Source organism: Streptomyces sp. NPDC050145 (genome assembly GCF_044460245.1).
GTDB lineage: Bacteria > Actinomycetota > Actinomycetes > Streptomycetales > Streptomycetaceae > Streptomyces.
On record NZ_JBITJS010000002.1, the window covers coordinates 496,540 to 552,440 of the forward strand.

Genomic DNA, 55,901 nt, shown 5'->3' on the forward strand with positions numbered 1-55,901 from the left:
GCCTTCGTGAACCTTGGGGTACCCCGGAATAGACGAAGCCCCTGGCGCAATAGCGCAAGGGGCTCTTGCACAAAGATGCTACCCGAGGAAGCGAGGCGGAGCCGAGGTGGCGGCTTTGGACCATCCGTCGGACCGCGTGGGCGAGGCGCTGTCGCGGCAGCTCCTGGTGATCGTGGACCCGTCGGCGCGGCGTGCGGACGGGGAGTCCGTACGGATCGCGAAGGACGTTCTGTGCGCGGCCGCGACCGCGAAGGTGTGCCTGCCGGAGGGGCCCGCGGAGTTCGCGCGGGCCCTGGCGCGGCGGGGTGGACGGCGGCCCGTGGTCGTGGGCGACGACCGGGCGCTGCTGCGGGCCGTGTCGCTGCTGCACCGGGACCGGGAGCTGGGTGACGCCGTGCTGGCGATGGTGCCCGTGGGCGCCTCGGTGGGGCTCGCGCACTCCCTGGGCGTGCCCGTGGGGCCGGTCGCGGCGGCGCGGGCGGCGCTCGACGGGGTGGAACGGCGGCTCGACCTGCTGGTGGACGACAGTGACGGGGTGGTGCTCGGCGAGCTCCGGATCCCGCCGGTCGGCCCCTCCGGGGAGAGCTCCGCGGGTCACGGGCTGCCGTTCCTGCGGACGTGCCGGTCGCTGGTACGGGGGTTCGGGGCGCGGTCGGCGGGGGGCGCGGCCTCGGCCCAGGGGGTGGCGGCCCGGCTCCGGGTGGAGGCGGACGGGGTGATGCTGGTGGACCTGGACCAGCCGGTCGACGGGGTGCGCGTGGCGGCGGGGGCGGGGTTCGCCCAGGTCGAGGTGCGGGGCGGCGCCGCCGGTGGGGCGGTCCGGGTGGCCGCCCGGAGCGTGACCGTCTCGGGAGCCGATTTCCGCTACCGGGCCGATTCGGTGATCGGCGGGCCGGTACGAAGGCGGACCTGGGCGGTCCGGGCGGGGGCGTGGGCGCTGGCGTTGCCGTAGGGGGTGTTGCGGGGGCTCGGTGCCGGGGGTGGGCGTCGCCGTCGCCAGGGGGCCGGGCACCGCTGCGTCTGCGGCGCTGTTTACGTGTGCGGCTCGACCCCACAGCGGCCGGGCCGCACACGCAAACAGCCCCCGCGTGGGGCCGGTCGCTGTCGCCGGCCGGGTCGCTGTCGCGGCGGGGCGTGCAGGTCCCCGCGCTTCTACGGGGCCCGTCCGCCCCGGCCCTTCTCGCGCTCACCCGCCCCGTCCGGGGCGCGTCGGCCCGGCGCCGGCCTCGGGGGCGGCATCTCAGCCCCGGGTACGGGGCGCAGCTGCGTCTGCGGCGGCTCGGCCCCACAGCGGCCGAGCCGCGCATGCAAACAGCCCCGTGCCCCCTGCGGGGCTCGTCTGCCCGCAGGACGTGGGCAGTGCCGCCGCGGGGTGCCGGGTCGCTGTCGCGGCGGGGCGTGCAGGTCCCCGCGCTTCTACGGGGCCCGTCCGCCCCGGCCCTCACCCGCCCCGTCCGGGGCGGGTCGGCCCGGCGCCGGCCTCGGGGGGCGGCATATCGGCCCCGGGTGCGCGGTCCCGTCGCCGGTCTCGACGGCAGTACCGCCGTAGGGGCCGGGCGCCGCACGTGCGAGGTCAGGGCCGGGGCCAGGGGCGGCCGTCGAGGCGTTCTATCGCTCGGTTGAGGCGGTGGAGGGAGGCGGTGAAGGTCGCGGCCTCGGCGGGGGACCAGTCGTCCATCAGGTCCTCCAGGATGCCGAGGTTGCGGGCGCGGTCGCCGTCCAGCGCCCGCTCCCCCTCCTCCGTGATCCGGAACTTGCGGGCGATCCCGCCGTCGGGGTCGGGGATGCGCTCGACGAGGCCCTGCCGGGTCATCGCGGCGGTCTGCCGGTTCAGCGTCGACGCGTCGAGCCCGGTCGCCTCGCTGAGCTGGCCGATCGACATCGGGCCGACCAGCTGGATCCGGGTGAGCAGGATGTAGGCACTGCGGTCGAGGTTCCAGATCGACGCTCTGGCGCGGTTCGCGAAGAGATACGCGTGCCGGTTGAACAGCATCGTCTCGAACTCGAGCTGCCGCATCGTGGCGTCCTTGTCGCCACCGGAGCCCTCGCTCGCGTCAGCCACCTCAGCCACCTCGACCCGTCCTTCCTCCGCTTACCGGCAGGTATATCACGGCGATATGCACCGTACATGTGTTGTGCATGATGCACATGAATTGTACGGTGCACATCCCAAGGAAGAAGGAGCCCAACCGCCATGGAAGCCAGCAAGCCCGGGGCCGCGCCCACCGGCCACCCCGGGCGCATCGTCGCCGTACTCGCGTTCGGCGGCATCGTGGCCTCGGTCATGCAGACCCTGGTCGTACCCCTGCTCGGCGAGCTGCCGCGCATCCTGGGCACCTCACCGTCGAACGCGACCTGGGTCGTCACCGTCACCCTGCTCGCGGGCGCCGTCGCCACGCCGATCATGGGCCGGCTCGGTGACCTGTATGGCAAGCGGCGGATGCTGCTCGTCTCGACCGTGCCGCTGATCGCCGGTTCGGTCGTCGCCGCGCTGGCCTCCGACCTGACCACGATGGTCGTCGGCCGGGGCCTCCAGGGTCTCGGCGTCGGTCTCGTGCCGCTCGGCATCAGCCTGCTCCGCGACCTCGTGCCGCCGGAGAAGCTCGGCACGTCCATCGCCCTGATGAGCGCCTCGCTCGGCATCGGCGGCGCGCTCGGGCTGCCGTTCGCCTCGGCGATCGCGGACTACGGCAGCTGGCGCGTGCTCTTCTGGGTGTCGGCGGGCCTGAGTGTGACCATCGCCGCGCTGCTGAAGTTCGCCGTGCCGGACACGGAGCGGCGGGCGCCGGCCACGGGCGGGTTCGACTACGTCGGGGCCGTGGCGCTCGGCGTCGGCCTCGTCGCGCTGCTGCTCGCCGTGTCGAAGGGCGCGGACTGGGGCTGGGGGAGCGGGACGACGCTCGGCCTGTTCGCCGTTGCCGTCGTCGTGCTGCTCGGCTGGGGGCTGTGGGAGCTGCGGGTACGCGAGCCCATGGTGGACCTGCGCACCACGGCCCGCCCCCAGGTCCTGATGACGAACGCGGCGTCGGTCGTGGTCGGCTTCGCGATGTACGCCTCGTCGCTGATCGTGCCGCAGCTGCTGCAGCTGCCGAAGGAGACCGGGTACGGGCTCGGGCAGTCGATGATGGCGATGGGGCTGTGGATGATGCCGGGCGGGCTGATGATGATGGCGGTCGCGCCGCTGGGCGGGAAGCTGTCCGGCAAGCACGGGCCGAAGGTCACGCTGCTGCTCGGCAGCGTCGTGATCGCCCTCGGGTACGGGATCTCCGGGTTCCTGATGAGCAGTGCGTGGCAGCTGACGCTGGTGATGTGTGTGATCACGGCGGGGGTGGGGCTCGCCTACGGTGCGATGCCGGCCCTGATCATGAGTGGGGTGCCGCAGTCCGAGACGGCGGCCGCGAACAGTTTCAACACGCTGATGCGGTCCATCGGTACGTCGGCCTCCGCCGCCGTGATCGGGGTCGTGCTGTCGCAGATGACCGTGTCGGCGGGCGGGGTCACGCTTCCGTCGGAGGACGCGTTCCGTACGGGCATGCTGATCGGGTGCGGGGTGGCGGTGATCGGGGCGCTGATCACTCTGGCCATCCCGTACCGCCCCGCCGAGCCGGTCCCTGCCGGGGGCGAGGCCGGTGGTGTGCCGGCGGAGGCGGCTCGGCCGGGGGTGGCGCGTCCCTGAACGGGGCGCGCCGCAGGGGTCGCTCGTCGTCGCGGGGTGCGGCTTTCGTCGTGGCTGGTCGCGCCCCGCGACGGAGTCGCTGATCGGAAGCAGCCCCGCGCCCCTGGGAGGCACAATTCGTGCGCCCAGGGGCAGGTTGGTCGCGCCCCGCGACGGCGTCGCTGTTCGGAAACAGTCCCGCGCCCTGAAGACACGCTCCGCATGCCCCGGGGGCTTGCCGGTCGCGCCCCGCGATGGCGTCGCTGATCGGGTACGGCCCCGCGCCCCTGAAGGCGCACTCCGTGCGCCCCCGGGCCGGGCCGTCGTGCCCTGTGTCGGAGTCGGGGCGCGCCCGGTGCCGGGCCGACGCCCCCGGAGGGGGCGGGTGGTGGGAGCAGGGCTTGGCCAGGGGAGATGCCCGGGGCGCATCCGCCCCGGCACTGGTTCTGCGCCGGGGCGGTGCTTCGGGGTCAGCTGAAGATGATCATTGAGCTCTGGGCCAGGCTGCGGGTCGCGGCCTGGTGCAGGCCCAGCCAGACGTGGCGCTCGCGGGCGAAGGGGCTGTCGTCCAGGGGGACGGACGCGGCCGGCTCCTCCAGGGACGTCGGCGCCGCCGGAGGCACGGGCGGCAGCGGAGGGTTCGCCGGGTCGATCCCGATGGCCGGCGCCACGAACTCCAGCTCCCGCAGCAGCGCGTGCGAGGAGCCCAGCGGGCCGCCCCCGGCGAGCAGTTCGTCGTCGGACAGCGGCGCGGGGAAGTCCAGGGGCACGTACGCGCCCGCGTGGTCGTAGTGCCAGACCAGGTGCGAGCCCTGGGCCGTCGACTCGAACATCTCCAGCAACTGCTCGTAGTCCCCGCCGAGTTCGTCGACCGGCGTCACCTCGAGCCCGCACAGCTGGAGCAGATACGCGCGGCGCAGGAAGTGCAGCGCGTCGTAGTCGAACCCCGCGACCGGGGCCACGTCACCGGAGAGCCCCGGCATGTACGCGTGGACCGGCACCGGCGGGAGCCCCGCGTCGTGCAGTGCCCTGTCGTAGAGCGCGAGCTCCTCGGCGAAGGGATTGTCGGGGCTGTGGCACAGCACGTCGACCAGGGGGACCAGCCACAGGTCACAGGCCAAGGGGGCTCCTTCGAGGCTCCGTTCGGCCGGGGGTTCCCGGCGTACGCCAGCGTAATGGGCGACACGGCGGCGTCACCCTGCCTTGCAGGTACCCATCGCGGGCAAGGAATCAGCCCCGGGAATCAGCCCGGATCAGTCCGGGAGCGGTCAGCTCTTGGCGAGGGACTCGATCAGGACCAGCGCGTCCTCGTTGTACGCGGCGACGATCGCGTGCGCCGCGTGCGCGTCCCGCGCGACGAGCGCGTCGACGAGAGCGCAGTGCCCCGACCAGAGCCGGCCGCGCAGATCACCGGCCCGGCGCAGGTGCGGCACCGCGCACATCCAGGACTGGACCCGCAGCCGGTGGAAGAAGTCGGAGAGGTACGGGTTCCCGAAGAGTGCGGAGAGCTCCCGCCAGAAGCGCAGGTCGTAGCCGATCAGCACGTTCAGGTCACCGGCCCCGGCGGCGCGGGCGGCCTCCTCGCCGCGGCGCCGGACCCCGGCCAGCGCGGCGGGGTGGCGCGGATCGTCCGGCGGGTTCTCGGACAGGCCCCGGAAGATGCCGTCGGCGACGAGGCTGCGGGCCTCGATCATCGAGCGGTAGTCGCCCAGCGAGTACTCGTGGACCCGGAAGCCGCGGTGCTGGTCCGAGTCGAGCAGCCCCTGCGCGCTCAGGTCGACCAGCGCCTCACGGACCGGCGTCGCCGACACCCCGTACCCCTCGGCGATCTCCTTGACCGTGAACTCCTGCCCCGGAGCGAGCCGCCCGCCGAGGATCTCGTCGCGCAGCGCGTCCGCGATCTGCTGGCGCAGGGTGCTGCGGGTGACGGCGAGGCCGTCGGAGACTGGCACGGATGGGATCCCTCGGGTCGGCCGGCGGCGGCTTCGTCGCCGCTGCCGATGCTGATGATGTTCGCGATGTCGTTACTGATGCGGAAACGACTGTACGAATCGCCAGCCTAGCCCCACCGCTCAGCGCGGCTCCGGCGGTCGCTGGCGGGGCATGTTCGGGCGGGTGCCCGGGGGGAGCGGGAAGCGGCCCGGCGGCGGGACCTCGGCGGGCCGCTGGGGGCCGGGCACGGAGGACTGCATGCCGAGCGGGGCCGGGCCCGAGCGGAACTCGACCATCCAGTCCGCGGTCTCGGCGCGGACCAGCTCGGTGACGTCCTCCGAGAAGCGCCGCAGGACGGACAGACAGCGCTCGGCGGCCTCACCGGCCGTGCCGTCGGCGGGGCCGAGCACCTCGCGCACGCTCTCCGAGGCCCAGTCGAACTGCAGCACCTGGAGCCGTCGCTGCACGGCCTGCGCCGTGGCGACGTCCCTTATCCACCCCGAGGTCAGCCCGAAGTACCGGTCACCGACCACGCACGCGACCGCGAGCAGCAGCGCCAGATAGCCCCAGGGGGCGCCGCCGCCGATCACCCGCGTCAGGTCGAGCAGCGGCAGCACCGCTCCGCAGACCGCGCCGAGCGCCGCGCCCGCGCGCAGGGTCCGGGCGGCGCGCCGCTTGCGGACCCGGTCGGCGAGGTACCAGGAGGCGGTGCGCAGGGCGCCCTCCTCGACCCAGCGGTACAGCTCGTCGAGGCGCTCGGCCGGCTCGCCCCAGTCGCCGAGCGGGAACGCCCGCCCCGAGAGGTCACCGGTGCGCGCGCCGCCCCCGCCGGGGTCCGCCTGCGACGGACCCTCGGGCTGCATCTCCGGCTGACTCACCCGGCACTCCCTGGGCTGGTTACGGATGGGGCTGAATGTGCAGCATCTTCCTACCGCCCAATGGGTGGCCCTGTTCCCGTTTTCGAGGGGTATCCGCTCAGAAGTGGCCGTTGATCAGGTATAGGGACCCCGGTCGACTCACTCGAAAGAGTGCAGCGCGACATGCCGGGGCGTGCGCCCCCCGGACCACGTAGGCTCGTTCGGACAGACAGTCCGTACAGACCGTGCATACAGACCAAGGAGCTCATCGTGATCCCCGGTGGTGGCCAGCCCAACATGCAGCAGCTGCTCCAGCAGGCCCAGAAGATGCAGCAGGACCTCGCGAAGGCGCAGGAGGAGCTGGCGCGCACCGAGGTCGAGGGGCAGGCGGGCGGCGGTCTGGTCAAGGCGACGGTGACGGGCTCGGGCGAGCTGCGGGGCCTGGTCATCGACCCGAAGGCGGTCGACCCGGAGGACACCGAGACCCTCGCGGACCTGGTGGTCGCGGCGGTCCAGGCGGCGAACGAGAACGCGCAGTCGCTCCAGCAGCAGAAGCTCGGCCCGCTGGCCCAGGGACTCGGCGGCGGCAGCGGCATCCCGGGCCTCCCCTTCTAGCCCGGGATCCGACTACCGTACGTATCAAGACAGCGGTACGTATCAAGACACCGCAGACGACCTGCGGACGACCTGAAGGCGAAGGCAATCCGTGTACGAAGGCGTGGTCCAGGACCTCATCGACGAGCTGGGCAGGCTGCCCGGCGTCGGTCCCAAGAGCGCGCAGCGGATCGCCTTCCACATCCTGCAGGCGGAGCCGACCGACGTGCGGCGCCTCGCGCAGGCGCTGATGGAGGTCAAGGCCAAGGTCCGCTTCTGCGCGACGTGCGGGAACGTGGCGCAGGAGGAGCTGTGCAACATCTGCCGCGACCCGCGCCGCGACCTGAGCGTCATCTGCGTGGTCGAGGAGCCCAAGGACGTCGTGGCGATCGAGCGCACCCGTGAGTTCCGGGGCAAGTACCACGTGCTCGGCGGCGCCATCAGCCCGATCGAGGGTGTGGGACCCGACGACCTGCGTATACGGGAACTTCTCGCGCGGTTGGCCGACGGGACGGTCACGGAGCTGATCCTGGCCACCGACCCGAACCTGGAGGGCGAGGCCACGGCCACGTACCTCGCGAGGATGATCAAGCCCATGGGCCTGAAGGTCACCCGCCTGGCCAGCGGCCTCCCCGTCGGGGGCGACCTGGAGTACGCGGACGAGGTGACCCTCGGCCGTGCCTTCGAGGGGAGACGACTGCTAGATGTCTGACGCCACGCTGCACGCCACCAACCGGGATCCGGGCGACTTCGCCGTCCAGATCTCCGACCAGATCGAGTCGTTCATCGTCGCGGTGACCGAGGTCGCCAAGGGCGACGAGCCGGACTCGGCGGTGCCGTTCCTGCTGCTCGAGGTCTCGCAGCTGCTGCTCGCGGGCGGCCGGCTCGGCGCGCACGAGGACATCGTCCCCGACGAGCGCTACGAGCCCGACCTCGGCCCGGAGGGCGACGTGGACGAGCTGCGCGAGCGGCTCGCGCGGATGCTGGAGCCGATCGACGTGTACTCGGAGGTCTTCGACCCGTACGAGCCGCGCAAGGCGCCGGTCGCCGCCCGGATCTCGGACGACCTCGCGGACGTCATCACGGATCTGCGGCACGGCATGGCGCACTACCGGGCGGGCCGGGTCACCGAGGCGCTGTGGTGGTGGCAGTTCTCGTACTTCTCGAACTGGGGCTCCACGGCGTCGGCGACGCTGCGCGCGCTCCAGTCGCTGGTCGCGCACGTGCGGCTGAACCAGCCGCTGGACGACCTGGACGGCCTGGACACGGACGAGGCCCTGAGCCGGGCCGAGGGCACCCTGGAGGAAGAGGCCGGCCAGGTCATGGCGCAGGAGATCGCGGGCCCGCTCGGGCTTCGTCCGGTCAAGTGACCTGGCCCACTTTCCCGGTTGCCGCGGATGCGGCTGGGCATGCGCTCGTGCGGAGCGGCCGGTCGGCACCAGGAAACCCAGCGACCACTTCGTGAGCGGGACATCTCACGATGCGGTAAAGCTGGGGCGGATTTCGGCCGCTCGTTAGACTGAGCCGACCGCGGTACGCGTACGTACTCGCGGTGACAGACGGACTGAGCGAGGAGCGCACGTGGGCCTTGTCGTGCAGAAGTACGGAGGCTCCTCCGTTGCAGATGCCGAAGGCATCAAGCGGGTCGCCAAGCGCATCGTCGACGCCAAGAAGAACGGCAACCAGGTGGTTGTCGTGGTGTCGGCGATGGGTGACACGACGGATGAGTTGATCGATCTCGCCGAGCAGGTATCGCCGATCCCTGCCGGGCGCGAATTCGACATGCTGCTGACCGCCGGGGAGCGGATCTCCATGGCCCTGCTGGCCATGGCGATCAAAAACCTGGGCCACGAGGCCCAGTCGTTCACGGGCAGCCAGGCAGGCGTCATCACCGACTCCGTCCACAACAAAGCCCGGATCATCGACGTCACGCCGGGACGCATCCGGACCTCCATCGAAGAGGGCAACATCGCCATCGTCGCGGGGTTCCAGGGCGTCAGCCAGGAGGGCAAGAACATCACGACCCTCGGGCGTGGTGGTTCGGACACGACGGCCGTCGCCCTCGCCGCCGCGCTCGACGCGGAGGTCTGTGAGATCTACACGGACGTCGACGGTGTGTTCACCGCCGACCCGCGTGTGGTGAAGAAGGCACGGAAGATCGACTGGATCTCCTTCGAGGACATGCTGGAGCTCGCCAGCTCCGGGTCCAAGGTGCTGCTCCACCGCTGTGTGGAGTACGCGCGCCGGTACAACATCCCGATCCACGTGCGGTCCTCCTTCAGCGGACTGCAGGGCACCTGGGTCAGCAACGAGCCGATCAAGAAGCAGCAAGGGGAAGAGCCCGTGGAGCAGGCGATCATCTCCGGTGTCGCGCACGACACCTCCGAGGCGAAGGTCACCGTCGTCGGCGTCCCCGACAAGCCGGGCGAGGCCGCGAAGATCTTCCGCGCCATCGCGGACTCCGAGATCAACATCGACATGGTCGTGCAGAACGTGTCGGCCGCGTCCACGGGTCTCACCGACATCTCCTTCACGCTCCCCAAGACCGAGGGCCGCAAGGCCATCGACGCCCTGGAGAAGCAGAAGGCCGCCGTCGGCTTCGCCTCGCTGCGCTACGACGACCAGATCGCCAAGATCTCCCTCGTGGGCGCCGGTATGAAGACGAACCCGGGTGTCACGGCCGGGTTCTTCGAGGCGCTCAGCGACGCGGGCGTCAACATCGAGCTCATCTCGACCTCCGAGATCCGCATCTCGGTCGTCACCCGCGCCGAGGACGTCATCGAGGCGGTCCAGGCCGTGCACACCGCCTTCGGCCTGGACTCCGAGTCCGACGAGGCCGTGGTCTACGGAGGCACCGGCCGCTGATGGCCGTGAGATCAGAGCGGCGTCCGACGCTCGCGGTCGTGGGAGCGACCGGGAGCGTCGGCGGCGTGCTGCTCCAGATCCTGTCCCAGCACGCGGACATCTGGGGTGAGATCCGGTTGGTGGCCTCGGCGCGCTCGGCGGGCCGCAAGCTCACCGTGCGCGGCGAGGAGACCGAGGTCGTCGCGCTGACCGAGTCGGTCTTCGACGGGGTCGACGTCGCCATGTTCGACGTGCCCGACGAGGTGGCGGCGCAGTGGGCGCCGATCGCGGCGTCCAAGGGCGCCGTCGTCGTCGACAACTCCGCCGCCTTCCGTCTCGACGACGACGTGCCGCTGGTCGTCCCCGAGATCAATCCGCACGCCGCGCGCGTGCGTCCGCGCGGGATCGTCGCGAACCCGAACTGCACGACGCTGTCGATGATCGTGGCGATCGGCGCGCTGCACGCCGAGTTCGGCCTGCGCGAGCTGGTCGTCTCCTCGTACCAGGCGGTCAGCGGCGCCGGACGGGCCGGCGTCGAGACGCTGCGGGCTCAGCTCAACCTCGTCGCCGGTACGGAGCTGGGGACCAGCCCCGGCGATCTGCGCCGGGCCGTGGGCGACGCGACGGGTCCCTTCCTCGAACCGGTGGCGCTCAACGTGGTGCCGTGGGCCGGATCGCTGCGCGAGGACGGCTGGTCCTCGGAGGAGATGAAGGTGCGGGACGAGTCCCGCAAGATCCTCGGTCTGCCCGAGCTGCCGGTGGCCGTCACCTGTGTCCGGGTCCCGGTCGTCACCGCGCACTCCCTGACCGTCCACGCCCGTTTCCAGAGCGAGGTCACCGTGGGCCGGGCCCGCGAGATCCTCGCGACGGCGCCCGGCGTCGTGCTCTTCGACGATCCGGCCGCGGGCGAGTTCCCCACCCCCGCCGACGTCGTCGGTACGGATCCGACGTGGGTGGGGCGGGTGCGGCGCTCGCTGGACGATCCGAGCGGCCTGGAGCTGTTCGTGTGCGGGGACAACCTGCGCAAGGGCGCGGCGCTGAACACGGCGCAGATCGCGGAGCTGATCGCCGCGGAGTTCACCGCCTCCTGAACCGCCTCCTGAATCGGCTCGCGAACCGGCCCCGGTGTCCGTTCACATGGTGCAGTTGTTCGTATTACGGGCACCCCCCTTCCCTTCCGAAGATCCAAACGTAGGATCTGTGTAAGTTCTGTGAGAGGGGTGCCGGTGCGGATCCTGCGCCGGCGTCGTCGTGCGTCCGAGATTTCCCTCCCCGTCCTGCAACCGCGCGCAGGGCGGGGAGCGTCTTTGCGGTCGCCTTTCGGTGGCCTCGGGCGGACGAGGCATATCGGGGCATAGGGGAAGAGCAGGTACGCATGTCGGCATGGGGCACGGCGTCATTCGTGGCGATGGCGAGTTCTGTCGCACATCGGATGCCGGACGCGTACAACCCTGACGGGGGGAAGCGTGTCCAACAGGCGTGGCAGAGGTACTCGACTTCACAGCGGTTCAGGCACGGGGCGCGGCCCTGCGGCCTCCCCTCGGTGTGCGCCGGCCCCGGGTGGGCACGGCCGGCGGAATGCCGGTGATCGCCCCCATGCCCGCGACACGGCCGGCTCACATCCCGGCACAGGCGCAGGGCGCTGACGACTCGATGGCGGCCGGCACGACTGTCGATCACCTCACCGAGACGTACCGCGCCCACTACCGCTCCCTCCTGGGACTCGCGGCGCTCCTCCTGGACGACACGGCCTCCTGCGAGGACGTGGTCCAGGAGGCGTTCATCCGCGTGCACTCCGCCCGCAAGCGGGTGCGCGACCCGGAGAAGACGCTCGCCTACCTGCGCCAGACGGTGGTGAACCTGTCGCGCTCCACGCTGCGCCGCCGCATCCTCGGCCTGAAGCTGCTCACCAAGCCGATGCCGGACATGGCGAGCGCCGAGGAGGGCGCGTACGACCTGCTGGAGCGGGACGCGCTGAAGAAGGCGCTGCGCGGTCTCCAGCGGCGTCAGCGCGAGGTGCTGGTGCTGCGCTACTTCGCGGACATGACGGAGGCGCAGGTCGCCGAGTCGCTGGGGATCTCCCTGGGCTCGGTGAAGGCGTACGGGTCGCGCGGCATAGCGGCGCTGCGCGTCGCCATGCAGGAGGCGCCGGTATGAGCCACGCAGGCCGTGAGGGCCCGGAGGAACGGTTCGGCGCCCAGGAGCGGGACGATGCCCCGGACGTACGGACAGAACACGTAGGACACGTAGGACGCGCAGGACATGCAGGACACGCAGACCACGCAGGGGACGCGACAGTGAGCGACGGATCCGGCCGCCCGGCCGGTGCGGCGGACCCCGAGGAAGACCCCGGGGCCGCTCCCGGCCCCGGCGAGGACGAACTGGCGCTGCGGCGCCTGATGCGGCAGGCCGTCTCCGACATCGCCCCCTCCGACGCGTCGCTCGAGCAGCTGCGCAGGGCGGTGCCCGCGCGCCGGGCCCGCAAGCGGCAGGCCGCGGTCGGCGCGATCGCCGCCGGTGTCTTCGTCGCGATGGCGGTGCCCGCGGTGCTCCACGTGGCGAACACGAACGCGTCGAACGACCGCCCCTCGATCGCCGGCAACAGCGAGGCCACGCACGGCGGCGTCGACGCCGGGAAGGCCTCGGGCGGCGGCTCGGGCAAGGAGAAGGGCGCCGGGCCGGGCCGGTCCAAGGACAAGGCCGGGCACGGCAAGAAGGACCGCGGGGGCGGCAAGGGCCGCGACACCGGCGGGACGTCCACCGACCGGCCGGGCGGCGGCAGCACCGCCGCCGCGGCCAGCGCGCCGGTCTGCGACGCGAGCGAGCTCGGCGCCCCGGTGCCGAACGTGGGCGTGGCGGACGCGAACGGCACGGTCTACGGCTCCTTCCGCGTCACGAACGTCTCGACGGGCAACTGCACGATCGACGGCTCGGGTGCCACCGGGGCGACCGCGCAGGGCGCGGCGGACCCGGCCAGGGTCACGGTCGTCGACCACACCTCGGGTGACGCGGCGACCGGCCTGCCCGACCCGTCCACGGAGCCCGGCCAGCTCATCCTGGAGCCCGGGATGTCGTACGAGGTGCGCTTCGCCTGGGTGCCGTCCGGGCAGTGCCCGGCGACCGGCGGGCCCTCCAGCGGCGGCAGCGACGGCGGTTCCGGCGGCGACGGCGGCGGCACCGCGTCCCCGTCCCCGACGCCCACCGAGCAGACCACCGGCGCCGGGGACAGCACCGACTCGGGGCTCTCCACGCAGCTCGGCTCGGACGACCCGGCGCAGGGCAGTGTCCTGGTGGAGCACACCGCGGAGCCGGGGGCGCCCAGTGCGGACGCCACCATCCAGGGGGCCTGCCAGGGCACGGTGTACAAGACGGGCGTGCTGCCCGCCTCCTGAGGGAGAAAGCAGCAGGTCAGCCGGTCGGCTGAGGAGTCTGGGAGGGCTCCTCGGCCTCGACCAGGCCCAGCTCGGCGTCGCGCACGGCCTCGGCCTCGCGGCGCACGAGCCGGAACCACATGAAGACGACGAAGCCCGCGAAGACGAACCACTCGCCGGTGTAGCCCAGGTTCTGGAACGCCTTGAGGTCCAGGCCGCTGCCCTGCGGGGTGGTGGCGGGCACGGGCGTCATGCCGCCGTCCGCCTTGTCGAGCGTGACCCAGGCGTCCTGGACGTCGTACGGCACCAGGTTCACCAGCGACGCCGCGCTGATCACCCCGACCTGACCGGCCGGGAGACCGCCCGTGTTCGACACCCCGTTGGACCCCGCCGACTCCGCGGCCTGGAGCGCGCCGACCACGGTGACCTCGCCCTTCGGCGCGGCGGGCGCCTTCGCGGCCGAGGCCGTGCCGGGCAGCCAGCCGCGGACCACCGGGAGCGCCCCGCCCGAGCCGTCGGCCCCCTCGGGGCGCAGCAGCGTCACCACGTAGAAGCCGGTGCGGCCGTCGACGTCGCGGTCGGGGACCAGGAACTGACGGTCGTAACGGCCGGTCGCGGTGGCCCGCTTGCCCGAGGTCACCTTGTCCACCGGCAGCAGCGAGGCCAGCGGCGCCGGCTTCGACTTCTCGTTCGCCGACGCCCGCTCCGTGACGGACCGGTGGTCCTGCACCCGGTCCTCGAAACGGCTGAGCTGCCAGGAACCCATGAAGATGCAGAACGGGATCGCCAGCAGGACGAAGACGTTGATCCCCCACCAGCGGGGCGTCAGCAGGAACCGGTACACGCCTTCCACGGTACGGGTCCGATATAAGGACCCGTACCGCGACCCCGCCCTACGTCTACGCCCCCGCCTACGGGAGGTGGCGCCGTACGAAGTCCAGCTCCAGGGCGACCTGCTTGATGCGCTCCTCGACAACGAGCGAGCCGTGCCCCGCGTCGTAGCGGTACACCTCGTGCACGGCGTCCCGGGCCGCGAGCCGGTCCACGTAGTTGTCGATCTGGCGGATCGGGCAGCGCGGGTCGTTGAGCCCCGCCGAGATGTGCACCGGCGCCTTCACGTCGTCGACGTACGTGAGCGGGGACGAGGCCGTGTACCGGTCGGGGACCTCCTCGGGGGAGCCGCCGAACAGGGTGCGGTCCAGCGCCTTCAGGGCCTCCATCTCGTCCTCGTACGCCGCCGGGTAGTCGGCCACCGGCACCGCGGCCAGGCCCACCGCCCATGCGCCCGGCTGGGTGCCGAGGCCGAGCAGGGTCAGGAAGCCGCCCCAGGAGCCGCCCGCGAGGACCAGCCGCTCGGGGTCGGAGAGCCCGGAGGTGACGGCCCACTCGCGGACCGCCGCGACGTCCTCCAGCTCGATCAGACCGACCCGGTGCTTGAGCGCGTCGGTCCACTCGCGGCCGTAGCCCGTCGAGCCGCGGTAGTTGACCCGGACCACCGCGTACCCGTGGTCCAGCCAGGCCGCCGGGCCCGCGGCGAACGCGTCCGAGTCGTGCCAGGTCGGGCCGCCGTGGATCTCGAAGACGGTCGGCAGCGGGCCGCTCGTGCCGGCCGGACGCTGCACGAGGGCGTGGACGCGGCCGCCCGGGCCCTCCACCCACACGTCCTCGACCGGCACCGACAGCGGGGCCGTGAAGCCCGGCGGGTCCAGCACGACCTCGCCCGACGTGGAGCGCACGACCGGCGGCTCGGCGGCCGAGGACCACAGGTACTCGACGCTGCCGTCGGGCCGCGCCGAGGCGCCCGAGACGGTGCCGCGCGGGGTGTCGACCCGGGTCAGGGCGCCCGTCGCGAACTCGTAGCGCCACAGGTCGCCGCGGGCCTCGAAGCTGTGCGCGATCAGCAGCGCCGAACCGTCCGGGTACCACTCCGCCGACACGTCGCCGGGCAGGTCGAGGGTCAGGTCGGTCTCCGTGCCGGACGCCACGTCCCACACCATCGGCTCCCAGCGGCCGCGCCGCTGGTGCCCGATCAGCAGCCGGGTGTCGCCGGTGACCGGGGCGAAGCCCAGCACCTCCAGGCCCAGCTCCTCCGTGCCGCCCTTCGTGTCGTCGAGCTCCGCGACCGGCGAACCGTCGAGCCGGACCACGCGCAGCGCCGCGTGCATCGCGTCGCCGTGCTCGGTGTGCTCGATCGCGATCAGCGTGCCGTCATGGCTCAGGTCGCCTACGCCGGCGGACTCCCGGTGCCGGTAGATCTCGGCCGGGGCGTCCACGCCCGGGGCCACCACGTGGATCGTCGTGCCGTCCTCGTCCGTGGAGCGGCCGACCACCGCCGTGTGGCCGTCGCGGCCGAGCGCCAGGCCCGCCGGGTAGGACGCGGCCAGTCCGGGCACCGCCTCGGTGTCCGCGCCGCCCGCGAAGGGCTGACGCCGCCAGATCCCGAACTCGTCCCCGTCCGTGTCGTCGAACCACCAGATCCACGCGCCGTCCGGGGAGAGCACGCCGTCCGTCGTCCCGTTCGCCCGGTCCGTCGCGCGGCGCTGCTCTCCCGTGGCCCGGTCCCAGGCGTACAGCTCGTAGGTCCCCGTCGCGTTCGACACGAACAGGGAGCGGTGCGGGGCGTCTTCCGCCCAGTCGGGCAGCGATACGCGGGGGGCGCGGAACCGGGCCTCCCAGTCGGGCATGGCCCGGTTGCTCTCAGTCATGCGTCTATGGTGCCCCTTGGGGGACCGGGAGGGGCGCCGTTGGGGTTGAGCCCGCTGTTCGCCCGCGGCCCGGTGGGGGCTGGTCGCGCAGTTCCCCGCGCCCCTGAGATGCGCACTTCGTGCGCGATCTCATCGGGCGCTCGCCCATCGGGGAAATGCGACCCGAAGGGTCTGCATTTCAGGGGCGCGGGGAACTGCGCGAGAAGCCCCACCGGGCCGCACCCGGCGACGAAAGGTCAGACCCCGCGGCGCAACCCGTGTTTGCGCGCCACCATCGACTCCACCGCTCCCCGCGACAGCACCCGCCGCAACGCGAACACCACCGGCGCATTGCTGCCGACCGCATAGAACGACCGAGGGCGCGGCGCCTCGACGGCAACCAGAACCTTCGCGGCGACCCGCTCCGCGGAAATCCCGGCCGCCTCGTTCCGGTTCAAAGCGGAGAGCATCGTGTCGTAGGCCGCCCGGAACGGCGACCCCTCCGCCACGTACTGGGTCCGCCGCTCACTGATCCCGGTCGCGATGGACCCGGGCTCGACCGTCATGATGCCGACCCCGTACGCCGCGTACTCCCGCCGCGCCGCGTTCGCGAACCCCTTGATCGCCGCCTTCGACGCCACGTACGAGGACCGGTAGGCGAGCGGGAAGCTGGCGAGCATCGAGCCGACCATCACGACCCGCCCGCGCCGCCGCTCCCGCATCCCGGGCAGCACGAGCTGGCTGAGCCGCACGGCGCCGAGGACGTTGATCTGGAAGAGGCGCCGCACCGCGTCCATCGGGAGTTCTTCGAAGGGGCCGCTCTGCGATTCGCCCGCGTTGTTGACCAGCACGTCGACCGGTCCGGCGGCGGCCGCGCACGCCTCGATGCTCGCGTCGTCGGTCAGGTCGAGGGCGAGGTAGGTGACGCCCTCGACGGGGGAGTCCACCTTCTCGGGGTCGCGGCTCGTGCCGTAGACCCGGTACCCGCGCCGCACCAGCGCGGCGGCGACCGCCGCGCCGATGCCGGAGGACGCGCCGGTGACGAGCGCCGTGCCCCGCGCGCTCACGCGAGGCTCCGGGCCAGCGCGCGGCCCGCCGCACGGCCGGAGAACACGCAGCCGCCGAGGAACGTGCCCTCCAGCGCGTTGTACCCGTGCACGCCGCCCCCGCCGAACCCGGCGACCTCCCCGGCCGCGTAGAGCCCGTCGAAGACCGAGCCGTCGGGCCGCACGACCTGCGAGTCCAGGTTCGTCTCCAGTCCGCCGAGCGTCTTGCGGGTCAGCAGGTGGAGGCGTACGGCGATCAGCGGGCCCTGCGCCGGGTCGAGCAGCCGGTGCGGCTTCGCGACGCGCGTGATGCGGTCGGGCAGGTAGGAGCGGGCGTTGCGGACCGCCATGAGCTGGAGGTCCTTGGAGTAGCCGTTGCCGACCTCGCGGTCGCGGGCCACGATCTCCCGCTCGACCTGCTCGTAGGAGACGGGCGTGTCGGGCGTCAGCTCGTTCATGCCCGCGACGAGGGCCTTCAGGTTGTCGCGGACGACGAAGTCCTCGCCGTGGTCGAGGAAGGCCTGCACCGGGCCCGGCGCGCCCTTCTTCACGCGCTGGAGCACCAACTTGAGGTCCTTGCCGGTGATGTCGGGGTTCTGCTCCGAGCCGGAGAGCGCGAACTCCTTCTCCACGATGGCCCGGGTCAGGATGAACCAGGTGTGCTCGTGCCCGGTCCCGGTGATGTGCTTGAGGGTGGCGAGCGTGTCGTGGCCGGGGAACAGGGGTGCGGGCAGCCGCTTGCCCTCCGCGTCCAGCCACAGGGAGGACGGGCCGGGGATGATCCGGATGCCGTGGCCGGGCCAGATCGGGTCCCAGTTCTTGAGGCCCTCCGTGTAGTGCCACATGCGGTCCCGGTTGACCAGGGACGCGCCCGCGGTCTCGCTGATCTCCAGCATGCGCCCGTCGACGTACGCGGGGACGCCGGTGACCATCGACTCCGGGGCCGGGCCCATCCGCTCGACGGGCCAGTTCTTCTTCACCAGTTCGTGGTTGGCGCCGATGCCGCCGGAGGTGACGACGACGGCCTGCGCGCGCAGTTCGAAGTCGCCGACGGTCGCGCGGGAGGAGGCGACGCCGCGCGGCTCGTCCGAGGGCGCGAGGAGCGAGCCGCGCACGCCGACGGCGGCCCCGTCCTCCACGATCAACTCGTCCACGCGGTGGCGGTACTTGAAGGTGACGAGCCCGCGCGTGGCGGCCTCCATGACCGGTTCCCGGAAGACGCGGACGACCTCGGGGCCCGTGCCCCACGTGATGTGGAAGCGCGGCACCGAGTTCCCGTGCCCGGTCGCCGTCCCGGCCCCGCGCTCGGCCCAGCCCACGTTCGGGGTGACCTTGAGCCCGAGCCCGTACAGGTAGTCGCGCTTCTCGCCGGCCGCGAACCTCACGTACGCCTCGGCCCACTTGCGCGGCCAGTGGTCCTCGCGCTCCCGGTCGAACCCGGCCGAGCCCAGCCAGTCCGCGAGCGCCAGCTCGTACGAGTCCTTGATGCCCATGCGGCGCTGCTCGGGGCTGTCCACGAGGAAGAGCCCGCCGAGCGACCAGAAGGCCTGACCGCCGAGATTGGCGGCGTTCTCCTGGTCGACGAGCAGGACGCGCTTGCCCGCGCGGGTCAGTTCATAGGTGGCGACGAGCCCGGCGAGCCCGGCTCCGACGACGATGACGTCTGCACTGGTGTCACTCACGGGGTCTCCCTAGGGGTGCTGTAAGCGTTCAGTACGTGCATGAAGAGGGCCTGGCGGCGGGCCCGTACGGCCTCGTCGTCGGGCTGCATGAGGACCTGTACGGCCGTGCCGTCGTGGACGGCGACCAGGGCGTCGCCGAGCGCCTCCTCGTCAGGCACCCGGCGGCCGAGCCGCTCCAGGGCGGTCACGAACACGGGCAGGATCGCCTCGCGGATGGCGTGCTCGCGGGCGGTCATCACGCGGCGCAGGCCGGGGGTGCGCAGGGCGTGCGCGGTGAACTCGGCGGTGATCCGGTACCAGGCCTCGTCCAGCGGGGTCGCGTCGATCGCGGCCCGCACAGTGGCCTCGGGTCCGGCCGGGTCGAGCCGGGCGAGCGCGGCCCGCAGGTCGGTGAGCATGCGGGCCGAGCGCTCCTCCCACAGGGCGAGGAACAGCTCGTCGAGGGAGGAGAAGTTCGAGTAGAAGGCGCCGCGCGTGAATCCGGCGCGCTCGCAGACCTGCTCGACGGTGGAGCGGCCGAAGCCCTCCTCGGCGAACACGTCGAGCGCGGCGTCGAGCAGCCGCTGCCGCGTGCGGGCCCGCCGTTTGGTGATGGTGCCGACCACGGTGCCGGCCAGGGTGCCGGTGTCGCCAGGTGTGCCCGTCATGGCCGTCGCCTCCCGATCGGATACATGAACGTATTCGATACGTTCATGTATCCACAAGGGTCGTGCGCACGGCGCCGAGCCGGGCGGCTCAGCCGGTGAAGACCTCGACCAGGGACCAGATCGCGAGGCCGAGCATGCAGACGCCGCCGACCCGCTGCACGGTCTTCAGCGGCACGCGCTTGGCGATGAACCGGCCGGCGACCAGGGCGAGCGCGGACACCGACATGAGGGCGGCGGCGGAGCCGATGGCGGTGGACCAGGTGCCGTTCGTGGCGGCGAGGTTCGCGGTGGTGATCTGGGTGAGGTCGCCCCACTCGCTGATGAAGACGGCCATGAAGGCGGTGCCGTAGACCGGCCAGAAGCCGGTGACCGTCTTGCCGCCGGCCTCGTCGCCGTCCTCGTCGTCGTCCCCGCCGCGCAGCAGCATGAACGCGCCGAAGCCGAACATGAGGGCCGACACCAGCTTCACGCTCCAGCCGGGCAGCAGGGAGAGCAGCGAACCGGCGCCGACCGCGATGGCCACGTGCACGATGAACGCGCTGGAGGTGCCGAACCAGACGTAGAGCGGCTTCATCCGCGTGCCCATGGCCAGCGAGGCGAACATGGTCTTGTCGGGGAGCTCGGCGAGGAAGATCAGCCCGAAGGCGGTGAGGATCGCCAGGGGGTCGAGATGCATCGGGGGCGCTTTCTCTGGGGCGGCCGGGAGTCGCGAACCCACCCTCTGCGCGGGGAGGACCACTCGACCCGGCAGCGTTCGGACACACGGCGCACGGGATCGCGCGTCGTGGCGTACTGCTACTGCCTGGTCGAAGGTCTCGCCCGCCCTCGCCTGATCGGCGCGGGCCCGGCCACCGGGAACCCGGGGGTTCCAGTGTGTCGACGACCGGTTCGCGGGGCTACTCCCCTTCGCTTGCTCCGTCAAGGGTACATGCCGGCCCTCTAGGCGCTCCCGTCTCGCGCCCAGGGGCGCCGGACCAGCAGGAACGCCGCGATCGCCGCGAGGACGAGGGCCGCGCCGCCGAGCGTGAGCCAGGTCTTCGGGCCGGCCGGCGCGGACGCCGCGTCCACGGTGAGGTCGGCGGTGTTGTTCCCCCGGCGCGGGTCGTGGGCCCCGTACATCGTGGTCACGGTGTCCGTCCCGTCGACCGACGCCCTGTCGATGCGGAACGTGAACGTGAAGGAGAGGGACTCGCCCTTCGGCATCAGGACGCCGCCGGTGCCGCCGCAGGTGTAGCGGCGGCCGCCGGGCTTGCCGAGGCCGAGGGCGGAATCGGTGGAGCGGGTCGGGCGCGGGGTCCTGTGCCCGAAGCAGCGCGAGGGCGCCTTCACCACGGTCAGCCCGTCCGGCACGCGCAGGGTGACCGGCGCCCGCTCGCCGGAGCTCTCCTTCAGGTCGGGCGCGCGGGTGCCGGGGCCGTTGTTGCGCACGGAGAGCTCGGCGGTGACCTCGTCGCCGACCGCGCCCTTCAGGGTGGCTCCGGTGACGGCGAAGTCCGTGGTGTTGGTGGTGGCGACGGTGCTGCTGACCCGGTCGCCGGAGCGCCCGAGGTCCTTCAGGACGGCGGCGTCCGCGTGGGTGCGGGCGGTCGCGGTCAGTACGGGGCCCTTGCCGGCCCGGTCGCTCGGAGGGCTGCTGAACGGGGTGAGGTCCTGCCCGATCGTCTCCGACAGGGCGGTGTCCGCCACGGTCAGCTCGCCGAAGTCGAGGTCGTAGGACTTGAGCGGGGCGAAGGGGCCCTTCAGATAGCAGGTGAGTGTGGTGCCCGCGCCGCCCGCGTCCTCGATCGAGGTGCAGTTGCGGTACGGGGCCGAGGCGGGGGTGAGGCCGGGGGACAGGGTCATCGTCCAGCGCACGGTGCGGACCGGCTTGAGCGAGTAGTTGGTGAACCCGGCCGGTGTCTCGACGGTCGAGCCCGGCGCGACGCGCTTGACCGCGCGGGGCGCCCGGTCGACCCGGATCTGCCCCTCGGGGAACGCCACGTCGACGCGGTGCTCGGCGCGGTGGCCCTCCGCGTCCTTCGCCGTGATCCGGACCTTCGCGGACGCGCCGACCGCGCTCGCCCGGCCGGTGCCGATGTGCAGGGTGCCGATGCGGCGGGGGACGCCGCGCACGACGCCGTGGACGTTCTCGCAGACGCCGAGCAGGTCGCCGTCCGGGTCGCAGGGCACCTTCACGCCGTCGGCCATGGACTTGAGCGACCTGGCGTCGATGGTGACGGTGGCGTCCGTCTTGGTGCCCGCGTACGGCCCGGTGTTGCTCAGCCAGATGCCGGTGTCGGGGGTGGGCGTCTGGAAGCCGCTGCCGCCCCGGGACGGGATCACCATGGAGGGGTGATCGACGATCAGGGCGAGGGAGGGCGCCGGGTCGGGGGCCGCCGGACTCGCGGCGGCGGGGGCGGTGGCGGCGCCGGCGGCGCACAGGGCCAGCAGGACCGGGCCGAGCGCTCGGGACAGGGTCCGGGAGAGGGATCTGGTGAGAGATCTGGTGAGGGTCACTGGTTCTGCTCCGTCTCCCGGGTCGTGGTGCGGCGCCGGATCAGGACGGCGGCGCCGAAGAGGACACCGACGGCGGCCGCGCCCACGGCGCCGATGCCCCAGACGGGCGGGCCCGCGACCATGTCCCCCTCGAACGAGCCGCTCTCGGCCCGCCCTTCGATGTCCACGCTGACCGGGGCCCGGTTGTCCTCGGGGTGCGCGTCGTTCTTGGTGAGGTCGAACTCCGTGGCGACCCGGACCCACCCGTCCGTCCGCACTCCGTGGCTCGGCTCGTCGAGGCGGAAGGCGAAGGGGAAGTTCTCGAACTGGCCGGGCGTCATGAGGTCGTTCTTGTGGAGCCGGTGCTGCGAGCAGCGGTAGCGCACGGGGTCTTTCTTCGTCTTCGGCTCCTGCTCGTGGCAGGTCTCGGGCGCTCGGACGACGGACACGCCCTGGGGGACGGTCAGTTCGACGACGTTGGCGGTCTCGTTGTCCTCCTCCCCGTCGAAGACTGCGCCGGCCGTGCCCGGCCCGTTGTTGGTGAAGAAGAACTCGGCCTTCACGACGTCGCCGACCGCGCCCTTGAGCGTGACCGGGTTGACGGAGAAGTCGGGCTTGTTGGTCGATTCGATGCGGGTGCGGAGGTAGAGCAGCTCGTCCCGCAGGTACGTGGTGTCCTGCGCGGGCCGCTCGGTGAAGGTGAGGGTGCGTCCGGTGCCGGCGCGGCTGCGGGGCACCCGGGGGACGTTCGACTTCCCCGGCTCGTGGATCTCGCTCGCGTAGTACACCGTGTCCCAGGCCGCGTTGGGGCCGAGCCGTACGGCGCCGAGGTCCAGGTTGTAGGAGGTGCGGGGCTTCACGGTGCCGGTGACCGTGCAGAGCATCCCGGGCGAGTGCCCCGGGGTGGTGCTCGACCCGGAGACGGGGGCCGGCTCGTACACGCAGTTGCGGAACCGTTCGACCGGCACCAGACCGTCGGAGAAGCTCACGCCGAGGACGAGCGAACGGTACGTGCGGCCGCTGAAGTTGGTGAAGCCGCTCGGCAGCGCGACGCTCGATCCGGGCCGCGCGTCCGTGATGCCGGGGAGCGCCCGGTCGAAGCGGGGGCCCGGCTCGGTGACGCGCAGGGTGATCCGCGCCGTGTCGACGGCCTTTCCGTCCTTCTTCGCGGTGACCTCGATCGTGCCGGAGCGCCCGGCCGCCGCAGCGCGCGCCGGGGTCTTGAGGTCCAGGCCCACGGACAACGTGCCCCCGGAGAAGGAGGCGCGTACGTCGTCGCCCGCGCACTCGCCCACGAAGTCGCCGTCCTCGTTGCAGGGCAGGAAGGCGCTGTCGGTCATCAGCTTCTCGACCCCGGAGGCGTCGATGACGAAGGAGTACCGTCCGGCGGAGCCCGTCTCGACGCCCGTCAGCTTCACTTCCGCCTGTTCGTCGGAGGTGCCGAGCCCCTGCGTCGCCTTGAAGGGGTCGACCTTGACTACGGGGGTGACCTCGAGCCGCGGCTTCGCGTCAGCGGCGACGGCAGGGCCCGCGGGGCCCGCGCCCAGCAGGCCGAGTGCGGCGCAGGTCACGGCGAGGCGGCGGGCGCGGGCGGAGGCCGGCATGGATCCGGGCGGGGGCAAGAGCACTCCTTCGGCTGGTACAGACCCGGCCCGGCCGAAGGAATCTCGGCCGGGCCGGGCGCGCGTACGACACGCAGACCGGCCGCGTTGGCCGAGGGTTGTACGGAGCGCAATATTCCGCTCAGTCGCCCGCCCGTACGGGGGCCGCCGCGCGCCGCCACGCCCGGTCGGTCAGCAGACGCAGGCCGTTGAGGCCGACGAGGACGGTGGAGCCCTCGTGGCCGGCGACGCCCAGGGGGAGGGGGAGCGTGCCGAACAGGTCCCAGGCGGCGAGGGCCGTGATGAACGTCCCCGCGAGCAGCAGGTTCTGGACGACGAGGCGGCGGGCGCGGCGGGAGAGGGCGACGGCGGTGGGGATCGCGGCGAGCTCGTCGCGGACCACGACCGCGTCGGCGGCGTCGAGCGCCAGATCGGAACCGGCGCGGCCCATGGCGACGCCGGTGTGCGCGGCGGCCAGCGCCGGGGCGTCGTTGACCCCGTCGCCCACGACGAGCACCCGCCGGCCGGCCCGCTCCAGCTCCCGCACGGCCGCCACCTTGTCCTCGGGCAGCAGCCCGGCCCGTACGTCCGTGATGCCGAGCCCCGTCGCCAACTGCCCGGCGGCGCGCGGGTTGTCGCCGGTCAGGAGCACGGGCGCGCTCCCGGTCAGGAGGCCGAGCCCACGCACCGCCCCGGCGGCGTCCGTCCGCACCTGATCGGCGATCCCGAGCACCCCGACGACCCGCCCGTCGACCCCGACGAGAACGGCGGTCCGCCCCCGCTCCTCGATCCGGCCGACTTCGTCGAGAACGGCGGGCCCGCTGTCCGCGGTGGAGTCGCCACCGGAGCGGTCCGGCGTCTCGGGCCGGCGGTGCGGTGCGCCCACCGACACCCGTACGCCGTCGACCGTGGCCGCCACGCCCGCGCCGGGGTGGGCCGTGAAGTCCGTCGCGCGCGGGAGCGGTGTGAGGCCGCGGGCCGCGGCGGCCTCCACGATCGCGCGGGCCAGCGGGTGTTCGCTCGGGTGCTCGGCGGCGGCCGCCCGGCGCAGCACCGCCTCCTCGTCGAGCCCGGACCCGGGGACCGTACGGACCTCGACGCGCGGCGTGCCCTCGGTCAGCGTCCCCGTCTTGTCCAGCGCGACCGCGTCGACCTGCCCCAACCGCTCCATGACGACAGCGGACTTGACCAGTACGCCGTGCCGCCCCGCGTTCGCCATCGCGGACAGCAGCGGCGGCATCGTCGCCAGGACGACCGCGCAGGGCGAGGCCACGATCATGAACGTCATCGCCCGCAGCAGCGCGTCCTGCACCGCGGCGCCGAACAGCAGCGGCACCGCGAAGACCAGCACGGTGGCGGCGACCATGCCCAGGCTGTAGCGCTGCTCGATCTTCTCGATGAACAGCTGCGTCGGCGCCTTGGTCCGAGCGGCCTCCTCGACCATCCGCACGATCCGGGCCAGCACCGAGTCGGCGGGCTCGCGGGTGACCCGCACCCGGAGCACGCCCGTGCCGTTGAGCGTCCCGGCGAAGACCTCGTCCCCGGCATGCTTCGCGACGGGCAGCGGCTCGCCCGTGATCGTGGCCTGGTCGACCTCGCTCGCGCCGTCCACGACCTGCCCGTCGCCGCCGATCCGCTCGCCGGGCCGGACGAGGACGAGGTCCCCGACGGCGAGGCGCGCCGCCGGGACGACCTCCTCGGTGCCGTCGGCCGCGACCCGGGTCGCGGTGCTCGGCGCCAGATCGAGCAGCCCCCGCACCGAGTCCGCCGTACGGGCCGTGGCGAAGGCCTCCAGCGCCCCCGAGGTGGCGAAGATGACGATGAGCAGGGCCCCGTCGAGCACCTGCCCGATGGCGGCGGCACCGAGCGCCGCGACGACCATCAGCAGATCGACGTCGAGGGTCTTCTCGCGCAGGGCCTTCAGCCCTTCCCAGCCCGGCTCCCAGCCGCCGGTCACGTACACGGCCGCGTACAGCGGGCCCCACAGCCACCCCGGCGCCACGGCCAGATCCAGCGCGAGCGCGCCGAGGAACAGGACGAGCGCGGCCAGCGCCCAGCGCACCTCGGGCAGGGCGAGCAGGCGGGTGCGCCCTCGTGGCGGGGCGTCCGGCGCACCGGTGACGGACCGGTCCGCGACCGGTTCCTGCTCGAGCACGTACGGCGGCATGACGAAGACCCCTCAAGGTCGGCTGACAGCTGACGGCCGATGGATGGATGGATGCTGAGGTCATCACCATACAGGTTCATGTGAACAGGTCTTCAGGTGTCGTAGGTAGGATGCCCGTATGGGTCACGGAGCCGGCACGACCACGAGCGCCACCACGCGCGAGCGCCTCGACACCGTCGGCGTCGCCGACGTGGCCGCCACCCTCCAGGCCCTCGCGACCCCGTCCCGCCTGCGCATCCTGGCCCGCCTCCAGGAGAGCCCCTGCGCGGTCGGCGATCTGGCCGCGGCCGTCGACATGGAGCCCTCGGCCTGCTCCCACCAGCTCCGCCTGCTGCGCAACCTGGGCCTGGTCACGGGCGAGCGCCGCGGCCGCTCCATCGTCTACGCCCTCTACGACAACCACGTCTCCGAGCTCCTCGACCAGGCGCTGTACCACGTGGAGCACCTGCGTCTGGGCAAGCACGACGAGCCGGCGGACGTCCCCGAGGCCTGAACTCCCCCTTTTTCGGCCTGATTTCCGAACCCGGTACCGATTCCTCGGTACCGGGTCTTGGCGTTGGGGCCCGGGATCCCTACCTTGAGAGCGGAATGTGAGCCCGGCTCATCTTTAAGGATCTCCCCCATGGTCAACGTTCAGCCTTCGCGGCGCAGACTCAGATCCCTCAGCGTGATGTCGCTGCTTCTCGCCCTGCTGGCGCTGGTGCTCGCTCCGGCGCCCAGCTTCGCGGCGGAGCCCGACTGGTGGGAGCCGACCGCGCGGCCGGCCCCCGACTCGCAGATCAACGTGACGGGCGAGCCCTTCAAGGGCACCGACGCCCAGGGCCGGGTCAGGGGCTTCGTCGACGCCCACGACCACATCATGTCCAACGAGGGCTTCGGCGGCCGCCTGATCTGCGGCAAGCCCTTCTCCGAGCAGGGCGTCGCCGACGCGCTCAAGGACTGCCCCGAGCACTACCCCGACGGCAGCCTCGCCATCTTCGACATGATCACGAAGGGGGGTGACGGCAAGCACGACCCCGTGGGCTGGCCGACGTTCAAGGACTGGCCCGCGTACGACTCGCTGACCCACCAGCAGAACTACTACGCCTGGATCGAGCGGGCGTGGCGCGGCGGCCAGCGCGTCCTGGTCAACGACCTGGTCACCAACGGCGTGATCTGCTCGGTCTACTTCTTCAAGGACCGCGGCTGCGACGAGATGGACGCCATCCGTCTCGAGGCGAAGAAGACCTACGAGATGCAGGACTTCATCGACAAGCAGTACGGCGGCCCGGGCAAGGGCTGGTTCCGGATCGTCACGAACAGCGCGCAGGCCCGTCAGGTCGTCGAGCAGGGCAAGCTGGCCGTCGTCCTGGGCGTCGAGACCTCGGAGCCGTTCGGCTGCAAGCAGATCCTCGACATCGCGCAGTGCGGCAAGGACGACATCGACCGCGGCCTGGACGAGCTGAAGAAGCTCGGCGTCAGCAGCATGTTCCTGTGCCACAAGTTCGACAACGCCCTGTGCGGCGTGCGCTACGACTCCGGCGCGCTCGGCACGGCCATCAACGTGGGCCAGTTCCTGTCGACCGGCACCTACTGGAAGACGGAGGACTGCAAGGGCCCGCAGCACGACAACCCGATCGGCAACGCGCCGGCGCCGGAGGCGGAGAAGCGGCTGCCCGAGGGCGAGGAGGTCCCGACCTACGCGTCGGGCGCGCAGTGCAACACCCGGGGTCTGACCGACCTGGGCGCGTACGCGGTGCGCGGCATGATGAAGCGCAACATGATGCTCGAGCTCGACCACATGAGCGTCAAGGCCGTGGGCCAGTCCCTCGACATCCTCGAGTCCGAGAAGTACCCGGGCGTCATCTCCTCGCACAGCTGGATGGACCTCGGCTGGACCGAACGCCTCTACAAGCTGGGCGGGTTCGCGGCTCAGTACATGGGCCAGTCCAAGGGCTTCGTCGGCGAGGCGGCCCGCACCAAGGACCTGCGCGACAAGTACAACGTCGGATACGGCTACGGCACCGACATGAACGGCGTCGGCGGCTGGCCGGCCCCGCGCGGCAAGGACGCCCCGAACCCGGTGACGTACCCGTTCCGCAGCGTGGACGGCGGCTCGGTGATCGACAAGCAGACCACCGGCGAGCGCACCTGGGACTTCAACACCGACGGCGGCGCGCACTACGGCATGGTCCCGGACTGGATCCAGGACATCCGCAACGTCGGTGGCGAGGACGTCGTCAAGGACCTCTTCACGGGCGCCGAGTCCTATCTGCGCACCTGGGCGAACACCGAGAAGTACGCGCCCGGGAAGAACCTCGCGACGGCCGGCGTCGGCGCCTGGGCGTCCTCGTCGGAGTGGTGGAACCCGTTCGAGAGCTTCCAGCCCGGCCGGGCGGTGGACGGCAACAACTCCACCCGCTGGGCCAGCGAGTGGAACGACGACCAGTGGCTGCGGATCGACCTCGGGTCCCCGCAGCAGATCGACCGCGTCACCCTCGACTGGGAGTCGGCGTACGGGAAGTCGTACCGGATCGAGCTGTCCACGGACCGCGAGAACTGGACGACGGCGTGGTCCACGACCTCCGGTGACGGTGGCCTGGACACGGCACGGTTCGACCGGACCGAGGCCCGCTACGTACGGATCAAGGGCCTCGAACGCGGCACGCAGTGGGGCTACTCGCTGAAGGAGGTCGGCGTCTACGCCGGCTGAGGCACGATGCGGTCGCCGAGATAGCAGTTGAGGACACGCTTGCACTCGGCGATCAGCCGGGGGTCGCCCTGCGGGTCGGTGCGGAAGGCCAGTTGCAGCACGCCGTCCGCGCACTCCAGGGCGACCCGCACGGCGATGTCCAGCTCGTCGTCGTCCGGGACGCCGGTCAGCGCGCCGGTCAGGGCGCGCAGCCGTCCGGCGACCGCGGTGTTGTTGTCCCGCGTCGGCTCCAGGACGTGGTCCTCGCCCACCGCGCCGAAGTCGACGACGCCGAACCCGGTGATCGTCCGGCGCATCGCGACGAACTCGTCGACGGTCACGTCCACGATTCCGGCGATGCCGTCGGGCGCCTCGCGCTCCAGCCGGTCGGTGACCCGGGCCAGGAACAGCTCCAGGTTCCGGGCGGCGAGCGCGCCGATCAGCCCCTCCCGGTCGGAGAAGAACTGGTAGAGCGTGCCGATCGGCACCTCGGCCCGGCGGGCCACCTCCTTGGTGGTCAGCGCGGCGTAGCCGACCTCGTCGAGGATCTCGGCACAGGCGTCCAGCAGCCGTTCGAAGCGCTCGACGCTGCGCTTCTGGACCGGCAGCCGGCGCAACGTCCCTGCAGTGCGGTCTTGATTCACCCTTCCATCATCCCACCCAGCCGCTTAACGCGAGCCATGCTCATGTTTTTAGGCTTGGGGGTCGGCTATGCATCTGGATCCGGACCGTCTGCCGAGCCGGGCGGAGGTCACCCGCACCGTTCGGCGGTGACGAGATAACCGACGAAGCGGACCCCCCGGCCGCGCCTTCGCCCATCCGTCCGCCTCGCCGTCCACCGAGCTCAAGCACCGGTTCGAGATCGCCGCACCGCCCGAGGCGGTCTTTGCGCACCTGGCCGAACCGTCGAACTGCATGGGCCTGTCCCCGCTCCTGGTGGCCGTCCGGGACGTGCGCCGCGCAGAGCAAACCGGGACCGGAACCGGGACCGTGCACTGCACCGCCGTGGAACGCTCCCGTTTCCTGGGCGTCCTCGCGCACGACAACATCATCGACGTCACCCTCGTCCCCGCCCCGGACCGGCTCCCGGACTCCGCCGAGATCTCCGGCGAGGTCCGCAGCCCCGCCCGGGTCCGGATGAGCTACCGCTTCACGATCGACCGCCACGCCTCCGGCAGCGTCGTCACCGACACCCTGCACCTGAGGACACCCCCGGGCCTGCTGCGCTTCGCGGCGTCCCAGGCGGGCGCGGTCCAGCAGAACCGGGCCCGCGTCCTGACGGCCCGCCTGACCGGAACCGCCTGACGGGCCTACTCGGCGGAGCCCGCCGCGACGATCGTTCCCTGCGCCACGGCGACGAGCCGCTCCTCGCCGTCCTTCTCCACGTAGATCAGGCACTGGCACACCGCCTGCCGCCGCGTGGTCACCAGCGACGAGGCCCGGGCCACGATGACGTCGCCGACGGCCGGCTTGCAGTAGTTGATCTTGTACTCGGCGGTGAGGGCGTCGCCCCCGAGAGCGAGTCCGCCCGCGAACGTGAGTGCGTTGTCGGCGAGATAGCTGAGCACTCCGCCGTGTACGAACCCGTGCTGCTGCTGGAGCTCGGGCCGGTTCACGATACGGATCTCTGCCGAGTCCCGCCCGACCGCGGCCAGTTCGGCCCCGAGGAAGCAGCTGAAGGGCTGCGCCTCGAAGACACTTCGAGCAAAGGTGCTCAGGTCGCTCAGATCCTGCGTCATGCCGGTGCCCCGTCCGTCCGATGAGCTGAATCAACGTTCAGGTCATGGTACGCCGCCCCGTGGGAGCCGCGTGCCCGAAATGGCAGAGGGGCTGGACGCGGTTGTGGGCACAGGTAAACGGCACTGTGTTGACTTCACTCACTCGGTGGTCACCGCAGCACGCCGCGAAGAAACGGTTCAGGCCGCGAGCGCCATAGGCCGCTTTCTAATCAGCGGGGGGGGGGGGGGTGCCCTCAGAGCGCCCATCGATGGGACGCGGACGAGGCGGCGACGGAAGTCGCGGGGGCTGAGGCACTGGGAGGTCGATCAAGTCCCCAACGCCCGCGACCTGCTGGAGAGTCCGGGCCAGGGAGCGCAGAGCCTCCCGCGTGGCCGCAAGCTGGTGGCGTAGCTCGTCGGCCTCCGGCCACTGCCGTTCGTACGTCACCGGGTCTTGATCGTCAGGGCGCAAGGCTTCGTACGCCGCCAGCTTCGGGTGCCAAACCGTGAGCAGGGGTCGCAGCACACGGTTGAGGGTGACCATCGCGAGGACGCCGAACGTCAGGCGTCCCGGAGGTACGGGAGGCGCGACCGCCGGGCCGTGCTCGTGCAAGATGCCGCGTGTGACGTCGTAGAGGGAGTAGAGCGAGCTCAGCGCCTCGCGCAGAACGCCTTGTTCGCGTTCCAGCGGAACCACCGCTACCCGGCTGGCCAGTTGGAAGTACAACTGCCATGCGGCCGTACGCTCGGCATCCGCAGGTTCCCACACGCCGGACACCTCGCCGACGAATGGAATCGTCAGCTTCGCCGTCACCTGAGCCGGTGTCCCGCGTCCACGCCGCGGTGCCTCGCCGGACTGCGTCATGATCGCCTCCCCGGATCCCCACAGTAGGGTATGGCATCGTGTGGGACGTCTTCTTCAGTTACAGCCGCAGGGACGCCGACCGGGTCCGGCCACTGCACCGAGCGCTGACCCAGGCCGGACTGAAGGTGTTCACCGACGAGTCCGCCGTCGCCGGCTTCGCGGGCATCAGCGCCACCATCCGCAGTGCCCTCGCAGAGTCTCGCGTTCTCCTCGCGTACTACTCCATTGGTTATCCGGAACGCCCAGCTTGCCAATGGGAGTTGACCGCAGCGTTCCTCGCCGGCCTGAGCGAGGGTGATCCGCGGCGCCGGGTCCTGGTCGTGAACCCCGAGCCTTCCACCGGCCACATTCACCCGGTGGAGCTCCGCGACACTCGGCACGGCCGTGACGAAGAGCTCGCAGCGGACGTGATCCGTCATCTGGGCCAGGTGGCGGGCCCCATGCCGCTTGAGATCAAGCCTCCGCTCATGCACGGCGTGCTGCCTTTGGGCGTCGGGGAGTTCGCTGGTCGACTACCCGAACTCTGGTGGCTGCACAGTGCGTTGCACGCGCAGGAAGCACCCCTGGTCACCGGCCGCACCGTGGCCAGGCCCGTGCAGCTGCGCGGGATGCCCGGGATCGGCAAGACCCGGCTCGCCAGGGAGTACGCGATGCGCTTCGGGGCGGCCTTCCCCGGTGGTGTGCACTGGGCGCGGGCCGACGCACCGCGCCCACCGGCCGGCGCCCTCCTCGACAACGGCCCCTGTCTGTACATCGTCGACGACGTGCCGTGCGGACTGCCACCGCGCGCCGCCGCGGAGCTGGCCTCTCCGCACCCGGCCGTACGTACCCTGCTGCTCACGCGCAGCCGTGCCTACGGAGGGCTCGGCGAGCACCTCGACCTGGAGCCGCTGCCGCAGGAGGCCGCCGCTGTGCTCGGCGGCGGATCCGACGTGGTGTACGCGGTCGGAGGGCACGCTGGGGCTCTCGCACTGCTGGGACGAGCCGTGCACGCGGGGCAGGATGCCGCGAGCCTTGTTGCAGGGCTCTACGAACCGGGCCGGTCGCTGCTCGACGTCCTCGCCGGTGAGGAGATCACCGCGGACTACGTACGTGATGCGCTGACCGCTCCGGTCGAGGCCAGGGACGTGCTGCGCTGCGCGGGTGCGCGCTTCCCGCTGCCGGTGACCGAAGCCGATGCCTCTGCGGTGTTCACTGCCGAGGGGTTGCAGCCGACGGTCGCGCGCCGTCGCGCGGCGGCGGGGCTGGCCGAACTGACAGCGCGCGGTCTGCTGGAGCCCAGCCCCGACGGCCACCGCCTGCACCCGGTGATGGACCACGCCTGGCGCAACCATGAGCCAGACCCGGCCCGCGCGGAGGCATTGCGTCGGACGGTGCTCTCTCTCCTGGGCGCCGCCACTACGCTGGGCGTGGTACCAGTCCCCGGTGGGCGGAGGGAGACCGCGCCGATGGCCATGAGTGAGGCCGAGCGGATGGCTGCCTTCGACCTACAGGTCGAACTGGTCAGCCGGATCGGTGTGCAGCCGCTGCCTGCGGACGGGGGCAGCCTGCGCGAAGCGCTGACCTCCCTGCACAGCCTCTTCCCGTTCACCCGCGACACGCTGCACCGCTACAGCGTGGGCCTCCAGACGCCCGCCCTTGCCCCCGACTCGGTGCAGGCATTGGCGGACCGCCTGCTCAACGGCGTGCTGCGGCCCTTCACCACGGAATGGCATCCGCGACTTCGCGACTGGGAATCCCGGCGCGCCCCCGACACCGGTGCGCTCGATCACGAACGGGCCTGGGACCAGGCATCGGCCATGCGTGCCGCCCTCGTCGGACTGCAGGCGCCCCTCCAAGACGTCACTGCCGCTCTCGCCGTCATCTCCGGAGCGGATTTCGGTTTCTCGGCGGCGGGATGAGCCACAGGCGCAAAGCGTCGACCGCGAGTGGGCAGAGGAGCGCACCTTCCTCCGATAGGCAAGACCGCGGGCGTGAAGGCACTTCTGTCACTGCTTGTTCTGGGCGCGCTTTAGCCCTCCTGGTCCGCTCAGGGTCGTACATCCCGCTCCAGACCTGGACGCGGGCGCATGTACGCATCGCGAGGCGGGTTGTTCGGCATTGCCGACGGCGGATCGCCGTTGACCAGGGTGGTTCGACGAACTGCTGTGCACTCAGGTGTAGTTAGGCGAGCGGTGAGGGGTGCTGAGAGAGGGCGAATGCGGGCCGACCGGCGCCGGCGCTCCCGTGTGGCTCCCATGTCATGGTCCTCGAGGCGGGCACGGCGCCGATCTTCTGGTCGTGGGGCGCGCCGCCGAACGTCAGGCCCGGTCCCCGTGCCCGCCTTCCGACTCCCAGGCGGCTTCCCCGCCGACACCGCCCTCGGCGAGCGCCAGGAGGCGCGCCGCGGACAGCGCGTTCTCGGGGTCCGCGGCGGAGTTCAGCAGCCGGGTGGCTGTCCCGCGTGGCTCGTCGGGTGGGATCACCAGCAGTTCCCAGCGTCCCAGCGTGCCGCAGTCCAGGGTGATCGCGTGCTCTTCCGAGGCGAGAAGCGTCCCCGTCACCGCGACCACCTGGCCGGGCGCCATGACCAGCCGAGGGGCGTCCGGCCAGGATGCGCTGTCCACGGTGACGCCGGTGACGGCTCCCGCGGCAGGGTTCAACATCCCGATCAGGGCGGGTAGTTCGAGCTCCAGCGCGTCGCAGCGCGGCCACCAGGCCCCGTCCAGTGGCCCGTGACTGGATTCCGGCGTGAGCTTCAGCCGGGGCAGGGGCATCTCGTACAGGCCCTCGTCTCCGGGTGACGCGGCCCGGCCGGGTGTCGTGCTGCCATTCATGTCGTGATCCTGTCCCGGACGGCTCCCAGCAGCCCGCATCGGTCACTCACCAAGGCCGGGCCGCTCCTGCGGTCTGCCCGAATACTTCAGGTATGCACCAATTTACGCTCAGTTCACGCAGTGCGCTCCGGCCCCTTCTCGGCCCGGTTCCGGTGGCGCCTGCGACGGATGATTCCGGGCAGTGGAGCGCTGAAGCGGTACGAGGCGATCCGGATGCTGTTCTGGGTGTTCAGCAGGTGGATCAGGAACACGCCGATGATGATCATGGCGGCGATCACCGCGAGAGCGACGAGGGTTTCCACGGGGTCACCTCCACATGCTGCGCGGCAGCGGAAGCATGCGGGCCCCGACGACAGGGCTGGGCGGCGGAGGTGGCTCCAGCCCCTGTCCCGCGTCGGCTTCCCCCGTGCCCCCTCGGCCCTCCTGGCCGGTGGCGCCGGTGCCGGGCACCGCGGCCATCATCCGGGCGGCGGAAGCGGCCGTGGTCTCGGGCGGGACCACGACGAGGTCGCAGCGGCCGAGACCGTAGGAGCGCAGGACCAGGAGGTCGGGGTGCTGTCCGGTGAAGCGTTCGACGTGGACGGCGTGGCCGTTGATGAGGGCCTCGCGAGGACTCCTGCCCCAGCGTGAGGGGCCCACGGTGATGAGCGTGACCGGCCCGCAGCGTTCCGCCACGGCGTCCACCAGGGACGGCAGTTCCGCAGAGAGGTCACGCGAGTACGGCCACCACGCGCCGTCCAGTGATCCGGGCAGGGGGCGTTTCCGGGTGAGCGTGAGGCGCGCCGGACGGAGAGGAGCGGGAGTGGTCATGAGGTCGACCTGTTCCCTGGGCGCTGGTGAGCAGCCCATCATGGTGAGCGCCGGGAACGGCGCCCGCACGGACGCGGGTGCCCGAATTGCTCCTGGTCTCTTCACCGTACTCCGGTACGGGGCCGACCGGAGGTTTCGGACCGGGCTACTTCCCGCCGTCGGGGGAAGGACCGCGCCACTCGACGAGGACGAGGGTGGCGTCGTCGGAAGTGGTGTCGCCCCGGGCCCGCATGAGGACGTGGGACAGGTCGCGGGCGACTTCGCGGACGCCTCGATCGGCGCGGTCCAGCCGGTGGATCCAGGCGATCAGCTGCTCTTCGCCGAACTGGTCCTGACCGCCGGCGTGTTCCTCGACCAGCCCGTCGGTGAAGCAGAGGATGCGGTCCCCGCGTTCGAGGAAGAGTTCGCTGACCTTGGGCTGTGCTCCGCCGAAGCCGACGGGGAGGGTGGTGGGGCCCTCGATGCGGCTGACGACGTGATGGTCGCGGATCAGCAGGGGTGCGGGGTGCCCGGCGTTGACCCACAGGAGGCGGCCCGTGTCGGTGTCCAGGCGCATCATCTGGGCCGTGACGAAGTGGTCAGGGGCGAACTGCTCGGCGATGGCCTCGTCCATGAAGTGGTAGATGTTCTCCAGCTCGACGCCGATCCGGCGGGCGTGCCGGTAGGCGCCGATGGCGACCGTGGCCATGGTGGCCGCGTCCAGACCGTGCCCCATGGCGTCGAGCATGGCGAGATGCAGGACCGAGCCGTTCAGCGTGTAGTCGAAGCTGTCGCCCGCCACGTCGTAGGCCGGCTCCAGCACCCCGGCGACGGACACCTGCGGCATGGTCATGGCCAGCGGCGGCAGCAGCGCCCACTGGATCTCGGCCGCGACGCTCATCGGTTGGCTGCGGCGGGTGCGGAAGAAGTGATCGGTGTAGCCGTTCTTGGTTCTCACCAGGCCGGCGACCAGGCCCGCGAGCCTGCGCAGGATGCGGCGGTCTTCGTCGGTGACACGGTCCATCGTGAGCGCCAGGACGCCGGCCTGCGCGCCACCGTCGAGCAGCGGCAGGTACACGCGTACGCCCTCGGGCAGTGGCACCTCGATGAGGCGGGAGGTGAGGAAGCACCGGCCGGCCTCGGAACGGTCGATGGGCAGCGGGGCTCCGTCCGCCAGGCCCTCGCCGGGAAGCGGGACCAGTGTTCTCTGCCCGTAGTCCTGGAGCAGCACCTGGGTGTCACGGCCGCCCACCCGGGTCACCGCCTCGGCGACCACCGGCCCGACCCGGTCCGGGTGCAGTTCGTGCGCACGGTCCAGGAGTTCACCCAGCAGCCTTTCCCCGAAGCTCTCCGAGCGGTCGTCCTCGCGGTGTGTGTGCCGTCCGATGGTCATCCGGGGCCTCCCGACGGACTGCGCCCTTCTCAGAATGACCCCGGGCGGCCCGGCCTGCCACACCACCGGGTCGCCCGGACCTCCCACGGCCTCGGTCCCCGCCTGTGTCAGGGTTCCTCGGAGTGCGGGACCGTGCCGTGGGACGGCGAGCTGGCGGCCAGCCAGGAACGGGCCGGCTCAGCTGTGTGCGTGGTGTCGACCGTGAGGTGGAGGCGGGTTCCTCCGCCGGGAGTGGGATAACTGCGCTGCTCCCCGCCGGCAAAACAGCGCCGCAGCACCTCCGCCACCGCCCGAGCGGCATCGGGAGTGGCGGCGACGACGCGGACTTCGGCATGCCCCGGCGTCGGCAAGGGCTCTGAAGGCTCTGAGTCGTTGGGGGCCACCGCGGCACCGTCCTTTCACCCAGGGGGCTCCCGCCGGGCGGAAGCGACGTCGAAGGGGAGCACTGATCGACCGGCTCCGCCTGTCCATCCACCGTACGTCCCCCAGCCCGTTCCGGGCAGAAGGACGAGGGGCCGCGAGCCGCCGGTCGCGCCGCTCAACAGCGCGGACGCACGGGTGCCCGGAGTAGGCTGAAGGGACGGGGTCGTCGGCGGAGGCCCCGCCACCTGCCGCGACGCCGACCGGGCACAGCGAGACGGACCCTCCTGAACAGGTGGTTCAGTCATGACCGACGCAGATGGTCCCCCCACCCCCGAGCGCCTGCTGCCGGACGCCGTCCACAAGTCTGTCGGGCCCGGCACGGCGTTGCTCCGGCTGGAGACCAAGCATTCCCGCAAAGGCGTCCTCGACGGGGCGTGGTGGCCACGCTCCCGGGACGTCGAGCAGGAGATCCCGCCACTCGTCACCGCGCTGACCCAGCACCTCGGCCCGATCACCCGCGTCGGACTGGACGCCTCGGCCTGGAACGGCATCCCGACCCGCCTGACCGTCGAGGGCCGGATCGTGCACCTCGACTCCTTCCCCGTCGGAGACGACACCGTGCTGATCACCCGGGGCGACGAGGACCACTTCGCCCTGATGGTCGTACCGCCCGGCACACCCCATGACGCCGCCCGTACGGCCATGGCCCGCGCCGTCCGCGCCGACAACGTCACCGAGGCCGCCGAGATCCTCGTCGCCGCGATTCCTCAGACCGGCGGCGAAGGCGCGGAGACGGACTCGCCGATGCGCTGACCGGGGTTGCCCTCGACGTGCAGGGACTGCGAGGCGAGGGTGACCGTTCCGGCCTGCGGGTGCTGGAAGACCTTCTGCGCGGGCGCAGTCCTCCGCCGGGCCGGGTGAGGTCGGAGGCGCCGGGAGCGAGCGGTGCCGGCGAGGGTGCGCAGGCGGGAGACGCACGCGGTGATCCGGCCGTCGCAGTCAGGGAAGAAGGCGCGCGCCGCGGGTGGAGGAAGAGGCGACGGGCCGGATCGCGGTGCTCGGCCGGCCAGTCGTCCAGGTCCGAAGGCTGACCGCCGCGCACCCGGAGCGGGCGGGGCGTGGTGGCTCCGAACGAGTGGACTCCTCGACGCGGGGACGGGCGGGTCGGGCCGTGCCGCAGGCCGACGTGGTGATGCTCGTGACGTACGCCCCCCTTCTGGAAGAGGCGCCCCCGCATGAGACGTCCCACCTCCCGCCGTACGCTCTGCGCAGCACTGCTCGTCGCATCCCTGTGGGCGCCGACGGCGGCCCGGTCCGCCGCGGCCGGCGAGCGGCCGATCGCCGCCCACCCCGACAAGGGCGACTGCCCGAACAGCCTGGGACGGGGGCTCACGTCCCGCCTCGACGCGGCCATGAACGACGTCGGAAGGAAGGCGGACATCCCCGGGGCCGTCGTCGGTCTGTGGATGCCGGGCAAGGGCTGCTACGTCCGGTCCATGGGCGTCGCCGACACCAGGACCGGCGAGCCGATGGCCGCCGACTCCTTCGTCCGGATCGGCAGCGAGACCAAGACGTTCACCGTCACCGCGCTGCTCGAGCTCGTGGACGAGGGCCGGGTCGGGCTGGACGATCCCATCTCCCGCTACGTCAAGGGCGTGCCCAACGGCCGCCGCATCACCCTGCGCCATCTCGCGGAGATGCGCAGCGGCCTCTTCCCCTACACCGAGGACGCCGGATTCGTCCACGACCTGCTGAGCGACCCGCAGCGCACCTTCACCCCGCGCCAGTCCCTCGCGTACGGCTTCAAGCACCGCAACACCTTCGCGCCGGGCGAGGAGTTCCAGTACTCCAACTCCAACCTCGTGCTGCTGGGCCTGGTGATCGAGAAGGTGACCCGCCGCCCGCTCGCCGACGTCATCCATCACCGCGTGCTGCGCCCGGTGCACCTGCGCCACACCCTGTTCCCGCGGGGCAACGAGTTCCCGCAGCCGCACCCGCGCGGCTACACCGACCAGACCTTGAGCGGCGAGGTCGCGGACGCGACCAACTGGAACCCCAGCTGGGCCTGGGCCGCGGGGGCGATGATCTCGAACCTGCAGGACCTGCGGCGCTGGGCCAGGTCCGTCGCCACCGGGCAGCTGCTCAGCCCCGAGACCCAGAAGCAGCGGCTCAGGACGCTGCCCACCGGCTTCCCCGGCACCACCTACGGTCTCGGCATCCTCAAGACCAACGGCTGGATCGGGCACAACGGCTCCATCCCGGGCTACGAGACCGTGACGGTCTACCTGCCCTCGCAGAAGGCCACCCTGGTCGTCATGATGAACACCGACATCACGAGCCAGGGCCAGGAGCCGTCCACGCTGCTCGCCCGTGCGATCACCGCGGTGGCCACCCCGGAGAACGTCTACGACGGTTCGGCCACCGCACCCTAGGACAGGAGTGCTCCCGCCGCCTCGGCGAAGCCGGGCATCGGGTCCAGTCCTCCCCGGCACCGGCGGTCCGCACGGCTAACCTCCGCATCATGCTGCGCATCGTCGACACCCGTACCGGCCGCCTCGTGGAGATCGTCCCCGCCCGCCGTCATCTGCTGAGCATCTGCGTCCACCTGCCGGCCGGCGAAGCCGGGACCGGCACGACGGACCTGCGGACGCTCCTCGTCGGTGACGTACTGGCCCGCACGGCGGAGCTGCACGGTCTGCAGTCCCGCACGTTCCTCGCCGCGCCGGACCTGCCGCGGGAGCAGACCAGGGCGCTCGACCGCGCCATGTCCGACCTCGGCATCCACCCGCCCGCCGCCATCGGTGCCCGTCACCCGGAGGCAGCGTCCGGTGCCGCTGCCGACGTACACGTCCACGTGTACGGGACCTCGCCGCAGGACGCGGTCGGCGGGGTCCTCGTCGAGGCGGGCCCGGGCGACGTGGACGCCGTCGTGCCGGAGGGGACCGATCCGCTGGCGGTGCGGATGCTGATGCTCCGTCACGCCTACCGGGCGCCGGTCACGGTCACGGGTACGGCGCTCGAAGAGGCGTGGCGGATGCTGGAGAGCTGGCGGCAGTTGGTGGCCGACTGGGCGCAGGAGCCGTCCAGGCCGGTCCCCGCCGACGTGCTGCGGGACGTCCGTGCGGCGCTGGCCGATGATCTCGGAGTCCCCGCCGTGCTGGATGCTCTGGCCACCATGGCGACGCGCGGGGACGTACCGGCCGGCGCCAAGTTCGAGACGTTCGCCTTCCTCGACCGCGTCCTCGGACTGGACCTCGCACGCGAGGTGGGCCACCAGCACCGGGCGGCGACCTGACGTCGCGTGCGCCGGCCTGACGGCGGCGGTCGTCACAACGGCCTCAGCGCATTCACTCCGCCGAGGCCGCCCTTCCGGATCGTCACACGTGAGAGTGCTCGATCCATGTCCCATGCTACGCCTGCGGGCCGGACCGGCCAGGGGAGAAGGCGGGCGGTCCGGCTCAGCCGTGTGCTTCTTCGTCGGCCTCCATGCGGCGGATCCCCTGATGGGTGAGGCAGACCATCGCGGGGGTGTTGCCGGGTTCCCAGTCGACGGTGATCAGGTCCTCGCCGGCGAGGTAGGTGCAGGCGGCGGCGAGGTCCTCCTCCGGGATGCGCAGGTCGTTGCGGAGTCTGCGGCCCGTCACGCCGAGGAGGCGGTTGCCTTCGGTGGCTTCGTAGAGCGCGGTCAGGACCCGGCTGCGGAAGTCCTGCCGCTCGCGGAGTGTCGCCATGACCGAGTCCTTTCGTGAGCCGGTCAGTGCCGGGTGTCGGTGGCCTCGGGGCGGGTGCCCCGCCCTGTCGGCGGGTGCCGGCCGTGGCCGGGCGGCCGGTGGAGGGGAGGGAAGGGGGCGCTGAACCGGTGGGCGGCGATGCGTGCGTCGTGCTGTGCGTTGAGCCGGTGGATCAGTCGTGTGCCGAGCACGATGAGCAGGGCGACTGCCGCGAGGGCGACCAGGGTCTCCATGACGTCACCGCCCCGGGGTCCCCGGCAGGGGGATCATCCGCCGGCCGACGACCGGGTGCCGCGGCGGTGGCGGGTCGGAGCCGCCGTCGGTCTCCCAGGCCTCCTCGCCGCTTCCGGCGTCCCTCATCCGACGGCCGGTCGCGGCCTCGTCGGACATCAGGACACCAGCGGTCAGGCAACTGCCGGGGATGGCCGCGGCGGCCAACAGCCGGGCAGCTGCGGCGGGTTCGGTCTCAGGCGGGATCACCAGCAGGTCGCAGCGGCCGATGGTGTAGGAGAGCAGGATCATCTTGTCGGGATCCAGCTCGGTGAACCAGCCGACGTGCACGATGTGTCCGGTGGCGGGAACCTTGTGCGGGATGACGGGCCAGTGGGCGGGGTTCACCATGACGCGGGTGATGCGCCCGTACCGCCCCTCCAGCGCGTCGGCCAGAGGCGGGAGTTCAGTGGTGAGGTCACGCGAACGAGGCCACCAGGCGCCGTCCAGGAGGCCGGCGAGTGTGGTCTTCGGTGTCAGCGACAGGCGTGCGGAACGTGGGGGTGCGACGGTGGTGGTCATGATCGCGGACCCGTCTCCGGGCCGCCCTGCAGGACGGCCCAGTGTGGTGATCGCCGGAAACGACGTCCGCGTGGGAGCGGGTGTTCGAGTTACTCCCGGTATCTCCAGGGTACTCCGGGCAGCCCTCACGGCACCGCAACGCAGGTCAGGCCCGGTGCTGATTTCTCAGCACCGGGCCTGACCTGGTGTTACAGCTGTCGGGGTGGCGGGATTTGAACCCACGACCTCTTCGTCCCGAACGAAGCGCGCTGCCAAGCTGCGCTACACCCCGATGTCGTTGCTCCGCTCTCTGCTGTTCGGCAGGTCGCGGCGACATCGATTACTTTAGCGGACCGGCGGCCTGAGACGAAATCCGGTTTTCGGCGGGGGCGATCGCGGGGCGGATCCGGTCCAGTCCGACGAGGGCCAGGGCCAGTCCGTAGAAGGCGAGGCCGAAGGTCAGACCGTTGCCGAGGACGCCCGCGTAGCCGTGCGCGTCGACGTCCAGGAACGGGTACGGGTAGCGGGCCGGCGTGCCCGGGGTCATGATCGCGCCGCGGACGAGGGCGAAGCCGAGGTAGGCCAGCGGGTACGTGAGCCAGAGCACGGCGTGCCGCAGGCGCAGGGCGCCGGGGGCGGTGAACAGGAGCCAGTCGAGGGCGGTGCCGATCGGGGTGACCGTGTGCAGGAGCTGGTTGGAGACCCGGCGGGGCCCCGTCATGGCGGCCTGCGCGGCGTCGTCCGTCATGGAGAAGCCGCTGGAGTCGTTGGCCAGGATCACGTGGTAGACGAGCCCGGTGATGCAGATGAAGAGGAGTGTGCCGCCCGTGACCAGGGGCGGCAGCGCGGGGCGCCCCGTCCAGGCCCGGAGCGCGCCGGCGGCGAGGACGACCGCGACCAGGATGTTCGACTGGATCGTGAAGTAGCTCAGGACGCGGAGCGCGCTGCTGCTGATCGAGAGGTCGATGACGATGCCGGTGGCCGCCGCGAGGGCGACGAGTGTGCGGAAGGCGGCGGCCAGAGTCGCGGGGCGGCGCCGGGGCGGCGTGGCTCCGGCGTCCTCCGGTACGGGTACGGCGGCATCGGCGCCGGCATCGGGGGTGATCATGCCGTCACGCTAGAGCGGCCCGCCGCGACGGGCGAGCCGAAGCGTCAGACCCGCGCCGGGGTCAGCGTCAGCAGCGTCGCCTCGGGCGGGCAGGCGAAGCGGAACGGGGTGTAGCGGTTGGCGCCGCAGCCCGCAGAGACGTGGAGGTACGAGGTGTGGCCCCCGGCCTCGTGCGTGGACAGCCCCTTCACGCGGTCGGTGTCCAGGTCGCAGTTGGTGACCAGGGCGCCGTAGAAGGGGATGCAGACCTGCCCGCCGTGGGTGTGCCCGGCGAGGATCAGCGGGTAGCCGTCGGCGGTGAAGGCGTCCAGGGAGCGCAGGTACGGGGCGTGCACGACGCCGAAGGAGAAGTCCGGGCCGGTCAGCGGGCCGCCCGCGACCTCCTCGTACCGGTCGCGCTTGATGTGCGGATCGTCCACCCCGGTGAGGCCGATCTCGATCCCGGCGACCTTGAGCACGCCCCGGGTGTTGGTGAGGTTCAGCCAGCCGGCCTCGTCGAAGCCGTCGCGCAGGCCCTCCCACGGGTTGTGGATCGCGCCGACGACCGGCGGGTTCCCGTTCAGCCCGTGGCGGCCCTGCACCTTCTCGAGGAGGTACTTGGCGGGGTTGCGCGGCTTGGGCCCGTAGTAGTCGTTCGACCCGAAGACGTACGCGCCGGGGAACTCCATCAGCGGGCCGAGCGCGTCCAGGACCTCCGGGACGCCCTCGGGATCGGAGAGGTTGTCGCCCGTGTTGATGACGAAGTCGGGGCGCAGGCCCGCGAGCGAGCGCAGCCAGCGCTGCTTCTTGCGCTGCCCGCTCACCATGTGGATGTCGGAGACCTGGAGGAGGCGCAGCGGCCGCATGCCCGCGGGCAGGACCGGGACGGTCACCCGGCGCAGCCGGAAGGAGCGGGCCTCGAAGCCCATGGAGTAGGCGAGTCCGGCGGCACCCACCGCCGCGACGCCGGCTGAGACCTTCAGGGGAATCCCGTATTGCGCGCGCATACGCCCATCGTGTCAGACGAACGGGGCGGTCCGTCCGGGGGAGGGGCGGGGAAATCCGCGGGCGCTGACGCTGTGACACCTGCGACAATCGAGTCATGACCACGCTCAAGTCGAAGCTGCAGGACGACCTCAACATCGCGATCAAGGGGCGTGACGAGCTGCGCTCCTCGACGCTCCGGATGACCCTCGCCGCGATCACGAACCAGGAGGTCGCGGGCAAGGAGAAGCGCGAGCTCTCCGACGACGAGGTGCAGGCCGTCATCGTCAAGGAGGCGAAGAAGCGCCGCGAGGCGGCCGAGGCCTTCGAGGGCGCGGGGCGTGACGAGTCCGCCGCGCGCGAGAAGGCGGAGGGCGAGGTGCTCGCCGAGTACCTGCCGCAGCAGCTGACCGACGCCGAGCTGGAGCAGATCGTCACGCAGGCGGTCGAGGAGGCGAAGGCGGCCGGCGCCGAGGGCGGCCGGGCCATGGGCCAGGTCATGAAGATCGTGAAGCCGAAGGTGGGGGACAAGGCCGAGGGCGGCCGTGTCGCCGCGACGGTCAAGCGCCTGCTGCTCGGCTGACGAGCACGACGCGGTGAGTACGTGAGAGGGGCGCCCCCGCCGGGGGCGCCCCTCTCACGTACTCACCGGCCGGTGGACCGGGGAACTAGTGGCGCCAGCCGCCGTTCCCCCCGTTCCCGTTGCCGCCGCTGATCAGGTCCGGCGGGAGCGAGACGCCGGGGAAGGGGTCGTCGCCCCCGCCACCGCTGCCGCCGTCACCAGGCTTGGCGTCGTCGTGGCCCTTGTCGCGCCCCTTGTCCCGGTCCTTGTGCTTGTCCTTGTCGGGGTCCGGGATGTCGACCTTGGTGAAGGTCGGCGCGGGCTTTCCGGAGAGCGCGCCCGTCATGGCGTCGCGCCAGATCGGACCCGGCACCTCACCACCGAAGACCTTCGCCTGGTAGACGCCGCCGATCGTGATGTCCACCATCTTGACCGACTGGCTGGCGCTGCCGACCCAGACCGCGCCCGACAGGTTCGGGGTGTAGCCGACGAACCAGGCGTTCCTGCGGGCGTCCGTCGTACCGGTCTTACCGGCGTTGTCCCGGCTCTGGAGGCCGGCCTTCTGACCGGTACCGGAGTCGGTCACCCCGCTCAGCAGGGTGTTGATCTTGTCGGCGGTCTGCTCGGACATGGCCCGCGAGCACTTCGTCTTCGGGACCTTGAGCGCCTTGCCGTTCGGGCCGGTGATCGCGTCGATGGCGACCGGCGTGCAGTACGTGCCGCGGTTGGCGAACGCCGCGTAGGCGGAGGCCATCGTCAGCGGCGACAGACCGGTCGAACCGAGGGTCATCGAGGACGGCACCTCGTCGACCTTCTCGCCGTTGCCCTGCACGACGCCCAGCTTGTCGGTCATCTGGACGACCGGGCACATGCCGGTGTCGCCGAGCATCTGCACGAAGTACGTGTTGATGGACTTCTCCATCGCCTCCTTGAGGCGATAGGGGCCGACCTCCGACTCGTTCTCGTTCTCCACCCGGTAGCCGCCGTCGTTGACCCACGGCTTCCCGCTGCAGGTCTGCACCTGCTTGGGGTACGGCATCTCGTACGGGGCCGGGTACTCCTGCGTCACCGGCGTGCCGCCCTCCAGGGCGGCGGCGGCGAGGAACGGCTTGAACGTCGAACCGGTCGGGAAGCCGTACCCCGAGCCGTTGTAGGCCGCGTTGACCGAGTAGTTGAGGACCGTCTCGTTCTTGTCCTTGTCGGTGCCGTACGGCTTCGACTGGCCCATGCCGACGATCTTGCCGGTGCCGGGCTCGACCAGGGTGACCGCCGTGGCGACCTTGTCGGTCCGGTAGACGTGGTTCTTGACCGAGGTCTGCACCGACTCCTGGGATTGCGGGTCGAGCGTGGTCCTGATGGTCAGTCCGCCGCGCTGCCAGAGCGCGCTGCGGGCTTCCTTCGTCTTGCCGAAGACCGGGTCGGTGAGGAACACCTCGCGCACGTAGTCGCAGAAGAAGGAGGCGCCCTTGACCGCGGTGATGCACCCGTTCTGCGGGCGCTTGACCTTGAGGCCGAGCGGGCTGGCCTTGGCCTTGTCGGCTTCGGCCTGCGAGATGTCGTGGACGTCGGCCATGCGCTGCAGCACGACGTTGCGCCGGCGCTTGGCCTCCTCCTCGTCGTTGACGGGGTCGTAGCGGCTCGGGGACTGGACGATGCCGGCGAGCATCGCCGCCTGCTGCACGCTCAGGTCCTTGGCGTGCTTCGAGAAGTAGCGCTGGGCCGCGGCCTCGACGCCGTACGCCTGCTGGCCGAAGTACGTGATGTTCAGGTAGTTGGCGAGGATCTTCTTCTTGCCCAGCTCGTCCTCGACCTGGATCGCGTACTTCAGCTCCTTGACCTTGCGGCCGATGGTCTGCTGCGTCGCCTGCGCCAGCTTGGTCGGGTCGTCGCCCGCCTCTTCCATGAACACGTTCTTCACGTACTGCTGGGTGAGCGTGGACGCGCCCTGCGAGACGCCGCCGTTCTGCGCGTTCGCGTTGATGGCGCGCAGGATGCCCTTCGCGTCGACGGCCCCGTGCTCGTAGAAGCGCGAGTCCTCGATCGCGACGATCGCCTTCTGCATGTACGGCGAGATCTCGTCGAGCGGGACGACCGTGCGGTCACGTGCGTAGACGGTCGCGAGGGTGCCGCCCTTGTTGTCCAGGATGGTGGTGCGCTGCATGAGCGGGGGCGTCTTCAGATTGGCCGGGATCTCGTCGAACCCCTCGACCGATCCCTTGGCCGCGAGGCCGAGCGCGCCCGCCGCGGGCAGGGCGATTCCGGCGAGCACGGCTCCGGCGAGCACGCTGACACCGAGGAACTTGGCGGCCTGTTGGGCCGGCGACAGACCGCCGCCGCCACCTGCCGAGCGCTTCTTTCCCATGGGGGGCAGCCTACGTTCTGATTCTCCGGACAGGCGTATATGCCTTGGCCTAAGCTGCACTCAACTGTCACAGCAGTGCGGTCTCGTATCAAGACGTGGGACGACCCCGAATCGTTCCCGGCATTTTTTCCGTGCCTCTTGTAGTCATTTCCGTCCCCGCCCGCGCACGCGGATTCCGGGGTTCCGGACGTGTCCGAATCCGCCTCATACGTCGCCTGAAGTCCGTTCTGGCTCAGATGAACTGCCCCGTTTTGCCGGGGTTATTACGCATGTCCCTCGGTCACTCCGTCGGGTGATCTGCCGCTTACGCATAGTCCGTTCGGGCCATTCAAGATTGGGCCCGAAGGGGGTGTTGCGCTGTGCCCACCTTCCGTAACGTCCTCAACTGGCGGCGGTGAATATGCCGCTGCCGCCGTGGGGGAGCCTCGATTCGGGAGAGGACGGCGCCGGTATGGGCTGGGTAGTCGACTGGAGTGCGCAGGCGGCCTGCCGCACTACCGATCCGGATGAACTGTTCGTTCAAGGAGCAGCGCAGAACCGGGCGAAGGCGGTGTGCACGGGATGCCCCGTGCGCACCGAGTGCCTCGCCGACGCGCTGGACAATCGCGTCGAATTCGGAGTGTGGGGCGGCATGACCGAACGGGAGCGACGCGCGCTGCTGCGCCGGCGTCCGACCGTCACGTCGTGGCGCCGGCTGCTTGAGACGGCACGGACGGAGTACGAGCGCGGTGCGGGGCTGCTGCCCGCCGAGCTCGAGGAGGACGCGGCGGACGGCTCGCACGAGTACTGCGAGGACGACCGGTACGCGGCCGTCGGGTAGAGAGCGCGGCCCGGGTGGCGTGACAGCGCCCGGCACGCGCCGCGCGGGACCCGTGGGTCCGTGGGCCCGTACGGCTCAGGAAGCTCCGGCCGGAGTACCACCGGCCGCGAGCCGGTCACCGATGTCCCGCAGGCCTGACAGGTCGTGGACATCACCGGGCAGCGCCGCGACCTGGGTCACGGCGACCTCGGGGTGCAGTGCGGTGAAGCGGTCACGCGTGCGCTGTTCGCGCGCGACCACCTGCATGCGTTCGGCGTGCAGGCGCAGCAGACCCGCGGTCAGCTGCGCCACGGTGGGAGTCTCGGGTGCGACGGCTGCGTCGGTATCGGCGGCAGCGTCGGTCTCGACGGCTTCGGGGGTCTCAGCGGTTTCGAGGTCCTCGGGAGAGGTACGAAGCTCTTCCTTCCCGGCCGTCTGATCCACAATGCCGGACTCGTCAAGATTTTCTGCGGCGGCGAGCGCGCGCTCGGCCGAGAGACGGCCGGCGCCGCTGCCGTGCACCCGGTTGAGCACCAGACCGGCCAGCGGCATGCGCTCGGCGGCGAGGCGCTCCACGAAGTACGCGGCCTCGCGCAGCGCGTCCCGCTCGGGCGCCGCCACCACGAGGAACGCGGTGCCGGGCGCCTGCAGCAGCTTGTACGTGGCGTCCGCGCGGGTGCGGAACCCGCCGAAGGTGGTGTCCATCGCGGCGACGAACGTCTGGACGTCGCGCAGGAGTTGACCGCCGAGCAGCTTGCCGAGGGTGCCGGTCATCATCGACATGCCGACGTTCAGGAACTTCATGCCCGCGCGCCCGCCGACCTTCGCCGGGGCCATCAGCAGCCGGATCAGCTTCCCGTCGAGGAAGGAGCCGAGCCGCTTGGGCGCGTCCAGGAAGTCCAGCGCGGAGCGCGACGGCGGGGTGTCGACGACGATCAGGTCCCACGCGTCGCGGGCGCGGAGCTGACCGAGCTTCTCCATCGCCATGTACTCCTGCGTGCCGGCGAAGCCCGCGGAGAGCGACTGGTAGAAGGGGTTGGACAGGATCGCCTGCGCGCGCTCCTCGTCCGCGTGCGCCTCGACGATCTCGTCGAAGGTGCGCTTCATGTCGAGCATCATCGCGTGCAGCTCGCCGCCCGCCGTGTCGTCGATGCCCTTGACCCGGCGCGGGGTGTTGTCCAGCGAGTCGATGCCCATGGACTGGGCGAGCCGGCGGGCCGGGTCGATGGTCAGGACGACGACCTTGCGGCCCCGCTCGGCGGCGCGCAGACCGAGCGCCGCGGCGGTGGTGGTCTTGCCGACCCCGCCGCTGCCGCAGCACACCACGATGCGGGTGGCCGGGTCGTCGAGCAGCGGGTCGATGTCGAGCGGAGCTCGCGGATCCAGCGTCATCGAAGAGTCCCCTGAATTCCTTGCTGTCGCAGTTCCTTGGCGAGCCGGTACAGGCCCGACAGGTCCAGGCCCTCGGTGAGCAGCGGCAGTTCGTGCCGGGTGAGGCCCGCGTCGGCGAGCAGCTCGCGCTGGGCGCGCTCCAGGGCGTACCGCTCCGCGTACTCGCCGGCCTGGGTGATCAGCGGGCCCACGAGCCGCTTGGCGCTGCCGACGCCGGCCGCGGCCAGGGCCTCGGCGACCGCCGGGCGCACGGACTTCTCCCGGGCCATGGCGAGGGCGTCCTCGCCGAGCAGCGCGGGCCGCACCATGTTCACCATGAACCGCCCGACGGGCAGGTTCGCGGCGCGCAGCTCGGCGACCCCGTCGAGGGTCTCCTGCACCGGCATCTCCTCCAGGAGCGTCACCAGGTGCACGGCCGTCTCGGGGGACTTGAGGACGCGCATGACCGCCTGGGCCTGATTGTGTATCGGGCCGATCCGGGCGAGCCCGGCGACCTCGTCGTTCACGTTCAGGAAGCGGGTGATGCGGCCGGTCGGGGGCGCGTCCATGACCACGTGGTCGTACGCGTAGTTCCCCTTCTTGTCCTTGCGGCGGACCGCCTCGCACGCCTTGCCGGTCAGCAGGACGTCCCTGAGGCCCGGGGCGATCGTCGTCGCGAAGTCGATCGCGCCGAGCTTCTTGAGGGCGCGGCCGGCGCCGCCCAGCTTGTAGAACATCTGGAGGTAGTCGAGGAGCGCCAGCTCGGGGTCGATGGCGAGCGCGTACACCTCGCCACCGCCGGGAGCGACGGCGATCTTCCGCTCCTCGTAGGGAAGTGCCTCGGTCTCGAAGAGCTGTGCGATGCCCTGCCTGCCCTCCACCTCCACCAGAAGTGTGCGCTTCCCCTCGGTCGCGAGGGCGAGCGCGAGTGCGGCGGCGACCGTGGTCTTTCCGGTACCGCCCTTGCCGCTGACGACCTGGAGCCTGCTCACGTATTCGAGCCTAACCAGTACGTGCCCGGATCACGCAGGAGCCTCCGGAACGTGACCCGCTGGATCGGCGGATACAGTCGGCCCCATGGCTAAGAAGTGGGAATACGCGACCGTGCCGCTCCTCGTGCACGCGACGAAGCAGATCCTGGACACGTGGGGCGAGGACGGCTGGGAGCTCGTCCAGGTCGTGCCGGGACCGAACAACCCGGAGCAGCTGGTGGCGTACCTGAAGCGGGAGAAGCAGGCATGAGCGCCGTCGAGGCCCGGCTGGCCGAGCTCGGACTGACGCTGCCGCCCGTCGTGCCGCCGGTCGCCGCGTACCAGCCGGCCGTGCAGTCCGGCGTCTACGTGTTCACGGCCGGGCAGCTGCCCATGGTCGACGGCAAGCTGCCGCTGACCGGCAAGGTCGGCGCCGAGGTCACCGCCGAGCAGGCCAAGGACCTGGCCCGCACCTGCGCGCTGAACGGTCTGGCGGCGATCAAGTCCGTCGCCGGTGACCTGGACCGCGTCGCGCGCGTCGTGAAGGTCGTCGGGTTCGTCGCCTCCGCGCAGGACTTCACCGGCCAGCCCGGCGTGATCAACGGCGCGAGCGAGCTGCTCGGCGAGGTCCTCGGCGAGAAGGGCGTGCACGCCCGCAGCGCCGTCGGTGTCGCGGTGCTGCCGCTGGACGCGCCGGTCGAGGTCGAGTTCCAGGTGGAGCTCACCGAGGCGTGACGTCCCCTTCCGGGACGGTTCTGCCGGCGGGCGGATCTTCGGGCGGGCACCAGGTGCCTCTCGAACATCCGCCCGCCAGCGGATAGCCTCCGGCCATGGCAAACGGGCAGTGGTATCCCCCCGAGTGGCCGGAGCGGATCCGCGCCCTCGCCGCCGGCACGATGACCCCCGCGACGCCCCGGCGCGCGGCCACCGTCATGCTGCTGCGCGACGCGCAGGGCGTCGAGGTGCACATGCTGCGGCGGCGTACGTCCATGGCCTTCGCGGCCGGCGCCTACGCGTATCCCGGCGGCGGCGTCGACCCGCGCGACGACGACCGGCAGGTCCGCTGGGCGGGCCCCTCCCGCAAGGAGTGGGCGGTCCGCCTCGGGGTACCGGAGCAGGACGCGCAGGCGGTCGTGTGCGCGGCCGTGCGGGAGACCTTCGAGGAGGCCGGTGTGCTGCTCGCCGGACCCACCCCGGACAGCGTCGTGGACGACACCACGGGCGCCGACTGGACCGCCGACCGGCAGGCCCTGGTCGACCGGGACCTGTCCTTCGCCGAGTTCCTGCGGCGCCGCGGGCTGGTGCTGCGCTCCGACCTGCTGGGCGCGTGGGCCCGCTGGATCACCCCCGAGTTCGAGCCGCGCCGCTACGACACCTGGTTCTTCGTGGCCGCGCTCCCCGTCGGCCAGCGCACCAGTGACGACTCCTCCGAGGCGGACCGCACGGTGTGGATCCGGCCCGGCGAGGCCGCCGCGGGCTACGACCGGGGCGAGCTGTCGATGATGCCCCCGACGATCGCGACGCTGCGCACCCTCGATGCGTACGGGACCGCCGCCGAGGCCCTCGACGGCGCCGCGGGGCGCGACCTGACGCCCGTACTCGCGCAGGCACGGCTCGAAGGCGACGAACTGGTGCTGTCCTGGCCGGGGCACGACGAGTTCACCAAGCACATCTCCAACGGGGGGAACTGACCATGTCGGACGCCGCAGCCCTGCCGGGGCAGCCGCGCGGCGGGGTGCTCTCCGGCCCCGCGACCGCCCGCGCGGTCAACGTGCTCGCACCGAACCCGTCCGCGATGACCCTCGACGGCACCAACACCTGGATCGTCGCCGAGCCGGACAGCGACCTGGCCGTCGTCATCGACCCGGGCCCGCTGGACGACGCGCACCTCACCCATGTCGTGGCCACCGCGGAGAAGCTGGGCAAGCGGATCGCGCTCACCCTGCTCACCCACGGGCACCCCGACCACGCCGAAGGCGCGGGCCGCTTCGCCGAGTTGACCGGCACGAAGGTGCGGGCGCTCGACGCGGCGCTGCGGCTCGGCGACGAGGGCCTGGCCGCCGGTGACGTGATCACGACGGGCGGCCTGGAGCTGCGGGTCGTGCCGACGCCCGGCCACACCTCCGACTCGCTCTGCTTCCATCTGCCCGCCGACCGTGCCGTGCTGACCGGCGACACGATCCTCGGGCGCGGCACGACGATGGTCGCGCACCCCGACGGCCGCCTCGGCGACTACCTGGACTCGCTGCGCCGGCTGCGCTCCCTGACCGTCGACGACGGAGTGCACACGGTGCTGCCCGGCCACGGCCCGGTCCTCGAGGACGCTCAGGGCGCCGTCGAGTTCTACCTCGCCCACCGGGCCAACCGTCTCGCCCAGGTCGAGACCGCCGTCGAGAACGGCCTGCGGACGGCGCCCGAGGTCGTGGCGCACGTCTACGCGGACGTCGACCGCTCCCTATGGCCCGCGGCCGAACTGTCCGTGCGGGCCCAGCTCGAGTACCTGAGCGAGCACGGACTGATCGGCTAGGCCCTGTGTGGCGGGAGTGCGTCCGCCCGGGCGGCTCGGTCAGAGGTGTCCGGCGGTCACTTCCACTGGGCGCCGGTGAGCCCGGACAGGCGGGGCGGGTCGACGATGATGTCGATCTCCACGACCCGCCCGCCGCGCACGGTGAGCGCGAGGACCGTCGTCGGCGTCCCGTTCGGCGCGGCCACGACCCCGACGCCGTCGCCCACGTAGGCGGCGTACGAGAAGGGCGCGAGCCGGCCGTACAGCGCGGCCTGGCCGGCCACCTCCAGGGCGCCGCGCACCAGCTTGGACGCCGTGCCGGGGCCCGCGTCGACCCGCAACAGGACGTCCGGGTCGAGAAGTTCGAGCAGCGCCTCGAAGTCGCCCGCGCGGGAGGCCGCGACCCAGGCCGCGACGACCTCGCGCTGGCGGCCCAGATCCGTGTCGGCGGGCGGCACCTGGCCCTGCACCCGGCGCCGGGCCCGGCTCGCCAGCTGCCGGGTCGCCGCGGGGGTGCGCTCCACGATCGGCGCGAGATCCTCGAACGGCACGGCGAACATGTCGTGCAGCACGAACGCGAGCCGCTCGGCGGGCGCCAGCGTGTCGAGCACGACGAGCAGCGCGAGCCCCACTGAGTCGGCCGTCTCGGCCTCGTGCACCGGGTCCAGCGGCCGGACCACCGGGTCCGGCACATGGATCTCGACGGTGCCGCCCTCCTCCAGCGGGTCCTCGCGGCGCGCGGTGCGGGTGCGCAGCATGTCGAGGCAGATCCGCCCGACGACCGTGGTCAGCCAGCCGGCCAGGTTCCGCACCTCGTCCGCGCCGGCCCGCTGGAGCCGCGGCCACGCCTCCTGGACCGCGTCCTCCGCCTCGCTGAACGAGCCGAGCATCCGGTACGCCACGGCCCGCAGCCGGGGGCGCTCCGCCTCGAAGCGGGCGGCGAGTCCGGCGTCGTCCTGCGGCAGCGGGGTCGAGGTCATGTCCGCGTCACTCCGTCTCTGCGTGGGTGTCTGAGGGGCTTGCGGGGGCCCTACGACGAAGGGTCCCGCCACGGTGCAGTGGCGGGACCCTTCGTCGTAGGGCTGTGGGCGTCCGGTGTCAGCGGGAACGCTTGGCGAGGCGCTCCACGTCCAGGAGGATCACCGCGCGGGCCTCCAGGCGGAGCCAGCCGCGGCCGGCGAAGTCCGCCAGCGCCTTGTTGACCGTCTCGCGGGAGGCGCCGACCAGCTGGGCCAGCTCTTCCTGCGTGAGGTCGTGCACGACGTGGATGCCCTCCTCGGACTGCACGCCGAAGCGGCGCGACAGGTCGAGCAGGGCGCGGGCGACACGGCCCGGCACATCGGAGAAGACCAGGTCGGACATCTGGTCGTTGGTCTTGCGCAGGCGGCGGGCGACGGCGCGCAGCAGCGCGGCGGCCACCTCGGGCCGGGCGTTCAGCCAGGGCTGGAGGTCGCCGTGGCCGAGGCCGAGCAGCTTCACCTCGGTCAGCGCGCTGGCGGTCGCGGTGCGCGGGCCGGGGTCGAACAGCGACAGCTCGCCGATCAGCTCGCCGGGGCCGAGCACGGCCAGCATGTTCTCCCGGCCGTCGGGGGAGGTGCGGTGGAGCTTCACCTTGCCCTCGGTGACCACGTACAGGCGGTCCCCGGGGTCTCCCTCGTGGAACAGCGCATCGCCGCGAGCGAGGGTCACCTCACTCATGGAGGCGCGGAGCTCCGCGGCCTGCTCGTCATCGAGCGCCGCGAAGAGCGGGGCGCGCCGCAGAACGTCGTCCACGAGTTTCTCTCCTATGTCGCCTGCACCGTGGGGCACGGTGTTCACCGATCCCCATTTTGCCGGACGGTCCAAACAGTGTGATCAGTCACTCAGACACAAGTTTGCCGCACCCGCGCCGCAACCCGACGGGGAGGGGGCCAATCGGGGGCCGATCCGAGGGCTCCCGGACGGATGTCGGTGACTGCCTTTAGGCTGGCCGGGTGTCCAAAACGCCGGTGAGACCGCAGGTCCAGAGGGTCGGCACGGTGTCCGGCCATCTCGATTCCGCTGTGGGCGAACAGGCGTCGGACCATCCTTCTGTCCCCCCAGGGAAGGCCGTCGAGTCGATGCCAGCGAAGCCCGCCGAGCCAGGCAAGCCCGCGAAGAAGAAGGCCCCCGCGAAGGCCCCGGCGAAGGCTCCCGCGAAGGTTGTCGCGAAGCCGGAGAGCCGGGTCGCGCTCGTGCGGCGGGCGCGCAGGATCGACCGCGAGCTCGCCGAGACGTACCCGTACGCGCACCCGGAGCTGGACTTCGAGAACCCGTTCCAGCTGGTCGTGGCCACGGTGCTGTCCGCGCAGACGACGGACCTGAGGGTCAACCAGACGACGCCCGGACTGTTCGCCGCCTACCCGACGCCCGAGGACCTCGCCGCGGCGAACCCGGAGAAGGTCGAGGAGCTGATCCGGCCGACCGGTTTCTTCCGTGCGAAGACGAAGTCGATCATGGGCCTGGCGAAGGTCCTGACCGAGGAGTTCGGCGGTGAGGTGCCGGGCCGCCTGGAGGACCTGGTCAAGCTGCCGGGCGTCGGCCGCAAGACGGCGTTCGTGGTGCTCGGCAACGCGTTCGGACGACCCGGGATCACCGTCGACACCCACTTCGGCCGCCTCGTACGGCGCTGGAAGTGGACGGAGGAGACGGACCCGGACAAGGTCGAGCAGGCCGTCGGCGCGCTGTTCCCGAAGAGCCAGTGGACGATGCTCAGCCACCACGTGATCTTCCACGGCCGCCGTATCTGCCACGCCCGCAAGCCGGCCTGCGGAGCCTGCCCGATCGCGCATCTCTGCCCGGCCTACGGGGAGGGCGAGACGGACCCGGAGAAGGCGAAGAAGCTGCTGAAGTACGAGAAGGGCGGCCTGCCGGGACAGCGCCTCAAGCCCCCGCAGTCCTACCTGGACGCGGGCGGTCTGCCGGCCCCGCCGCTGGGCGGTTCCTGAACCCGCGAGAGTCCCACGAAAGGGTGAGCGGGGAACGAAGCGAGGGCGGTCGGGCGTTGGGCCCATCACGAGAGTCACGGGGGCGGCGATGAAGAACGTGAGCGAGATCAGCGGTATCGGCGGTATCGACGGAGAGCGGGCGAGGGGCGGCGCGGCGCCGGAGGGATCCGGTGCCGTGCCGGACGTCACGCTGCGCACGGCCGGGCTGCCCGCGTGGCTGGACCCGGTCGCCGAGGCCGCCGCGACGGTGCGCGGGGAGCAGCTGAGCCGCTTCCTGCCGCCCGAGGACGGCGCGGGGCGCCAGTCCGCGGTGCTGATCCTGTTCGGCGAGGGCGAGCGGGGCCCCGAGCTGCTGCTGATGGAGCGCTCGGGCTCGCTGAGGTCGCACGCGGGCCAGCCCTCGTTCCCCGGCGGCGCCCTGGACCCGGAGGACGGGGACCCGCGCGCCGAGGGGCCGCTGCGGGCCGCGCTGCGGGAGGCCTGGGAGGAGACGGGCCTCGACCCGAGCGGGGTCCAGCTCTTCGGCGTGCTCCCGAAGCTGTACATCCCGGTGAGCGGGTTCGTGGTGACGCCGGTGCTCGGCTGGTGGCGGACCCCGTCGCCGGTCGCGGCCGTCGACCCCGCGGAGACGGCCCGGGTCTTCACGGTCCCGGTGGCCGATCTCACGGACCCGGAGAACAGGGCGACGGCCAAGCACCCGAGCGGGCACCACGGCCCCGCTTTTCTGGTCGAATCGGCTCTGGTCTGGGGTTTTACGGCCGGTGTCATCGACAGACTGCTGCATTTCGCGGGCTGGGAGCGCCCCTGGGACCGGGAGAAGTCGGTCCCGCTCGACTGGCGCTCGTGACAGGGTGGCCCACGTGAATGTGCTGGACATCCTGTTGCTCGCCGCCGCCGCGTGGTTCGCGATCGTCGGTTACCGCCAGGGGTTCGTCGTCGGCATCCTGTCGGTGATCGGATTCCTGGGCGGTGGCCTCGTCGCGGTCTACACGCTCCCTGTGATCTGGTCGGCGGCCACCGACGACGCGGAGGTCACGACGGCCGCCGCGGTCGTCGCCGTGATCGTGGTGATCGTCTTCGCGTCGATCGGCCAGGCCTTCACGACGCATCTGGGCAACAAGCTGCGCCGGTACATCACCTGGTCCCCGGCCCGCGCGCTCGACGCGACGGGCGGCGCGCTGGTCAATGTGGCCGCGATGCTCCTGGTGGCCTGGCTGATAGGTTCCGCGCTCGCGGGGACGACGCTGCCCACGCTCGGCAAGGAGGTCCGCAGCTCGAAGGTGCTGCTCGGGGTCTCCCAGGCGCTGCCCTCCCAGGCGGACACCTGGTTCGCCGATTTCTCCTCCACACTTGCGCAGAACGGTTTCCCCCAGGTCTTCAGCCCGTTCGCGAACGAGCCGATCGCCGAGGTCAGCCCGCCGGACCCGGCGCTCGCCAAGAGCCCCGTCGCGACCTCGGCGAAGCGTTCCATCGTCAAGGTCGTGGGCCAGGCGCCCAGTTGCGGAAAGGTCCTGGAAGGCACCGGCTTCGTCTTCGCCGACCGCCGCGTGATGACGAACGCGCACGTGGTCGGCGGCGTCGACGAGCCCACCGTGCAGATAGGCGGGGAGGGCGTCCGCTA

Annotated in this window: 54 protein-coding genes, 1 tRNA gene and 1 pseudogene (1 of these 56 running past the window's edge); 25 read left to right on the forward strand and 31 right to left on the reverse strand. The window is 71.8% G+C overall.

What is annotated here, in order from left to right:
• The first annotated feature begins 115 nt into the window (after positions 1-115).
• Positions 116-952: a diacylglycerol kinase gene (locus tag ACIBTU_RS05785; RefSeq protein ID WP_399124640.1), complete on the forward strand. Its 837-nt coding sequence runs from the start codon at positions 116-118 to the stop codon at positions 950-952.
• Positions 953-1,573: 621 nt separating this feature from the next.
• On the opposite strand, the gene ACIBTU_RS05790 is transcribed toward ACIBTU_RS05785, so the two are convergent.
• Positions 1,574-2,017 carry a MarR family winged helix-turn-helix transcriptional regulator gene (locus ACIBTU_RS05790; RefSeq protein WP_399124822.1) on the reverse strand — a complete coding sequence of 148 codons (444 nt, stop codon included), beginning with the start codon at positions 2,015-2,017 and terminating at the stop codon, positions 1,574-1,576.
• Between the two features lie 177 nt (positions 2,018-2,194).
• On the opposite strand from ACIBTU_RS05790, the gene ACIBTU_RS05795 reads away from it, so the two are divergent.
• Entirely contained in the window at positions 2,195-3,676 is a 1,482-nt protein-coding gene (locus ACIBTU_RS05795; protein WP_399124641.1) for an MFS transporter, read from the forward strand.
• Between the two features lie 449 nt (positions 3,677-4,125).
• On the opposite strand, the gene ACIBTU_RS05800 is transcribed toward ACIBTU_RS05795, so the two are convergent.
• The 3 genes from ACIBTU_RS05800 to ACIBTU_RS05810 form a co-directional block, all read right to left on the reverse strand.
• Positions 4,126-4,776, reverse strand: coding sequence for a hypothetical protein (locus tag ACIBTU_RS05800; RefSeq protein WP_399124642.1), 651 nt, complete (start codon positions 4,774-4,776; stop codon positions 4,126-4,128).
• A gap of 147 nt (positions 4,777-4,923) precedes the next feature.
• Positions 4,924-5,607 (reverse strand): GntR family transcriptional regulator, encoded by a 684-nt coding sequence (locus ACIBTU_RS05805; RefSeq protein WP_399124643.1) that lies wholly within the window; start codon positions 5,605-5,607, stop codon positions 4,924-4,926.
• A gap of 120 nt (positions 5,608-5,727) precedes the next feature.
• Positions 5,728-6,465 (reverse strand): SLATT domain-containing protein, encoded by a 738-nt coding sequence (locus ACIBTU_RS05810; protein WP_399124644.1) that lies wholly within the window; start codon positions 6,463-6,465, stop codon positions 5,728-5,730.
• 249 nt (positions 6,466-6,714) lie between these two features.
• On the opposite strand from ACIBTU_RS05810, the gene ACIBTU_RS05815 reads away from it, so the two are divergent.
• The 7 genes from ACIBTU_RS05815 (at position 6,715) to ACIBTU_RS05845 (ending at position 13,274) form a co-directional block, all read left to right on the forward strand.
• On the forward strand, positions 6,715-7,059 hold the full coding sequence (locus tag ACIBTU_RS05815) for a YbaB/EbfC family nucleoid-associated protein (protein ID WP_188338159.1): 345 nt from the start codon (positions 6,715-6,717) through the stop codon (positions 7,057-7,059).
• 91 nt (positions 7,060-7,150) lie between these two features.
• Entirely contained in the window at positions 7,151-7,750 is a 600-nt protein-coding gene (gene recR / locus ACIBTU_RS05820) for a recombination mediator RecR (RefSeq protein ID WP_018529216.1), read from the forward strand.
• Positions 7,743-8,408: a DUF5063 domain-containing protein gene (locus ACIBTU_RS05825; protein ID WP_399124645.1), complete on the forward strand. Its 666-nt coding sequence runs from the start codon at positions 7,743-7,745 to the stop codon at positions 8,406-8,408. The genes recR and ACIBTU_RS05825 overlap by 8 nt, the downstream gene beginning before the upstream one ends.
• A gap of 211 nt (positions 8,409-8,619) precedes the next feature.
• Positions 8,620-9,903: an aspartate kinase gene (locus tag ACIBTU_RS05830; RefSeq protein WP_399124646.1), complete on the forward strand. Its 1,284-nt coding sequence runs from the start codon at positions 8,620-8,622 to the stop codon at positions 9,901-9,903.
• Positions 9,903-10,973 (forward strand): aspartate-semialdehyde dehydrogenase, encoded by a 1,071-nt coding sequence (locus ACIBTU_RS05835; protein WP_399124647.1) that lies wholly within the window; start codon positions 9,903-9,905, stop codon positions 10,971-10,973. Before ACIBTU_RS05830 ends, ACIBTU_RS05835 begins: the two co-directional genes overlap by 1 nt.
• Positions 10,974-11,361: 388 nt before the next feature.
• Positions 11,362-12,039 (forward strand): SigE family RNA polymerase sigma factor, encoded by a 678-nt coding sequence (locus ACIBTU_RS05840; RefSeq protein ID WP_399124648.1) that lies wholly within the window; start codon positions 11,362-11,364, stop codon positions 12,037-12,039.
• Between the two features lie 140 nt (positions 12,040-12,179).
• Positions 12,180-13,274: a hypothetical protein gene (locus ACIBTU_RS05845; RefSeq protein ID WP_399124649.1), complete on the forward strand. Its 1,095-nt coding sequence runs from the start codon at positions 12,180-12,182 to the stop codon at positions 13,272-13,274.
• Positions 13,275-13,290: 16 nt separating this feature from the next.
• Here ACIBTU_RS05845 and ACIBTU_RS05850 read toward each other — a convergent pair whose 3' ends face one another.
• From ACIBTU_RS05850 to ACIBTU_RS05890, 9 genes are all read right to left on the reverse strand, one after another.
• Complete coding sequence (locus ACIBTU_RS05850) at positions 13,291-14,097, reverse strand: SURF1 family protein (protein WP_399124650.1); 807 nt, start codon at positions 14,095-14,097, stop codon at positions 13,291-13,293.
• Positions 14,098-14,164: 67 nt separating this feature from the next.
• Positions 14,165-15,958: a S9 family peptidase gene (locus ACIBTU_RS05855; RefSeq protein ID WP_399124651.1), complete on the reverse strand. Its 1,794-nt coding sequence runs from the start codon at positions 15,956-15,958 to the stop codon at positions 14,165-14,167.
• A gap of 236 nt (positions 15,959-16,194) precedes the next feature.
• Entirely contained in the window at positions 16,195-17,004 is an 810-nt protein-coding gene (locus ACIBTU_RS05860) for an SDR family oxidoreductase (protein ID WP_399124652.1), read from the reverse strand.
• Positions 17,001-18,665 (reverse strand): FAD-binding dehydrogenase, encoded by a 1,665-nt coding sequence (locus ACIBTU_RS05865; protein WP_399124653.1) that lies wholly within the window; start codon positions 18,663-18,665, stop codon positions 17,001-17,003. Before ACIBTU_RS05865 ends, ACIBTU_RS05860 begins: the two co-directional genes overlap by 4 nt.
• The gene (locus ACIBTU_RS05870) at positions 18,662-19,312 is read right to left on the reverse strand and encodes a TetR/AcrR family transcriptional regulator (RefSeq protein WP_399124654.1); all 651 of its coding nucleotides are present in this window, start codon (positions 19,310-19,312) and stop codon (positions 18,662-18,664) included. Before ACIBTU_RS05870 ends, ACIBTU_RS05865 begins: the two co-directional genes overlap by 4 nt.
• Positions 19,313-19,400: 88 nt before the next feature.
• Positions 19,401-19,988: a TMEM165/GDT1 family protein gene (locus ACIBTU_RS05875; RefSeq protein ID WP_399124655.1), complete on the reverse strand. Its 588-nt coding sequence runs from the start codon at positions 19,986-19,988 to the stop codon at positions 19,401-19,403.
• Between the two features lie 263 nt (positions 19,989-20,251).
• Positions 20,252-21,808, reverse strand: a complete 1,557-nt coding sequence (locus ACIBTU_RS05880) for a hypothetical protein (protein WP_399124656.1) — start codon at positions 21,806-21,808, stop codon at positions 20,252-20,254.
• Complete coding sequence (locus tag ACIBTU_RS05885) at positions 21,805-23,409, reverse strand: hypothetical protein (RefSeq protein ID WP_399124657.1); 1,605 nt, start codon at positions 23,407-23,409, stop codon at positions 21,805-21,807. Before ACIBTU_RS05885 ends, ACIBTU_RS05880 begins: the two co-directional genes overlap by 4 nt.
• A 121-nt stretch (positions 23,410-23,530) precedes the next feature.
• On the reverse strand, positions 23,531-25,555 hold the full coding sequence (locus ACIBTU_RS05890; protein ID WP_399124658.1) for a heavy metal translocating P-type ATPase: 2,025 nt from the start codon (positions 25,553-25,555) through the stop codon (positions 23,531-23,533).
• A gap of 118 nt (positions 25,556-25,673) precedes the next feature.
• On the opposite strand from ACIBTU_RS05890, the gene ACIBTU_RS05895 reads away from it, so the two are divergent.
• On the forward strand, positions 25,674-26,048 hold the full coding sequence (locus tag ACIBTU_RS05895; protein WP_399124659.1) for an ArsR/SmtB family transcription factor: 375 nt from the start codon (positions 25,674-25,676) through the stop codon (positions 26,046-26,048).
• Between the two features lie 129 nt (positions 26,049-26,177).
• Positions 26,178-28,247: a discoidin domain-containing protein gene (locus ACIBTU_RS05900; protein ID WP_399124660.1), complete on the forward strand. Its 2,070-nt coding sequence runs from the start codon at positions 26,178-26,180 to the stop codon at positions 28,245-28,247.
• Here the strand turns inward: ACIBTU_RS05900 and ACIBTU_RS05905 are convergent.
• The gene (locus ACIBTU_RS05905) at positions 28,235-28,870 is read right to left on the reverse strand and encodes a TetR family transcriptional regulator (RefSeq protein ID WP_399124661.1); all 636 of its coding nucleotides are present in this window, start codon (positions 28,868-28,870) and stop codon (positions 28,235-28,237) included. The genes ACIBTU_RS05900 and ACIBTU_RS05905 overlap by 13 nt on opposite strands.
• A gap of 211 nt (positions 28,871-29,081) precedes the next feature.
• Here ACIBTU_RS05905 and ACIBTU_RS05910 point away from each other — a divergent pair.
• Positions 29,082-29,531 (forward strand): annotated as a pseudogene (locus ACIBTU_RS05910) (SRPBCC family protein); the annotation flags it as partial.
• 5 nt (positions 29,532-29,536) lie between these two features.
• On the opposite strand, the gene ACIBTU_RS05915 reads toward ACIBTU_RS05910, so the two are convergent.
• A complete protein-coding gene (locus ACIBTU_RS05915; RefSeq protein WP_399124662.1) occupies positions 29,537-29,965 on the reverse strand; it encodes a PaaI family thioesterase in 429 nt (142 codons plus the stop codon).
• 882 nt (positions 29,966-30,847) lie between these two features.
• On the opposite strand from ACIBTU_RS05915, the gene ACIBTU_RS05920 reads away from it, so the two are divergent.
• Positions 30,848-32,710, forward strand: coding sequence for a TIR domain-containing protein (locus ACIBTU_RS05920; RefSeq protein ID WP_399124663.1), 1,863 nt, complete (start codon positions 30,848-30,850; stop codon positions 32,708-32,710).
• 399 nt (positions 32,711-33,109) lie between these two features.
• Here the strand turns inward: ACIBTU_RS05920 and ACIBTU_RS05925 are convergent, their stop codons facing one another.
• The 5 genes from ACIBTU_RS05925 to ACIBTU_RS05945 all read right to left on the reverse strand — a co-directional run bounded on the left by ACIBTU_RS05925 (position 33,110) and on the right by ACIBTU_RS05945 (position 36,190).
• Positions 33,110-33,625, reverse strand: coding sequence for a DUF5994 family protein (locus ACIBTU_RS05925; protein WP_399124664.1), 516 nt, complete (start codon positions 33,623-33,625; stop codon positions 33,110-33,112).
• A 113-nt stretch (positions 33,626-33,738) separates the two neighbouring features.
• Entirely contained in the window at positions 33,739-33,927 is a 189-nt protein-coding gene (locus tag ACIBTU_RS05930; RefSeq protein WP_399124665.1) for a hypothetical protein, read from the reverse strand.
• A gap of 4 nt (positions 33,928-33,931) precedes the next feature.
• Complete coding sequence (locus ACIBTU_RS05935; RefSeq protein WP_399124666.1) at positions 33,932-34,435, reverse strand: DUF5994 family protein; 504 nt, start codon at positions 34,433-34,435, stop codon at positions 33,932-33,934.
• A gap of 145 nt (positions 34,436-34,580) precedes the next feature.
• Complete coding sequence (locus ACIBTU_RS05940; RefSeq protein ID WP_399124667.1) at positions 34,581-35,807, reverse strand: PP2C family protein-serine/threonine phosphatase; 1,227 nt, start codon at positions 35,805-35,807, stop codon at positions 34,581-34,583.
• 107 nt (positions 35,808-35,914) lie between these two features.
• Positions 35,915-36,190: a hypothetical protein gene (locus ACIBTU_RS05945; protein ID WP_399124668.1), complete on the reverse strand. Its 276-nt coding sequence runs from the start codon at positions 36,188-36,190 to the stop codon at positions 35,915-35,917.
• A 283-nt stretch (positions 36,191-36,473) separates the two neighbouring features.
• Between ACIBTU_RS05945 and ACIBTU_RS05950 the strand changes: the two genes are divergently transcribed.
• The 3 genes from ACIBTU_RS05950 (at position 36,474) to ACIBTU_RS05960 (ending at position 39,465) form a co-directional block, all read left to right on the forward strand.
• A complete protein-coding gene (locus ACIBTU_RS05950) occupies positions 36,474-36,983 on the forward strand; it encodes a DUF5994 family protein (protein WP_399124669.1) in 510 nt (169 codons plus the stop codon).
• A 422-nt stretch (positions 36,984-37,405) separates the two neighbouring features.
• Positions 37,406-38,602, forward strand: coding sequence for a serine hydrolase domain-containing protein (locus ACIBTU_RS05955; RefSeq protein ID WP_399124670.1), 1,197 nt, complete (start codon positions 37,406-37,408; stop codon positions 38,600-38,602).
• 89 nt (positions 38,603-38,691) lie between these two features.
• Complete coding sequence (locus ACIBTU_RS05960; RefSeq protein WP_399124671.1) at positions 38,692-39,465, forward strand: hypothetical protein; 774 nt, start codon at positions 38,692-38,694, stop codon at positions 39,463-39,465.
• A gap of 163 nt (positions 39,466-39,628) precedes the next feature.
• On the opposite strand, the gene ACIBTU_RS05965 is transcribed toward ACIBTU_RS05960, so the two are convergent.
• The 6 genes from ACIBTU_RS05965 to ACIBTU_RS05990 all read right to left on the reverse strand — a co-directional run bounded on the left by ACIBTU_RS05965 (position 39,629) and on the right by ACIBTU_RS05990 (position 42,766).
• Positions 39,629-39,901 carry a hypothetical protein gene (locus ACIBTU_RS05965; protein ID WP_399124672.1) on the reverse strand — a complete coding sequence of 91 codons (273 nt, stop codon included), beginning with the start codon at positions 39,899-39,901 and terminating at the stop codon, positions 39,629-39,631.
• A gap of 23 nt (positions 39,902-39,924) precedes the next feature.
• Positions 39,925-40,134: a hypothetical protein gene (locus ACIBTU_RS05970; protein WP_399124673.1), complete on the reverse strand. Its 210-nt coding sequence runs from the start codon at positions 40,132-40,134 to the stop codon at positions 39,925-39,927.
• Between the two features lie 4 nt (positions 40,135-40,138).
• Positions 40,139-40,693: a DUF5994 family protein gene (locus ACIBTU_RS05975; RefSeq protein ID WP_399124674.1), complete on the reverse strand. Its 555-nt coding sequence runs from the start codon at positions 40,691-40,693 to the stop codon at positions 40,139-40,141.
• A 197-nt stretch (positions 40,694-40,890) separates the two neighbouring features.
• A tRNA-Pro gene (locus tag ACIBTU_RS05980) sits at positions 40,891-40,964 on the reverse strand.
• Positions 40,965-41,012: 48 nt separating this feature from the next.
• The gene (locus ACIBTU_RS05985; protein ID WP_399124675.1) at positions 41,013-41,780 is read right to left on the reverse strand and encodes a Pr6Pr family membrane protein; all 768 of its coding nucleotides are present in this window, start codon (positions 41,778-41,780) and stop codon (positions 41,013-41,015) included.
• A 44-nt stretch (positions 41,781-41,824) separates the two neighbouring features.
• Complete coding sequence (locus ACIBTU_RS05990) at positions 41,825-42,766, reverse strand: metallophosphoesterase (RefSeq protein WP_399124676.1); 942 nt, start codon at positions 42,764-42,766, stop codon at positions 41,825-41,827.
• Positions 42,767-42,861: 95 nt separating this feature from the next.
• Here ACIBTU_RS05990 and ACIBTU_RS05995 point away from each other — a divergent pair, with 95 nt between their 5' ends.
• Positions 42,862-43,326 (forward strand): GatB/YqeY domain-containing protein, encoded by a 465-nt coding sequence (locus ACIBTU_RS05995; protein ID WP_399124677.1) that lies wholly within the window; start codon positions 42,862-42,864, stop codon positions 43,324-43,326.
• Positions 43,327-43,411: 85 nt separating this feature from the next.
• On the opposite strand, the gene ACIBTU_RS06000 is transcribed toward ACIBTU_RS05995, so the two are convergent.
• Positions 43,412-45,667, reverse strand: a complete 2,256-nt coding sequence (locus tag ACIBTU_RS06000) for a transglycosylase domain-containing protein (protein ID WP_399124678.1) — start codon at positions 45,665-45,667, stop codon at positions 43,412-43,414.
• A gap of 451 nt (positions 45,668-46,118) precedes the next feature.
• On the opposite strand from ACIBTU_RS06000, the gene ACIBTU_RS06005 reads away from it, so the two are divergent.
• Positions 46,119-46,487, forward strand: coding sequence for a WhiB family transcriptional regulator (locus tag ACIBTU_RS06005; protein WP_399124679.1), 369 nt, complete (start codon positions 46,119-46,121; stop codon positions 46,485-46,487).
• A 75-nt stretch (positions 46,488-46,562) separates the two neighbouring features.
• On the opposite strand, the gene ACIBTU_RS06010 is transcribed toward ACIBTU_RS06005, so the two are convergent.
• Positions 46,563-47,858, reverse strand: a complete 1,296-nt coding sequence (locus tag ACIBTU_RS06010) for an ArsA family ATPase (protein WP_399124680.1) — start codon at positions 47,856-47,858, stop codon at positions 46,563-46,565.
• Positions 47,855-48,829: an ArsA family ATPase gene (locus ACIBTU_RS06015; RefSeq protein ID WP_399124681.1), complete on the reverse strand. Its 975-nt coding sequence runs from the start codon at positions 48,827-48,829 to the stop codon at positions 47,855-47,857. Before ACIBTU_RS06015 ends, ACIBTU_RS06010 begins: the two co-directional genes overlap by 4 nt.
• An 85-nt stretch (positions 48,830-48,914) precedes the next feature.
• Here ACIBTU_RS06015 and ACIBTU_RS06020 point away from each other — a divergent pair, with 85 nt between their 5' ends.
• From ACIBTU_RS06020 to ACIBTU_RS06035, 4 genes are all read left to right on the forward strand, one after another.
• Entirely contained in the window at positions 48,915-49,079 is a 165-nt protein-coding gene (locus ACIBTU_RS06020) for a DUF4177 domain-containing protein (protein WP_073494871.1), read from the forward strand.
• On the forward strand, positions 49,076-49,543 hold the full coding sequence (locus tag ACIBTU_RS06025) for a RidA family protein (protein ID WP_384622072.1): 468 nt from the start codon (positions 49,076-49,078) through the stop codon (positions 49,541-49,543). The genes ACIBTU_RS06020 and ACIBTU_RS06025 overlap by 4 nt, the downstream gene beginning before the upstream one ends.
• 95 nt (positions 49,544-49,638) lie before the next feature.
• Positions 49,639-50,499, forward strand: a complete 861-nt coding sequence (locus ACIBTU_RS06030) for an NUDIX hydrolase (RefSeq protein WP_399124682.1) — start codon at positions 49,639-49,641, stop codon at positions 50,497-50,499.
• 2 nt (positions 50,500-50,501) lie between these two features.
• Positions 50,502-51,335 (forward strand): MBL fold metallo-hydrolase, encoded by an 834-nt coding sequence (locus ACIBTU_RS06035; RefSeq protein WP_399124683.1) that lies wholly within the window; start codon positions 50,502-50,504, stop codon positions 51,333-51,335.
• A gap of 56 nt (positions 51,336-51,391) precedes the next feature.
• On the opposite strand, the gene ACIBTU_RS06040 is transcribed toward ACIBTU_RS06035, so the two are convergent.
• Together ACIBTU_RS06040 and ACIBTU_RS06045 are read right to left on the reverse strand one after the other, a co-directional pair.
• A complete protein-coding gene (locus tag ACIBTU_RS06040) occupies positions 51,392-52,294 on the reverse strand; it encodes a sigma-70 family RNA polymerase sigma factor (RefSeq protein WP_399124684.1) in 903 nt (300 codons plus the stop codon).
• Positions 52,295-52,412: 118 nt separating this feature from the next.
• Complete coding sequence (locus ACIBTU_RS06045) at positions 52,413-53,087, reverse strand: Crp/Fnr family transcriptional regulator (protein ID WP_016642758.1); 675 nt, start codon at positions 53,085-53,087, stop codon at positions 52,413-52,415.
• A 326-nt stretch (positions 53,088-53,413) separates the two neighbouring features.
• Here ACIBTU_RS06045 and nth point away from each other — a divergent pair, with 326 nt between their 5' ends.
• The 3 genes from nth to ACIBTU_RS06060 all read left to right on the forward strand — a co-directional run.
• The gene (gene nth / locus ACIBTU_RS06050) at positions 53,414-54,280 is read left to right on the forward strand and encodes an endonuclease III (RefSeq protein ID WP_399124685.1); all 867 of its coding nucleotides are present in this window, start codon (positions 53,414-53,416) and stop codon (positions 54,278-54,280) included.
• A gap of 88 nt (positions 54,281-54,368) precedes the next feature.
• The gene (locus ACIBTU_RS06055; RefSeq protein ID WP_399124686.1) at positions 54,369-55,127 is read left to right on the forward strand and encodes an NUDIX hydrolase; all 759 of its coding nucleotides are present in this window, start codon (positions 54,369-54,371) and stop codon (positions 55,125-55,127) included.
• A 13-nt stretch (positions 55,128-55,140) separates the two neighbouring features.
• On the forward strand, positions 55,141-55,901 hold the 5' portion of the coding sequence (locus ACIBTU_RS06060) for a MarP family serine protease (RefSeq protein WP_399124687.1). Its footprint extends 439 nt past the window's final position; only the first 761 of its 1,200 coding nucleotides appear in the window; it begins with the start codon at positions 55,141-55,143; its stop codon lies off the right edge, out of view.

Excerpts from the sequence above, each read along its gene's own strand:
- ACIBTU_RS06010 (WP_399124680.1), bottom strand. The coding sequence starts at position 47,858 with ATGACGCTGGATCCGCGAGCTCCGCTCGACATCGACCCGCTGCTCGAC.
- ACIBTU_RS06035 (WP_399124683.1), top strand. The coding sequence starts at position 50,502 with ATGTCGGACGCCGCAGCCCTGCCGGGGCAGCCGCGCGGCGGGGTGCTC.
- ACIBTU_RS05795 (WP_399124641.1), top strand. The coding sequence starts at position 2,195 with ATGGAAGCCAGCAAGCCCGGGGCCGCGCCCACCGGCCACCCCGGGCGC.
- ACIBTU_RS05825 (WP_399124645.1), top strand. The coding sequence starts at position 7,743 with ATGTCTGACGCCACGCTGCACGCCACCAACCGGGATCCGGGCGACTTC.
- ACIBTU_RS05915 (WP_399124662.1), bottom strand. The coding sequence starts at position 29,965 with ATGACGCAGGATCTGAGCGACCTGAGCACCTTTGCTCGAAGTGTCTTC.
- ACIBTU_RS05955 (WP_399124670.1), top strand. The coding sequence starts at position 37,406 with ATGAGACGTCCCACCTCCCGCCGTACGCTCTGCGCAGCACTGCTCGTC.
- ACIBTU_RS06005 (WP_399124679.1), top strand. The coding sequence starts at position 46,119 with ATGGGCTGGGTAGTCGACTGGAGTGCGCAGGCGGCCTGCCGCACTACC.
- ACIBTU_RS05835 (WP_399124647.1), top strand. The coding sequence starts at position 9,903 with ATGGCCGTGAGATCAGAGCGGCGTCCGACGCTCGCGGTCGTGGGAGCG.
- ACIBTU_RS05975 (WP_399124674.1), bottom strand. The coding sequence starts at position 40,693 with ATGACCACCACCGTCGCACCCCCACGTTCCGCACGCCTGTCGCTGACA.
- ACIBTU_RS05895 (WP_399124659.1), top strand. The coding sequence starts at position 25,674 with ATGGGTCACGGAGCCGGCACGACCACGAGCGCCACCACGCGCGAGCGC.
- ACIBTU_RS05940 (WP_399124667.1), bottom strand. The coding sequence starts at position 35,807 with ATGACCATCGGACGGCACACACACCGCGAGGACGACCGCTCGGAGAGC.
- ACIBTU_RS05985 (WP_399124675.1), bottom strand. The coding sequence starts at position 41,780 with ATGATCACCCCCGATGCCGGCGCCGATGCCGCCGTACCCGTACCGGAG.
- ACIBTU_RS06025 (WP_384622072.1), top strand. The coding sequence starts at position 49,076 with ATGAGCGCCGTCGAGGCCCGGCTGGCCGAGCTCGGACTGACGCTGCCG.
- ACIBTU_RS05995 (WP_399124677.1), top strand. The coding sequence starts at position 42,862 with ATGACCACGCTCAAGTCGAAGCTGCAGGACGACCTCAACATCGCGATC.
- ACIBTU_RS06040 (WP_399124684.1), bottom strand. The coding sequence starts at position 52,294 with ATGACCTCGACCCCGCTGCCGCAGGACGACGCCGGACTCGCCGCCCGC.
- ACIBTU_RS05970 (WP_399124673.1), bottom strand. The coding sequence starts at position 40,134 with ATGGAGACCCTGGTCGCCCTCGCGGCAGTCGCCCTGCTCATCGTGCTC.
- ACIBTU_RS06020 (WP_073494871.1), top strand. The coding sequence starts at position 48,915 with ATGGCTAAGAAGTGGGAATACGCGACCGTGCCGCTCCTCGTGCACGCG.
- ACIBTU_RS05935 (WP_399124666.1), bottom strand. The coding sequence starts at position 34,435 with ATGACCACTCCCGCTCCTCTCCGTCCGGCGCGCCTCACGCTCACCCGG.
- ACIBTU_RS05925 (WP_399124664.1), bottom strand. The coding sequence starts at position 33,625 with ATGAATGGCAGCACGACACCCGGCCGGGCCGCGTCACCCGGAGACGAG.
- ACIBTU_RS06000 (WP_399124678.1), bottom strand. The coding sequence starts at position 45,667 with ATGGGAAAGAAGCGCTCGGCAGGTGGCGGCGGCGGTCTGTCGCCGGCC.
- ACIBTU_RS06030 (WP_399124682.1), top strand. The coding sequence starts at position 49,639 with ATGGCAAACGGGCAGTGGTATCCCCCCGAGTGGCCGGAGCGGATCCGC.
- ACIBTU_RS05890 (WP_399124658.1), bottom strand. The coding sequence starts at position 25,555 with ATGCCGCCGTACGTGCTCGAGCAGGAACCGGTCGCGGACCGGTCCGTC.
- ACIBTU_RS05950 (WP_399124669.1), top strand. The coding sequence starts at position 36,474 with ATGACCGACGCAGATGGTCCCCCCACCCCCGAGCGCCTGCTGCCGGAC.
- ACIBTU_RS05990 (WP_399124676.1), bottom strand. The coding sequence starts at position 42,766 with ATGCGCGCGCAATACGGGATTCCCCTGAAGGTCTCAGCCGGCGTCGCG.
- ACIBTU_RS06055 (WP_399124686.1), top strand. The coding sequence starts at position 54,369 with ATGAAGAACGTGAGCGAGATCAGCGGTATCGGCGGTATCGACGGAGAG.
- ACIBTU_RS05790 (WP_399124822.1), bottom strand. The coding sequence starts at position 2,017 with ATGCGGCAGCTCGAGTTCGAGACGATGCTGTTCAACCGGCACGCGTAT.
- nth (WP_399124685.1), top strand. The coding sequence starts at position 53,414 with ATGCCAGCGAAGCCCGCCGAGCCAGGCAAGCCCGCGAAGAAGAAGGCC.
- ACIBTU_RS05965 (WP_399124672.1), bottom strand. The coding sequence starts at position 39,901 with ATGGCGACACTCCGCGAGCGGCAGGACTTCCGCAGCCGGGTCCTGACC.
- ACIBTU_RS05870 (WP_399124654.1), bottom strand. The coding sequence starts at position 19,312 with ATGACGGGCACACCTGGCGACACCGGCACCCTGGCCGGCACCGTGGTC.
- ACIBTU_RS05875 (WP_399124655.1), bottom strand. The coding sequence starts at position 19,988 with ATGCATCTCGACCCCCTGGCGATCCTCACCGCCTTCGGGCTGATCTTC.
- ACIBTU_RS05855 (WP_399124651.1), bottom strand. The coding sequence starts at position 15,958 with ATGACTGAGAGCAACCGGGCCATGCCCGACTGGGAGGCCCGGTTCCGC.
- ACIBTU_RS05900 (WP_399124660.1), top strand. The coding sequence starts at position 26,178 with ATGGTCAACGTTCAGCCTTCGCGGCGCAGACTCAGATCCCTCAGCGTG.
- ACIBTU_RS05960 (WP_399124671.1), top strand. The coding sequence starts at position 38,692 with ATGCTGCGCATCGTCGACACCCGTACCGGCCGCCTCGTGGAGATCGTC.